Source organism: Rhizobium sp. RHZ02, assembly GCF_014851575.1.
Lineage (GTDB): Bacteria > Pseudomonadota > Alphaproteobacteria > Rhizobiales > Rhizobiaceae > Rhizobium > Rhizobium altiplani.
Map to the genome: position 1 here is coordinate 1 of NZ_JACUZX010000029.1, position 56,071 is coordinate 56,071.

Here is a 56,071-nt window from a genome sequence, read left to right on the forward strand (position 1 = left end):
CGCCCGCATCCAGGCCGGCCAGCACGCCCGCCTCGCCTTCAACCTCGACAAGGCCGTGTTCTTCGATCCGCAAAGCCAAACCCGAATCGCTTAAACCAGGAGCCAGGATTCCAAACATGAACAGCTCTCCTGATATCGTCATCATCGGCTCGGGCGTGGGCGGCTCCACGGTCGCCGCCGGACTGGCGGCGACTGGCGCCGATATCCTGGTCCTCGAAGCGGGTGATTTCATCGCCGATCGTCCTGAGAACCGGGATCAACGCGCGATCTTTCAGTGCGGCCATTTTCGGCCGAAGGAAACCTGGTACGAAGCCGACGGCACCGGCTTCAATCCGGGCAACTACTACAATGTCGGCGGCAACTCGAAATTCTACGGCGCCGTGCTCTCGCGCTATCGCCGGGAGGATTTCGAGGAGATGCAACATGGGGAAGGGGTGTCGCCCGCGTGGCCGTTTCCCTACGAGGTTTTGGAACCTTGGTACAGCCGCGCGGAAAGTCTGTACGAGGTTCGGGGAAATCTGGGAGATGACCCGACAGAGCCCGTTCACTCGGGCAACTACGCTTACCCACCGGTTCCCGACGAACCGCCGATTGCCGATGTCAGGGCGCGGCTGAAGGCCAAGGGCCTGCATCCGTTCTCGCTGCCATTGGGAGTGGATATCGACGCCTGGCTGTCGAAGGCGAGAACGCCCTGGGACGCGCATCCCAATTCCCGCGATGGAAAGATGGACGCCGAGACGGCTGCCCTCCTTAAGGCTCTGGAGTATCCGAACGTCCGCCTTGAGACGAACGCGAAGGTCACGAAGCTCGAGGCGGGCGAGAATGGCAGGATCGAGCGCGTCCATTACCGCAAGAACGGTGAGGACCTTACCGTTGCTCCGAAGCTCGTCATTCTCTCGGCGGGCGCCGTTCAGTCCGCTGTCCTGCTGTTGCGGTCGGCCGATGCGCGTCACAAGAATGGGCTCGCGAATTCCTCCGATCAGGTCGGGCGGAACTTCATGAATCATAATTCCTCGGCCGTGATCGCGGTTTCGCCCACCTACCGAAACACGTCGATTTACCAGAAGACGTTCGGATTCAACGATTTCTATCTGTCCGATGGAAGCGGCGGCCCGCCGCTGGGGAACGTGCAGTTGCTGGGCAGGATTTCGGCGAAGGTACTGAAGGGGTCGCTGCCCTGGGCTCCGGAATGGCTGTTGCACACCATGACAAGCCACGCGATCGACTTCTATGCGATGAGCGAGGACGTGCCGAACCCGGAAAGCCGTGTGATGGTCGACGGCGACCGCATCGTGCTGCAGTGGCAGCGAACGAATTGGGACGCGCATCTCGCGCTTGTCGCGAAGCTGAAGGCGGTACTCAAGTCGATTGGATTCCCGATCGTCCTTTCAAAGCCCTTCGACAAGCGCACGCCGTCGCACCAGTGCGGCACCGTCAGGATCGGGAATGACCCGGCGAACGCGGCGCTCGACCCATACTGCCGCGCCTATGATCACCGGAACCTCTTCGTCGTGGACGCCAGCTTCCTGCCGACGTCGGCTGCGGTAAATCCCGCACTCACGGTGGCGAGCCAGGCGCTGCGCGTGGCCGACCATATCGCATCGCAGGATTTGCAAGTCGGCCCATTGTTCTCTCGCATCCAACAGGATTAGCAAAATGCGTTTCGACTACATCATCACGGGAGCTGGTCCGGCCGGATGCGTGCTTGCAAACCGGCTGAGCGAAGACCCGAACGTCAAGGTGCTGCTGCTTGAAGCCGGCGGCGGCGATTGGAACCCGCTGTTCCACATGCCGGCGGGCTTCGCGAAGATGACGAAGGGCGTCGCCAGTTGGGGCTGGGAGACGGTTCCGCAGAAACACATGAACGGCAGGGTGCTGCGCTACACGCAGGCGAAGGTGATCGGCGGCGGTTCGTCGATCAACGCCCAGCTCTACACCCGCGGCAATGCGGCCGACTATGATCTCTGGGCAAGCGAAGACGGTTGCGAAGGCTGGGACTATCGCGCGATACTCCCTTACTTCAAGCGCGCTGAAGACAATCAGCGCTTCTCGGACGACTATCATTCCTATGGTGGTCCGCTCGGCGTATCCATGCCGGCCGCACCTCTGCCCATTTGCGACGCGTATATCCGCGCGGGGCAGGAGCTTGGTATTCCCTACAACCCCGACTTCAACGGCCGCCAGCAGGCGGGTATCGGCTTCTACCAGGTTACGCAGCGCGACCATCGCCGCTCCTCGGCATCCATGGCCTACATCTCGCCGATCAAGAATCGCAAGAACCTAAAGGTGCGCACCGGCGCGCGCGTCTCGCGCATCGTCCTGGAAGGCAATCGTGCCGTCGGCGTCGAGATAGCAAGCGGAAACGGTCCGGAGGTCATTCGCGCCGAGCGTGAAGTGCTTGTTTCCTCGGGCGCGATCGGTTCGCCGAAGCTGCTTCTTCAGTCGGGCGTTGGTCCTGCCGACCACCTGCGTGCCGTAGGTGTAAAGGTGCTCCATGATCTTCCGGGCGTTGGCGGCAACCTGCAGGATCACCTCGATCTCTTCGTCATCTCCGAATGCACCGGAGACCACACATATGACGGCGTCGCGAAGCTGCACCGCACCCTGTGGGCCGGGATGGAGTACGTGCTCTTCCGCACGGGGCCGGTGGCTTCATCTCTCTTCGAAACTGGCGGTTTCTGGTACGCCGATCCGGACGCCCGTTCGCCCGACATCCAGTTCCACCTCGGCCTGGGATCCGGCATCGAGGCTGGGGTCGAGCGCCTGAGGAACGCGGGCGTCACGCTCAACTCCGCGTATCTCCACCCGAGATCGCGCGGCACGGTCCGCCTGTCTTCGTCCGATCCCGCAGCGGCACCGCTGATCGATCCGAACTACTGGTCGGACCCGCGCGACAAGAAGATGTCGCTCGAGGGCCTGAAGATCGCTCGCGAGATCATGCAGCAGGCGGCGCTCAAGCCCTACGTTCTGGCTGAACGTCTTCCCGGTCCGAAGATCATGACCGATGAGCAGCTCATCGAGTATGGCTGCGCGAATGCCAAGACCGACCACCATCCCGTCGGCACTTGCAAGATGGGGACAGGCCCGGACGCCGTCGTCGGCCTCGATCTCAGGGTCCATGGTCTCGAGGGGCTGCGCGTCTGCGATTCCTCGGTCATGCCAAGGATTCCCTCGTGCAACACCAACGCTCCGACCATCATGGTTGGCGAAAAGGGATCGGACCTCATCCGCGGCCTGCCACCGCTTCCATCGACGATCTTCTCGTACGAGCGCAACGATACGCGTCCGAGGGCTCGGGCCGGCGTTCGGTAGGACGGCAAAACACGTCACGCCTGCGCGACAACGCGGAACAGTTGAAACAGCAGTGACCGGTCATGAACGGACCGGCTTTCAGGGGAGTTTTCATAATGGCCGAAGTCAGGGTAGCCGTGCTGGGCGGCTCCGGCTGGATGGGCAAGGTTCATACCATGGCCTACCAGACGTTTCCTCATTTCCTGGGGGTGTCCGGCGGGACCGCGCGCGTGGTCGCCATCGTCGAGGCCAATCCGAAGGCTGCGGAAGATCTTGCCAGACGAGCTCCCGGCGCCAAGATCCTGCAGGACTGGAAGCAGGCGGTAACCGACCCGGACGTCGATCTCATCGACATCTGCCTGCCCGACAGCCTGCACTACGAGGTGGCCAAAGCCGCCCTGATCGCAGGCAAGCACGTCTACTGCGAGAAGCCGTTGGCAAACACCGCCGCTGAGGCTCGCGAACTTGCCGACATCGCCAGGGAAAAGGGCGTCATCACCCGCGTTGGCCATGCGTTTCCTCGTAACCCAGTCCATGACCTCGCCAAGGAGATCATCGAGGCGGGCGAGATCGGCGAGATCAAGATGTTCAAGGGCTGCCAGCATGTAGACATGTATGGCGATCCCATGACGCCCTTCATGTGGCGCGCCGACGGAAAGCTTGCTCCGACGGGCATCGTCGGCGACACCGGGTCGCACATCTTCAGCTTCATGGAGTTTCTCGTCGGCCGCGTCAGCTCGCTGATTGCCGACAACCTGATCGTCACTCCCAAACGCCCTGTTGTCGAGGGGCTTGCCTACGGCGAACAGGTCAAGCTCAAGGGCGACGAGACGTGGGCTGACATCACCAATCCCGATGCCACGAACCTCCTTTGCCGCTTCGAGAATGGCGCAGCCGGTATCGTCGACTTCAGTCGTGTCGCCACTGGCCGCAAGTTCATGCAGACCTACGAAATCTACGGAACCAAGGGCAGCATCGCCTACACCTATGATGAGGTGAATCGGCTCCGCTTCTACACGAACGACGACCGCACCGGCCGGAGCGGATTTCGCGAAATCGACGTCGGCCCGGAAAACTCAACCTTCAGGGCATTCCTGCCGCTTCCGAACTTCGCACTCGGCTACAACGAGAGCAAGATCATCGAAGCCGCCGAGGTGGTGAAATCGATTACTACCAAGACTCCCATGTGGCCGACGTTCGAGGACGGCCATCACATCTGCCAGATCGTCGACGCGTGCATGGAGTCTTCGCGCCTGAGGCGCTGGGTCGACATCCCGCTTGTTTGATCGCACGAAGATCCCAAGGACCAGTCCAATGACCATCGATGTCCCGCAGCACATCCTCGACGCCCTGACTGACGTCGACATGCCTCGGTTGGCGCAGGAAGCCGCACCCTCGGAGACCATTCGGCTCGCGGGTATCGACGTGCCTGTCTACAGGGCGGGATGCGTCGTCGTTGGATCGGGGGCAGCGGGACTGCGGGCCGCCGTGGAGCTCAATCGCCGTGGAGACGACGTCGCAATCATGAGCCAAAGTGCATGGGGTGGGACCTCAGCCTGTTCCGGATCGGACAAGCAGACGCTCCATACGGCGAATACCGCGGATCAGGGCGACAATTACAAGGCGATGGCACGGGCGATCCGGGCCGGCGGCGCGATGGACGAGGACACGGCCTATGTCGAGGCCGTCGGATCGGGCCGAATGATGGCGTCCCTGCAGTTCCTTGGACTGCCGCTGCCGCAGGAGCCGCTCGGTGGCACCCTCCGCTATCAAACCGACCACGACGAAGTGGGAAGGGCAACGAGCTGCGGTCCGCGCACCTCGAGGCTCATGGTCAAGGTTCTGGCCGAGGAAGCCATCAGGCTCGACATCCCGTTCTATAACCATACGACCGCCGTCAAGATCCTGACGGAAGGCGAGCAGGGAAGCCGGCGCGTGGTCGGCGTTCTCGCCGTTCGGGCAAACGACCGGACCGAGACCAATCCGCTCGGCGTCGCGTTGTTCGCCACGGAGGTGATCGTCCTTGCCGCGGGCGGACCGGGCGAGCTCTACCGCGACAGCGTCTATCCGAACGGCTGTTTCGGTTCGCTTGGGCTGGCGCTCGAGGCAGGCGTCGACCTGGTGAACCTGACCGAGAGCCAGTTCGGCATTGGAACGCGCCGGGAAGGCTTTCCCTGGAACCTGTCTGGGACGTACGTCCAGGCCATACCGCACATCTATTCCGTCGATGCCGAGGGCACAGAGCATCACTTCCTCGCCGAATACTACCGGACCACGCAGGAACTGGCGTCGAACGTCTTCCGCAAGGGATACCAGTGGCCGTTCCACTCCACGAGGATGCTCGACTTCGGTTCGAGCCTCGTCGACCTCGCGATCTATCGCGAAACTGCGGCCGGTCGGCGCGTGTTCATGGACTTCAATCGGAACCCGCTCCCGGTGCCAGGCGACCTGCCTTTCGATCTCGAGCGCCTCGATGACGTTGTGAAGCGCTATCTTGGGAATGCGGCGGCGACCCAGGATCTGCCGATCCATCGTCTTCGCCATATGAACCCGCTCGCGATCGAACTTTATCGCCGCTACAAGGTCGATATTGCTGCAGCCCCGCTGGAGTTTGCCGTCAACAACCAGCACATGAATGGCGGCATCATGGTTGACACCTGGGGGCGCAGCAGTCTCGCGGGGTGCTACGCGGTCGGCGAGGCGGCGGGTACGCACGGAGTGACGAGACCAGGAGGCGCGGCCTTGAATGCGGGGCAGGTCTTTGGGACGCGCGTTGCCGAGCATATCGGCGCAAGTGGCAGGGCTAAGAAGGCCCTCTCGAGCGACCTGCGGGTTGTCGCAGGCGCCGGCATCTTCGAGCTGCTGGGGATGCTGAAGGGCGACAGGCCGCTGGCCGCAAAGGCAATCCGTACGGAAGTTCAGGCGCGGATGAGCGACAAGGCTGGCCTGATCTGCGACGGCGAAAGCGTGGCCTCGGCCTTGGTCGAGGCGCGGCGGCTCAATGCCGAAATTCGGGCCAAGGGCATTGCCTACGAGCGCGCTGCCGAGGCAGGGCGGGCACTTCAATGGCGGCAGATGGCGCTCGCCTCGGAAGCCGTGTTGGCCGCGTTGGATTATTTCATTCGAAACGGCGGCGGGAGCCGTGGTGCGCGCGCGATATGCGATACTACGGGAGAGTCGCTTCCGCTTTCCAATGCCGGCCCGCTGGAGGAGTTTCGCTTCCGGAAAGAGCGCGACGCCCATCGCGAGGAGCAGATCGTCGTCCGACTGGAAGGCGACGCGATGCGGATAGCCACTCGCCCAAACCGCAAGTTCGACGAGGGTGCCAAGTCGTTCTTCGAGCGCGACTGGCCGGCATGGCTGACGGGCCGCATCTACGACCTCGACACGGTTTGAGGAGAGCCCGGCGTTTGATGGCACAGGCTGCGATCAGGCTATTGCGTCCGAACAGCCGCCTAGGTGACTGGAACATTGATGTGAGCAATGGCGAGACCGATCACAATCGATACGATGCCATCCTAACTTCCTCGGGATATCCGGAGGAAAGTTTAGACCACGCCAACGATTTTATGACACTATCGAATCGATCCCGACACCTCCGAACGAAGGCTCAATCAAGTGTACCGAGTACCCAGAAAAAATAATGGCGCAGACGGTGCGCCCGGCCACGAAGCCGGCGCCGGCGCCAATGCGTCGATCGTGGCCTGATCGGAGAGCTTGATGTCAGAAATTCGAAAGACCATCGTGGTTGCCGTTTCCGAGAACGGCATCATCGGGCGGGACGGGGACATGCCATGGCGGCTATCCGCGGATCTCAAGCGGTTCAAGGCTCTAACGCTCGGTAAGTCCGTCATCATGGGCCGGAAGACTTATGAATCGATCGGAAAACCGTTGCCGGGGCGGGCCAATGTCGTGATCTCCCGACAGGCCGCTGCAATAGACCATCCGGATGTGCGTATGGCCCGATCCCTGACCGAAGCCATCGGTCTTGCCGAGGACATTGCGAAACGGAGCGGCGAGGACGAAATCTGCATCATCGGCGGTGGGCAGATCTATACGCAGGCGCTCGATCTCGCCGATCGATTGTGCGTGACGCATGTCGAAACATCCGTTGACGGTGACACGTCGTTTCCCACGATTGACCCCACGCTTTGGAGGGCGACGGAGACGATTGAGGTGCCGGCAGGCGACAAGGATAGCTATCCCACGAAATTCGTGGTCTACGACAGGCGCTAAGCGCTGAAAACCAACTATTTTCCAATAAATATTGCCAAGTTCCTCATGCTGCGTTGAAAGCAGATGCGGCGATACCTATAACGGTCACGACTGCCTACGTCCGCCGCCCCCGTGGAGTAGGCGGTCGTGAGTTTAACGAATAACGAGGTTTTGATGCCCTGGAGCAATCAGAATGGCGGCGGCGGCCCTTGGGGCGGTGGCGGCGGTAACAATCAGGGACCATGGGGGCAAGGGCCTAATCGCCCGCGCGGTGGCGGCGGTGGCAAGGGCGGGCCGCCTGATCTCGAAGACATCATCAGGCGCGGCCAGGATCAGCTTCGTAACATAGTGCCCGGCGGGTTGAACGGTGGCGTCCTCGTCATTGCGGCGGCGATTCTTGTGGTGTTCTGGCTCTTCCAGTGCATCTACATCGTCCAGCCGGACGAGCGCGGCGTCGAATTGCGTTTCGGTCGTCCCAAGGAAGAGATTTCCACGCCTGGCCTGCACTTCCACCTGTGGCCGATGGAGACCGTCGAGATCGTCAAGGTGACGATGCAGCAGCAGAACATCGGCGCGGCATCGACGTCCGCCTCTTCGTCAAGCGGGCTGATGCTTTCCGGCGACCAGAACATCCTGAACGTCCAGTTCTCCGTGTTCTTCACGGTTAGCGATCCGAAGGCCTATCTCTTCAACGTCGAGAATCCGGCCGAGACCCTCCAGCAGGTCGCTGAGAGCGCCATGCGCGAAGTCGTTGGTCGCCGTCCGGCCCAGGACGCGTTCCGTGACAATCGTCAGCCGATCGAGACCGAAGTCGCCAACATCGTCCAGGGGACGATGGACCGTTACCGGGCTGGTATCTCCATCGGTGCCGTGACGATCCAGGACGTGGCGCCGCCACGCGAAGTTGCCGATGCCTTCGAAGAAGTGCAGCGCGCCGACCAGGACAAGCAGCGGCTCGTCGAAGAGGCCAATCAATACGCCAACCAGAAGCTCGGTCAGGCGCGCGGTGATGCGGCCCAGATCCGCGAAGCGGCAGCGGCCTACAAGGACCGCGTCGTCAAGGAGGCCGAAGGTGAGGCCCAGCGCTTCTCGTTCATTAACGAACAGTACGCGAAGGCGCCGGACGTAACCCGGACACGCCTTTTCCTCGAAACGATGGAGCAGGTTCTGAAGAACTCCAAGAAGGTCGTGATCGATGAGAAGCAGGGGGTTGTGCCCTATCTGCCGCTCAACGAGATCGGCAAACCGGCACAGCAGGGAGGTTGAGCCATGACATCGAACAGGCTTCCTCTCATCCTAGGCCTTCTCGCCGTCGTCTTGATCGCGCTCTATTCGTCGGTCTTCGTTGTGAACGCGCGCGAGCAGGCAATCGTGGTCCGCTTCGGTCAGATCCAGTCGGTGAAGACCGAGCCGGGCATATACTTCAAGCTGCCATTCGCCTTCATGGATGCCGATCGCGTCCAGATCGTCGAAAGGCAGGCCCTTCGCTTCGACCTTGACAACATTCGTGTCCAGGTTCGCGGTGGTGCGACCTTCGATGTCGATGCTTTCGTGGTCTATGACATCAGGGACGTGCGCAAGTTTCGCGAAACCGTGTCGGGCGATCGCGAGGCCGCGGAGGCGCGCCTTCGCACGCAGCTCGATTCCTCACTTCGCCGTGTCTACGGTCTGCGCGACTTCGATGCCGCGCTGTCGGAAGAGCGCGTGGCAATGATGCTCGAGGTGCGCGACGATCTGCATCGCGATGCCGAGGACCTGGGCCTCAACATTCAGGACGTTCGCATCCGCCGTACGGATCTGACGCGCGAAGTTGCGCCGAAGACCTATGACCGCATGCGCGCCGAGCGCCTTGCCGAAGCTGAACTCCTGCGCGCGCAGGGTACGGAAGAGGGCCAGCGTCGCCGGGCTATCGCAGACAGGCAGGTCGTTGAGATCACTGCCGAGGCGCAGCGCGATTCCGAGATCCTCCGCGGTCAAGGTGACGCCGAGCGCAACAGGTTGTTTGCGGATGCATTCAGCAAGGATCCGGCATTCTTCGAGTTCTATCGTTCTATGGCCGCTTATTCCACGGCACTGACGTCGCAGGACACCACGCTGGTGATCTCTCCGAACTCGCAGTTCTTCCGCTTCTTCAACGACGCAAGCGGTGCGCCAAGAAACGCGCCACCGCCGGCGATGCCGACTGCACCGACGAACTGATCGGGGCATCGGAACCTGGAAAACGAAGTGCGGGCCGGCAGTTTTGCCGGCCCTTTTTTATGTTGCGATTGGATGGCGGCGGCGCCGCGAATAGATTGCACGGGATTTCGCGAAAAGGTGATTTCGCCCTCCATCATTCCGCCGTATGCTGGTGCTCAGAGTGCGTTTTATTTGAAATGAGGATGCTTGATGGCCCCGACGACCCGCCCGACCTTCAGACGATCGCTCGCTCTCCTGGCCGGCGCCGCACTTCTGGTTAATGTTGGTTTCACCGGCTCGGTGCAAGCTCAGGGCACCACACCGCCGCTGAACGGTCCGGCATCCGTTGCCGATCTCGCCGAAGGGCTTCTCAATGCCGTCGTGAACATTTCGACATCGCAGAATGTCAAGGACGATGAGGGCGTCGGCCCGGCGCCGCGCGCGCCCGACGGTTCACCGTTCCAGGAGTTCTTCAACGACTTCTTCAACAAGCAGAAGGGCAACAAGGGCGGCAACCACAACGTCAATTCGCTGGGTTCCGGCTTCGTCATCGATCCGCAAGGCTACATCGTCACGAACAACCACGTGATCGAGGGAGCAGACGACATCGAGGTCAATTTCGCCGACGGCACCAAGCTGAAGGCGAAGCTGATCGGGACCGATACGAAGACTGACCTTTCGGTCCTCAAGGTTGAGCCGAAGGCACCGCTGACGGCCGTCAAGTTCGGCGATTCCAGCGTGATGCGGATCGGCGACTGGGTCATGGCGATCGGCAATCCGTTCGGCTTCGGCGGATCGGTAACCGTGGGTATTATTTCGGGGCGTGGACGCAACATCAACGCCGGCCCCTACGACAATTTCATCCAGACGGATGCGGCGATCAACAAGGGCAATTCCGGCGGTCCGCTCTTCAACATGAAGGGCGAGGTCATCGGCATCAACACGGCGATCATTTCTCCGAGCGGCGGATCGATCGGTATCGGCTTCTCGGTGCCGTCGGAATTGGCTGCTGGCGTCGTCGAGCAGTTGCGCGAATTCGGCGAGACCCGCCGCGGCTGGCTCGGTGTGCGCATCCAGCCGGTGACCGACGATGTTGCCGATAGCCTCGGTCTCTCGAGCGCCAAGGGTGCGCTGGTTGCCGGCGTCATCAAGGGCGGGCCGGTCGATGACGGTTCGATCAAGGCGGGCGATGTCATCCTGAAATTCGACGGTAAACCGGTCAACGAGATGCGTGATCTGCCGCGCGTCGTGGCGGAAAGCCCTGTCGGTAAGGAAGTCGACGTCGTCGTTCTTCGCGATGGCAAGGAGCAGACCGTGAAGGTGAAGCTCGGTCGGCTTGAGGACAGCGATCAGGCTGCCTCCAACGATGCCGATCCGAACAAGGGTGGCATCATCAATCCGGATCCTGATGAGAACCAGGATATGGACGAGCCCGATGATCAGCAGAGCCAGCCGATGCCGGATGCCAAGGGCAAGGCGGATCAGGCAACGCCTGATGCAACGAACCCCAAGAACGTGCTCGGCCTCTCGCTTTCGCAGCTCAGCGCCGAGACGCGCAAGACCTTCGGGATCGCGGAAAGCGTTGACGGGGTGCTGGTTGCCGAGGTCGCGCCCGGCTCGCTGGCGGCGGAGAAGGGCCTGAAACCCGGCGATGTAATCGTTGAGGTGGCGCAGGAGTTCATGCGCTCGCCCGAGGCGGTTGCCGCGAAAGTGCAGTCGCTTAAGCAGGAAGGCCGGCGCAACGCACAGATGATGATCGCGTCGTCGAACGGTGACTTGCGCTTCGTCGCAGTGCCGATGGAATAGCAGGACGCAGCGCGGCCCATCTTTTCACAAACTGCTGAGTGGTGCCTTCGCCGATGATCACAGTAGGCGCCGGGTCTTTCCGGGGTTTCCGTCGCGCACGACAATTGGCGTCAGCCGATTCCACGCTTCCATTGCTCACGGCTGATTGCATAAAGAACGTGGCGTTTCAGCTGCGGATGCGTGTCGGGAACCCTTGGATGGTCGAAATCGCGGGCGGGTTCGTGATGCAGGCCAAGTCGGCGCATGACGGCGGTGGAGCGATGATTGTCCGCCACCGCGAAAGAGACGATTTCGGGAGGATCGAACTCGGTGAAGCCACGCCGAAGGGCTGCCGCTCCCGCTTCCGTCGCATAGCCCTTGCCCCAATGTCTCTTCGCTAGACGCCAGCCCACCTCGATGGTGCCTGCCGGCAGGAAAGGCTCGAGTTCGGGTCGCCAGAGGCCGCAAAAGCCGATCGGCTCGTTGGTTTCCTTCAGAGCCGCTGCATAGAAGCCAAGACCTGTTTCGGCGATGGCATCGCGGATCGTATCCAGCATCGAATCTGCCTCGGTGCGGTCGCGACGGACGGCGAAGAATTCCATCACCTCGGGATCGGAATTGATCTCGTGGAAAAGCGGCCGATCCTCGTCAGTCCAATTGCGCAGAAGCAGGCGATCGGTCGTTAGGATCACTGTCATGGCGTTACGAAATCGGTCTTGCGGTAGCCCTGGATATAGAGGAGAGCGCTAAGGTCGCCGTGATTGATCTGTATTTTCGCCTGTGCGGCGACGGTCGGCTTGGCGTGCAGCGCGACGCCGGATCCGGCGAGTTGAAGCATGCCGAGATCGTTTGCACCGTCGCCGACGGCAAGGGCGTCCTTCGGTGAAATTCCCAGCTTTTCTGAAATGTCGTTCAGCGCATCGACCTTGGCTTGCTTGCCGAGGATAGGTTCGGCGACGTAGCCGGTGAGAACGCCGTTGTCTTCCAGAAGAACGTTCGCCCGGTTTTCATCGAAGCCGAGCGTCTTTGCGATGGGACCGGTGAAGACGGTAAAGCCGCCGGAGACCAGCGCCGTATAATGCCCCTTGGATTTCATGGTGGCGATCAGTCCGCGGCCACCTGGGGTCAGTGTGATGCGCTTGGCAATGACTTCATCCACGACCGATATCGGCAATCCCTTCAAGAGGGCGACACGCTCGCGAAGGGCAGGCTCGAAGGCAATCTCACCATTCATGGCTCGAGCGGTAATCGCGGCGACCCTTTCCTTCAGGCCGACTTCGGCGGCGAGTTCGTCGATGCATTCCTGGCCGATCATGGTGGAGTCCATATCGGCGATCAGCAGTCTCTTGCGGCGCGTCTCTGCGTCCTGGATGACAAGGTCGATCGCAGCGCTGCCGATGACGGCGAGAATGTTGGCGCGGGCGGCTTCCACGTCCGTCCCATCTCTCAGCGCGATATCGCAGGCAACGCCATCGGCAAGCCAGTATAGGCCGGAAGCATTCACTGCGTCGGATGCCTGCTCGGCAATGACAGGCGTGAGAACAGGATTTGACGGATTGGCAACAAGCGTGGCAACGAGAGCCATGATGGAAAACCTTCTAAGCGCAGTGAACGCGATCCTGATAACCGGGCCGACCGCCAGCGGCAAGTCCGCCTTGGCCGTCGAGTTTGCGAAACAGCATAATGGCGTCGTCGTCAACGCCGACAGCATGCAGGTCTACGACACGCTTTGCGTGCTGACCGCGCGACCCTCGGACGAGGATATGCAAGGCGTGCCGCATTACCTCTACGGTCACGTCCCGGCGAAGCTGGCCTATTCGACGGGCGCTTGGCTGCGGGATGTCACCGAGCTTTTGCCGCGCCTTCATGCCGACGGGCGCAAACCAATCTTCGTGGGCGGAACGGGCCTCTACTTCAAGGCGCTGACCGGTGGGCTTTCGGATATGCCTGCAATACCGGAGGAGGTGCGAAACCGCCTTCGTTCGCGCTTGCAGGAGGAAGGACGCGACGAACTCTATCGGCAGCTGCGGGAGCGCGATCCATTGGTCGCCGAAAGTCTGCGCCCACAGGATGGGCAGCGGATCGTAAGAGCGCTGGAGGTCCTCGAGGCGACGGGTCGATCGATTGCCGATTTCCAGGCGCAGACCGGCCCTGTGATCGTCGATCCTTCGACTTCTCGCAAGATCGTCGTCGCACCTGATCGGGCCATCCTTCACCAGCGGATCAACGGTCGGTTCGAGAAGATGTTGGAGCAGGGGGCTGAGGACGAGGTGAAGACCCTGCTTTCGCTTTCGCTGCCGCCCGATATGCCGGTCATGAAGGCCATCGGCGTTTCGCAGATTGCGGCGATGTTGAGAGGCGAGCTTAGCCGCGACGAAGTGCTGGAGCGGGGGGCTGCGGCGACGCGGCAATACGCCAAGCGGCAGATGACCTGGTTTCGCAACCAGATGGACGAAAGCTGGGAGCGCCTCCCGTAGAACCGCTCGGAGGTCGGCTATTCCTTGTTGTTCAGGCTGCTGAGCGGCTTTTTCAGGATGCTGTCACGAAGAGACACGCCAGGTTCCCGGCGGATGCCGCCCGTGGCAGTTGGTCTGTCACCTGGTCCGGAGGAAGGCTCTCCGCGCATTTCGCGCCTCAGGGCTTCGAGGCGGCTGTCGATAGATGTTTCCGATGCTGCGAGTGGTGCGGGCGACGCGGCGGCCGCAGCCTCGCGCGCAGAGCCCGCCCCCGGCAGCATATCGCGGCGATAGGGCTCGATCGGGGCCAGTGGCGGTGTTGTCGCTATGTTGGCCGACGGGTAGGAAGGGGCCGCTACCAATTCGTCGAAGTCGTCACCAAAGCTGTCTTCGTCTTCGTAGGTACCGCTGGGAGAGATGGTGGCCGAATAGCTTTGCTGGAATGCCGAGATGTCGGGACCGGCGACGGCACGCATGCGTGTCACGATCTTGCGCAGGTCGACGTTATCAGGATCCTCCTCGCTGACCTTGACGCTGGCGCCGTTCGCCTTGGGCAGGTACTGCACATCGACGCGCGAGAAGCGCATGCGCATCGGCACGCTGATGGCCTCGCCGAAGGCGATCGCTTCGCCGTTTCCGATCGAGGAGATGAAACTGGTCGTCGAGATCGACGAATTCGGGATGGCCGAGCGAATGATCTCCTGGTCCCGGTCATTGGCAAGGCGCATCGCAAAGAGGGTCGAGCACTGCGACAGGATCGTCTGGTCGAGTTCGCCGGGGCGCTGCGTGATGATCCCGAGCGATACGCCGTACTTGCGGCCTTCCTTGGCGATGCGGGCGATGGCCTGTCTTGTCGGGAAGAAGCCGAGATTCGGGTCGGACGGAATGTAACGGTGTGCCTCTTCGCAGACGACGAGCATGTGGATGGCGCCGTCGCTCCACAGCGCGATTTCGAAGGCCATACGGCAGAGGACCGAGGCAACCGAGTTCACGACTTCAGACGGGATGCCCGATAGCTGGAAGGTGCAGATCGGCCTGCTATCGCCGGGGATACGGAATATTTCCGCCACCGTCTCCATGATGGTGTCGCTGATCGTATTGCTTGAGAACATGAAGTGGTAGCGCGGATCGTTGATGGCGGCGACGATGCGCATCTTCAGCGATCTGAGTAGGGGCTTTTCGTCGCGACCCTCGAGCCTGCCGATGCGCTCGTCGATCAGCGCAAGCAGATCGGCCATGCGATAGGGAACAGGTGTATCAGCGGTAATCGAGCTTTTCTCGGTGGTGCGCCGCACGATCGAGTTGTCGCTGCCGCGAAAGCCGCGCTTGGCCTCCGGCAACAAGTCGCGCAGAATATCGACTTCCTCGGGGATGGGTGTTCGACCCCGGAAGACGACTTCCGCGAACTCTTCCAGTTTCATCAGCCAGAAGGGCAGATCGAGCGTGTCGGTGTCGATAACCACCGAATGTTTTGGGAAAGCGGCCGCGAATTCGTTGTGCGGGTCCAGGATCAGGACACGGAGCTTCGGGTCTGCCTCGATTGCCTTGTGCAGGAGCAGAGAGACGGCCGTCGACTTGCCGACGCCGGTCGATCCGACAATGGCGAAGTGCTTGGACAGCATCGAAGGAATATGAATCGCGGCATCGATGCTCTCGTCCTGAGTGAGCTTGCCGATGACCGCCGTCGTTCCGCTGCCGGCATCGTAGATCCGCATCAGGTCGCTCGCGCGAATGCGGTGGGCGATGGCGCCAAGATAGGGATAGCGCGAAATGCCGGTCGAGAACTGCTCGCGACCGTCCTCGTCGACGCGAACTTCGCCGAGCAACTCGGTCTCGATCTGGAAGTGGTTGTCTTTTCCTTCACCCCAGCTGTGACTGTCGGTGTTCATGGAGTAGACGATGGCGACCACACGATTTCGGCCAACGCTGATCGAAATCAGCTTTCCGACCGACCACAGTTCGGCAAGCTCCGTGCCCCCAGCTTCGGCGACGGCGGCGATGGTTGCGCGAGACCCGCTGCACGCAACAACGCGGCCGAGAAACCGGTTGCCCGGGGTCTGGTCATCGCGGCGGTCATGCTCGCCTGCCTTGCCTGACGTGTGCAAGTCCTTGTTCAGCAAAGGGCTACTCCCTGCGATAGTAAAGGAGGATATGAGCGAACGTTTAAGAAAGTCTTTTTGCGATAGGTGATCATTCCGGCACACGTTCGGCTGGTGCGATCGGGCTCGATTTTTTATTGCGGCATGCGTTGACGATGCGAAATTTTCTGTCTATCACTTCGCCCCATGAAAATCGCAGTAGCTCTTATCGTGGTGGGAAAGCGCATGGGCAGGATGGTGTAACCATCCGGCGATAGCCACCCATGCGCTAGATGACAGGCTCCCTCAGGGGCCTTTTTTTATGCCCGAAATTCGGGCTTCCGGACCACAGAACTCAAATCCCAGCAGTCAAAACGGAAAAGAAACATGACGGGCACGGACAATCAGGCAGCAGGCAATCGGATGACGGGAGCGGAGATCGTCCTTCAGGCGCTGAAGGACAACGGCGTCGAGCATATCTTCGGCTATCCGGGTGGCGCAGTGCTGCCGATCTACGACGAGATCTTCCAGCAGGACGAGATCAAGCACATTCTCGTCCGCCATGAGCAGGGCGCCGGCCATGCGGCCGAAGGCTATGCCCGCTCAACCGGCAAGGTCGGTGTCTTGCTTGTTACTTCCGGTCCGGGTGCGACGAATGCCGTCACGCCGCTGCAGGACGCCTTGATGGATTCGATCCCGCTCGTCTGCCTCACCGGCCAGGTTCCGACCTCGCTGATCGGTTCGGATGCCTTCCAGGAGGCCGATACGGTCGGCATCACGCGCCCTTGCACCAAGCACAACTGGCTGGTCAAGGACGTCAACGATCTCGCGGCGATCATTCACGAAGCCTTCCGCATCGCGCAGTCGGGCCGCCCGGGTCCCGTTCTCGTCGACATTCCGAAGGACGTCCAGTTTGCCACCGGTACTTATACGCCGCCTGCGGCCCATGCGATCCAGAAGAGCTACCAGCCGAAGATCCAGGGTGATCTCAACCAGATCCATGCGGCGGTCGAGATGATGGCGAGTGCACGGCGTCCGATCATCTACACCGGCGGCGGCGTCATCAACTCCGGCCCCGAGGCGACCAAGCTTCTGCGCGAGTTGGTCGAACTGACGGATTTCCCGATCACCTCGACGCTGATGGGCCTCGGCGCCTATCCGGCATCAGGCAAGAACTGGCTGAAGATGCTCGGCATGCACGGCTCCTACGAGGCGAACATGGCGATGCATGACTGCGACGTTATGGTCTGTATCGGCGCCCGCTTCGACGACCGCATTACCGGCCGCATCACTGCCTTCTCACCGAACTCGAAGAAGATCCATATCGACATCGACCCGTCCTCTATCAACAAGAACGTTCGCGTCGATCTTGGCATTCGCGGCGATGTTGGAAGCGTTCTGGAAGACATGGTCCGCTTGTGGCGGGCTCTGCCGAAGAAGCCGGAGAAGAGCCAGATCGCCGATTGGTGGGCCGATATCACGCGCTGGCGGGCGCGCAACTCCTTCGCCTATACCAAGAACAACGATGTCATCATGCCGCAATATGCGCTGGAGCGCCTCTATGCGCTGACCAAGGATCGCGACACCTACATCACGACCGAAGTCGGTCAACACCAGATGTGGGCAGCGCAGTTCTATGGATTCGAGAAGCCGAACCGCTGGATGACTTCGGGCGGCCTCGGCACCATGGGCTACGGCCTGCCGGCAGCGCTCGGCGTGCAGATCGCGCATCCGGAAAGCCTCGTCATCGACATTGCCGGCGACGCCTCGATCCAGATGTGCATCCAGGAAATGTCGACGGCGATCCAGTACGAAGCGCCGATCAAGATCTTCATCATGAACAACCAGTACATGGGCATGGTTCGCCAGTGGCAGCAGTTGCTGCACGGCAATCGCTTGTCGAACTCCTATACGGAAGCGATGCCCGACTTCGTCAAGCTCGCCGAAGCCTACGGCGCCGTTGGCCTGCGTTGCGACAAGCCTGACGATCTGGACGGCGCAATCCAGGAAATGATCGACGTGAAGAAGCCGGTCATTTTCGATTGCCGTGTCGCCAATCTCGCCAATTGCTTCCCGATGATCCCGTCGGGCAAGGCTCACAACGAAATGCTGCTGCCGGACGAAGCCACGGACGAGGCGGTCGCCAATGCGATCGACGCCAAGGGCCGTCAGCTCGTTTGATATCAAGGTAGAGGAAACCCAAGACCATGAACGCACACCTTCAGCCGACGGGCTCTGCCTACTTCATCTCGCCCGAGACGGCGGCGGTCGAAAGCCATACGCTTTCGGTCCTCGTCGACAACGAGCCGGGCGTCCTTGCCCGCGTCATCGGCCTGTTCTCTGGCCGCGGCTACAACATCGAGAGCCTGACCGTCTCCGAAACCGAGCACCAGGCGCATCTGTCGCGCATTACCATCGTGACGCGCGGCACGCCCCATGTCCTCGAACAGATCAAGGCTCAACTTGAGCGCATCGTTCCTGTTCATCGGGTGGTCGATCTGACGGTACGCGCCCGCGAACTCGGCCAGGAGCGTCCGATCGAGCGCGAAGTGGCGCTCGTCAAGGTCATCGGTACGGGCGAGACTCGGGCCGAGACGCTCCGGCTCGCGGATGCCTTCCATGCGAAAGTGGTCGATGCCACGGTCGATCACTTCATCCTGGAGATCACCGGCAAGTCCTCGAAGATCGACCAGTTCGTCTCGATCATGAAGCCGCTCGGCCTCATCGAGGTCTGCCGCACCGGTATTGCCGCGATGAACCGCGGCCAGCAGGGGATGTAAGCCAATACAAGTACCGGACGCCAGGGCGCCCGGTACTTCTCCCATTCCGGCAATCCGGTGACAATCCGAGCGATCTATTCGGCGGCGACCAAGGCGATATCGGATCCTGCATTCGCCTGAAGGACCTTGGCGCGGACAGGCTCGAGCGCCGCAAGGACCTGTTGGCGTAGCCAGACGTGCCCGGCGTTGCGGTCGGACGAGGTGTGCCATCCAAGCGAGATGTCATAGGGCGGGATGTCCACCGGTCCTGGGCTGATGGCGAGGCCGAACACCGGCGCCCAGGCACGGGCGAAGCTTGCTGGCACGGCGGCAAGTACGTGCGTATCCCGAACCAGGATCGGCAGCGTGAAGAGGTGCGGCGTCGTCACTGCTGCGCGTCGTTTCAATCCACGCTCAGCTAGCACTTCGTCCACAAGGCGGCAGCGGCCGTCCTTGCTGACGATCACGGCCTGCGGGGTCGCGAGAAACGTCTCGAGGTCGATCATGCCGGAGCGGCCGGTTGTCTCGGGATTGCTGAGGATGACATAACGCTCGGACCAGAGCTTGCGGCGTTTATGGAGTTCGTTGCCGGTTTCCACCTTGCCGATCGCGAGGTCGATCTCGCCGCTGTCCAGTAGATCCGCGGGATAATCCTGGTCGAGCGACCGTATCACGAAATTGACGTGTGGCGCCTGCTCGCGAACGGAAGCGAGAAGCGGCGGCATCAACAGGCTTTCGAGATAGTCGGTCATTCCGAGCGTGAAGGTTCGCTCGTCCGTTGCCGGGTCGAATTGCTCCGGCTCGATCAGGCGGGACTGGATCGTGCACAGGATGCCGCTGACGGTCTCCGCGAGTTCCTGCGCCCTTGGCGTTGGTTCGATCCCACGCGCCGAGCGAACAAAGAGTTCATCCGATAGAAGCGCGCGCAGGCGGCCGAGATTGTGGCTCAAGGCGGATTGTGATGTGCCGATACGCTGCGCCGCCCGCGTGACATTGCGCTCGCTCATCAGGGCATCAAAGGCAACCAGCAGGTTCAGGTCGAACTTCAATATATGAGCGTGATCGATCGACATCATGATTTCCATCTGTTGGATTTCTGAATGCGGCAGAGATATCTGTTTGGTCGATGATAATCAACCGAATTGAGGAATAGCGCTCATGAAGTCTCTCTTTGAAGTCTACGACCTTCGCGGCCAGAAGCTTCGTAACCGTGTCGTCATGGCTCCGATGACCCGGGCCAGGGCGAAGGACGGTATCGCCGACGAGCAGACCGCCCAGTATTATCGCCAGCGCGCCGGCGCCGGTCTGATTGTTTCCGAGGGAACGCCGATCTCGCAAGAGGGAACGGGTTTCGCCTTTATCCCCGGCATCTGGTCGGACGATCAGGTTCGCGGCTGGCAGGGCGTGACGAAGGCCGTGCACGAGGAAGGCGGGAAGATCTTTGCGCAGATCTGGCACGTCGGCCGCATGTCGCATACCTCTCTTCAGCCGGCTGGCGGCCAGCCGGTCAGTTCCAGCGCCAAGCCGGCGCGCGACGATAAGAGTACGGCCTACGCGTTCAACGACGAAGGTGTTGCCGGTTTCGTTGAAGCCAGCGTGCCGCGACCGCTTGGGACTGACGAGGTCGCAAGGGTCGTAAACGACTTTGCGAATGCTGCGGCCAATGCCGTTGCCGCCGGATTTGACGGCGTCGAGATCCACGGTGCCAACGGTTATCTCCTGGAGCAGTTTCTCAATACTCTGATCAACGACCGCACCGACCGATATGGCGCAGGCAACGTCGAAGACAGGACGCGCTTCGTGCTGGAGATTGTCGACGCGGTGGTGGCGCGGATTGGTGCCGAGAAGGTCGGTATCCGGCTTTCGCCGTTCGGCAAGCTGTTCGACATGCCGCACCATCCTTTGATCGAGGAAACCTACCTGCATCTTGCGACTGCGCTTGCTGAACGCAAACTTGCCTATGTGCATCTGAAGGATCAGGGGCTTGCCAGCGCTCCGGCTCTTTCGAGGGATTTTCTGCGCAAGTTCCGCGAGAGCTATTCGGGCACGCTTATTCTTGCCGGTTCTCTCGACAAGCGCCGTGCAGAGCAGTTCCTGCAGGACGGCCTTATTGATCTCGCTGCTTTCGGCCAGCCGTTCATCGCAAATCCCGATCTGGTCGAGCGATTGCGGCGGGACCTGCCGTTGGCGACGCCGAACCGTGAGACGTACTACGGCGGTGGCGCCGAAGGGTACACTGATTATCCGGTATATGGGGGTAGCCCCGACATAAAAGCCGCCTGATCGCGGCCCTTGCCGGCACTAGTGCCAACCCGCGCCATCAAAATCCGCTGGAGATCAGAGCATCTCCAGCGGCCTTTTTCTTGCCGGAGGCGGGAAAGCGGCATCGAGCGCCGCCCAGTCCTCGTCGGTAATGTCGAGCGAGACTGCGTCCCGGTTTTCGGCGGCGCGGGCAGCGTTCGACGTTTTCGGGATGACGATCACGCCGTCGCGTTCCAGCAGGAAGGCAAGTGCCACCTGCGCCGGCGTTGCCTGATAGGCCTTGGCGACGCGGATCAGTTCCGGATGATGCAGAATGCGCCCCTGTTCGATCGGTGAATAGGCCATGATCGGGATCCGACGTTCCTGACACCAGGGCAGCAGATCATATTCAACGCCTCGGCGTGACAGGTTGTAGAGAACCTGGTTGGCTGCGACGTTCCCTCCGGCGGGAACGGTCCGCAGTTCCTCCATGTCGTCAGCATCGAAGTTGGAAACACCCCAGGCGCCGATCTTGCCGGATGCTTTCAGTTCCTCGAAAGCCTGGACGGTAGCAGCGAGCGGATGGTCGCCGCGCCAGTGAAGCAGATAGAGATCGATCCGATCCGTGCCGAGACGCGATAGGCTGCGTTCGCAGGCTGCGATCGTTCCCGTCCGGGTGGCGTTCCAAGGATACACCTTGCTGACGAGAAACACCTCATCCCGTCTGCCCCGGATCGCCTCGCCAACGATCTTCTCCGCGCCGCCGTCGGCATACATTTCCGCGGTATCGATCAGCGTCATCCCGAGATCGAGGCCTGCGCGCAGGCTTTCGATCTCGCTCCTGGCCTCGGAAGATCTCTCTCCCATGTTCCAGGTGCCCTGGCCGATGGCTGGAACCTCTGCACCATTGGGAAAGCTGATGGTTGGGATGGCGTCGTCTCGCATGATGGTCGTTCCGGTTTTCGAAGAAGATTGGGAGGCGCGCCAATCTTTCAACCAATCGTGTCACCATGACAATGATAGCATGGAGCGGTGGATTTAGGTCAGTTAGATTGACCTAAATCGAAAAGTCCCGCCGGACCAACCGCGGGCCTCCGGGAGGTCTCATGCCGCTGGATACATTTCTGGCACTCGTCCTGTTTGCCTTTACCACATCGATAACGCCTGGCCCCAACAACATGATGCTCTTCGCATCGGGCGTGAATTTCGGTTTCCGGCGCACCGTTCCGCATATGCTGGGGATCGGGGCAGGGTTCTTCTCGCTGCTGATCGGCGTCGGATTCGGGCTTGGGGCGCTGCTGCATGCGGTGCCGGCTCTCTATCTGACGCTGAAATTTGCCGGTGGCGCCTATCTTGCGTGGATCGCCTGGAAGATTGCGACTTCACGGTCGCTAGACGAAGGCAAGAGCGGTGTCAGCCCGATGTCGTTCCTGTCGGCGGCAGCCTTCCAGTGGGTCAACCCGAAGGCATGGGTCATGGCTGTTACCGCGATGGCGACTTACACGATCCCGAATATCTACTTTGCGAGTGTTTTGATCGTTGGCTTCGCTTTCGCGCTGGTCAATCTGCCGAGCGTGTCGACCTGGGCGGGGTTCGGCTCGGCTCTGCGTGATTGGTTGTCGGATCCCGTCCAGCTCAAATGGTTCAACATCACCATGGCCGTGTTGTTGGTGCTCAGCCTTTGGCCGATGCTGAAATAGAGCTTGCGGCAGGCTTCGACGACAACCTGAGTGGGGCTTGGCGCTCCGGCTACAAGCGCTTAAAGATAAGCCGCCAATTGGCGGAGGATTATCTCGTGCACGACGACGATCACCATCACGACCACGACCATGACCATGACAACCGCTATACCGACATGCAGGCGCGGGTGAGGGCGCTGGAGACGGTTCTGACGGAGAAGGGACTGATCGATCCGGCGGCGATCGATGCGATCGTCGAGACCTACGAGACCAAGGTCGGCCCACGAAACGGTGCGCGTGTCGTCGCCAGGGCATGGAACGATCCTGAATTCGCGGAGTGGCTGCGGCGCGGCGCGACGGCGGCGATCGCGAGCCTTGGCTATGCCGGGCGTCAGGGCGAGCACATGCGCGCGGTGTTCAACACGGACGAGACGCATAATCTCGTCGTCTGTACGCTTTGCTCCTGTTACCCCTGGTCGGTCCTCGGCCTGCCGCCCGTGTGGTACAAGGCCCCCGCCTACCGTTCGCGGGCAGTTATCGATCCGCGCGGGGTGCTGGCCGAATTCGGCGTGACCTTGCCCGAGGATAAGAAGATCCGCGTATGGGATTCGACGGCGGAGCTCCGCTATCTGGTCATTCCGGAGCGGCCGGCGGGCACGGATGGATGGAGCGAGGAGCAGCTTGCAGATCTCGTCAGTCGCGATGCGATGATCGGAACGGGATTGGCTGCCGCGCCAGGAGATGCGGCATGAACGGCCCGCACGACCTTGGCGGTCAGATGGGTTTCGGCCCTGTCGCGCCCGAAAGGGACGAGCCGTATTTCCATGCGGAGTGGGAGAAGCGTGCGCTCGGCCTTACGCTTTCCAGCGGCGCCTTTGGCGCCTGGAATATCGACGAGAGCCGGCATACGCGCGAAAGCATTCCACCGGCGAGTTATCTTGGCGCGAGCTACTACGAGATCTGGACGCGGGCGCTGGAGGTGCTGCTGCGGCGCCATGGCTTTGTGACGGCCGAGGAGATCAACGCCGGTCACAAGCAAATGGATGGCGCGACGCCGAAGCGTGTCCTGAAGGCCGACATGGTGGCAGGCGTGCTCGCCAAGGGTGGTCCCTGCGACCGACCGGTGGCGACGCCGCCACGCTTCTCCGTGGGGGACAGTGTTCGAACCAGGAATTTCAATCCGACGACACATACGCGGCTGCCGCGCTATGCACGCTCAAAATTGGGCGTGGTAGAAGCTGTTCAAGGCTCCTTCGTCTTCCCCGACGACAACGCCCATGGGAAGGGCGAGAACCCTCAATGGGTCTATACGGTCTTGTTCGACGGCGGCGAAATCTGGGGTGAGGGAGCGGATCCGACGCTCTGCATCTCGATCGATGCCTGGGAGAGCTATCTTGAGCCAGTGTGAGACGCGGTCGCCGCTGGCGCAATCGCCGCAGCTGCCGAAATCGCCCGATGGAGAGCCGGTCTTTCCTGAGCCATGGGCTGCGGAAGCCTTCGCGATAACAGTGCATCTGCACGAACGGGGCCTGTTTACGTGGAACGAATGGGCTGAGACGCTATCACGGGAATTGCACCAGCCCGGCCGCGCCGAAGACGGCAGCGACTATTTCGATTGCTGGGTGGCGGCGCTTTCGGCAATTCTCGTCAAACTCGGCGTCGCTGACGCCGACATGATCCTCGATCTGCAGAAGAGTTGGCAGCGGGCGGCGGAGGCGACGCCGCACGGCAAGCCGATCGAGCTTGCCAACGACCCGCTGCGCTGAGGCTTACGACGGAAACTGCCTGTAGCATTCCTCGGCGACTTTTCTCAGCACATCGCGCGGAATCTCGCCGGTAACGGCGTAGCCGAGTTCGCCGTCGATCCAGTAGAAGGTTTCGACATTGCCCGATGACGCGAAGCGGAAACTGGTCGACCTGTTATCAGCCTTGCGCCCGACGAGGACCGTCAGTCGTTCGCCGGCCGGATCCTCGTACATGAACATTGCACCCGGCCTGCCCTCGACGGGCAACAGTCGCCCGCCGACCAGCTTGAAGCCGAGTTCCTGCAGGTTCGGAACCCGCAAGTTTTGAATGGCAAGCCGCTTGCCGAGCCAGGTCGCCAGATGGGCTTCCTCATTGGCAAAGACCTCGACGGGATGGCGGACTTCACCGGCATAAACCAGGAAGGCGTTGCGGGCTTCGTTGGGCAGGGTTTCGAGTTCCGTCAGTTGCAGATCCGGTTTTTGAAACAGTGCTGGGCCGTAGTGGCCGCTCAAGGCTCCCAGGCCGAAAGCCGCTATGATCGCAGCCACCGCCGCCAGGCGCTTCGGCCAGTTTGCTGGGCGTGTCCGGCCAGTGACGAGCGCTATGTCGGCGTCCGTGGATTTTTCATAGTCCGCGAAAAGCGATCGGATCTCGGCATTTTGCGCGGACCATTCCGCCACTCTGGCTGCATCGCCCGGATTGTCAGTGAGCCACGCCTCGATGCGTGCGCGGGCCTGCTCGGGAAGCTGCCCGTCGGCAAAGGCGTGAAGATCCGCTTCGGTCACGGTCTGGTTGATCTCGTTCATTTCGGTCTCCGAAGCGTAATGACATTGTCTGCCTTCATGCGCTCTCCCATCCGTTGGCGTGCGCGTGACAGGCGCGACATAACCGTGCCGATCGGGATGTCGAGTGCGGTCGCAACCTCCTGATAGGTATAGCCTTCGATGACAATCAACATCAGCACAGCGCGGTTTTCTTCCGAAAGGCTGTTTAATGCATCCTCCAGCCGCGATCGCTCGAGCGGATCGGGAGCGGGATCGACGGATACGATGTCCTCGGCGCCATCGAGTTCCACGAACGGCGCGCGACCCGTCTGGCGACGGCTGTTGCGATAGAGGTTCGTCATGATCGTCAGCACCCAGCCGCGCAGGTTCAGCCCCCGCCATTGTCCGTGACGGGCGAGCACCTTCTCGAGGCAATCCTGCAGCAAGTCTTCCCCGTCTGCATCGGAGCGGGTGAGGCTCCGCGAGTAACGCCTGAGCGAGGGAAGGAGGGCCAGGATCTGGCCCTCGAACGTGTCGTGACCTGGTGCCTTCACGTCGCTTCGCTCACTGTTTGACGAGATCCCAATTGCCGCCGACACCGTCACCGGTGATATCGCCCATCTTCTTGTCCTTCACCCAGAAATAAAGCGGCATGCCGTCCTTGGCCCACTGCTTGCTGCCGTCTTTCCGTTCGACAATCGAATATGCACCCTCCGGCTTCGCGTCGCTAGCGGCCTTCAGCGGCGGCCAGTTCTTGGCGCAATCGTCGTAGCAATTGGAGACACCCATCTTATCCTTCTTGAAGGTATAGAGGGTCATGCCGTTTTCGCCGGCAAGAACCTCGCCCTTGGTGGACTTTACGGCCTTGACGGGCGGGGCCGCAAATGCGGACGTTGCGGCGGCGGATGCAATGGCAAAGGCGATCAGCATCTTTGCGGATTTCATGGGCTCTCTCCTCACGTGTAGGGCACGCTTGATTGCGTTGCCTGACATGAGACACCATCGATGCCGATTTTATTCCCTTTCGATTGCCCGCTTGCGCGGATTTCAGGGTTGCCTATGTCAGGCGAATCCTGCCAAGTCGATCCACGATGCAATTTGCTCCGCAACAAGATGAAGCCCTCAGGGCCGTTTCCCAATGGCTGAAGGAAGGGCGGACACCGCTTTTCCGTCTGTTCGGCTATGCCGGTACGGGCAAGACGACGCTTGCGCGGCATTTCGCGGAGTATGTGGATGGTGACGTACTGTTTGCCGCGTTTACGGGCAAGGCGGCCCAGGTGCTGCGGTCGCGCGGCGCCAGCAACGCGAAGACCATCCATTCGCTGATCTATCGTCCGCGCGGCGAGGAGGCTGTCGAGGACGAGGAGACGGGCAAAACTTCCATTGCGCCGATGTTTTCCATCAACCGTCAGAGCCCAGTCGCCAAGGCTGCGCTGATCGTGGTCGACGAGTGCTCGATGGTGGACGAGGCTTTGGGCCGCGACCTGATGAGCTTCGGCACACCGATCCTTGTGCTTGGAGATCCGGGGCAGCTGCCTCCGGTGTCGGGCGGCGGCTTCTTCACCAATCAGGAACCGGACTATCTGCTGACGGACATTCACCGCCAGGCGCGCGATAATCCGATCATCCAGCTTGCAATGCAGGTGCGTGAGGGCAACGAAGTCAGCTACGGAGACTACGGTACCGCGCGGGTCATCTCGAAGGGCGAGGTGAACCAGTCGCTGGTCCTCGATGCCGATCAGGTGCTCGTCGGCACGAATCGCACGCGACGCCGATACAATCAGCGTCTTCGCGAGCTGAAGGGTTTTGCGACCGAATATCCGCAAACGGGCGACAAGCTTGTCTGCCTGCGCAACGATCCGGCAAAGGGCTTGCTCAACGGCTCACTTTGGCAGGTGATGACGTCGTCCAAGGAGACGACGAAGCCTGGCATCAACCTGCTGGTCCGGCCCGAGGATGACGACATGGATCGCGGCGCGGCGAAGATCAAACTGCTGAAGCAGGCTTTCGAGGATGTCGAGGGTGAGATTCCCTGGAACACGCGCAAGCGCTACGACGAATTCGACTACGGCTATGCACTGACGGTGCACAAGGCGCAGGGTTCGCAGTGGAACAACGTCGTGTTGTTCGATGAAAGCTGGGCATTCCGCGATACACGCGAACGGTGGCTCTATACAGCGATCACGCGCGCGGCGGAAACCCTGACGATTGTGCGCTAGGCGATTTTCCGGGGGCGTCAGACCTGGACGACGCCGAGCATGACGGCCTTGGCTATGGCTTGAAAACGATTGTTGGCGTGGAATTTCTGGATGATGCCGGCCTCAAGTGACTGTGCATCGTCATTTCGAAGGTCGAGGGTGCGCGCAATACGCTGCGTGGAAAGCCCTGCCGCCATCAGCGCCAGGCACCGCAACTCCTGATCCGTGAGCATCGAGCCGCTCTGATTATCGTTGAGAAGCTGCTCCTCAGCTGCCTCGCGGTCGAGCAGGTCGCTCACCTGCTGCATCTGCCGATGCAATGTGGACATTTCCGCGCTGAGTTCGCGTTTGCGGGTCACGAGCGCGTCACGAAACAGAGCCTCGGCAGCCTCCTGCGAGTCGGCTTCTATGAGGTCGCTCATCAAATCCTGGATCACAGCAACCGCCATTCCAGCCTCGCGGCAGGCGTTGATGACAGCCATGCGCATCACGTCGCCCGGTTCATAGACGCGCATCAGGCCGATTCGGCTGGCCGAAATGAGCCCTTTTTCCTCATAGAAGTGGAGTGTGCGGTGGGTGACGCCAAAGGCATTGGCCATGTCGGCGATCGGAACTCGCCCGCGGGGCAAATCTGCGGGGCGGAGCGCCGCAGAAGGAAGAAAACGGTGCCGCGCTCGTGTTTGTGTCGCGAGGTCTGACGTGAAATCCTGCTTGTAACCTTCTGCCATGGTCCCTCCCGTTGTGCTCATTGTGCGTCTGCAAATTGCAAAAAGGGTGCGGTTGAGTGGGGTTCCTTCTTGATCGTTCCTGTTCAGGCATCAAAGCAACTGGCGGTGTTTGCTTCGATATCGCGAGCTTACGTTACTCGTGATTGACGTATTTTGTTAGTATCAAATTTAGTGACTTTTAATTTACAGCGCAATCCGGCGGGAAAGCTGCCCCAGGTGACGCGTTTCTCGCGAGAAATCAGCGCTGGAGAAACGCTTGATCGTTTAAAGTGCGAAGAACAAACCAGATCTACATTCAGCCGCCGCGTTGACGGACCAAACGCTCGCGTCATCACAGATTCACATGCATCCATGTACGAATCTCGTTGGCCGATGCCGACTCGTTGGCTTAGAAACGATCATCCTTCGCTTCAGTGGAATCCCGCCATGCAGACTACGCTTTCCGTCAATCTCAATGCCGTCGCGATGCTGCGCAACCGCCGCGATCTTCCATGGCCCAGTGTAGAGGGGTTGGGGCGGATTGCGCTGCAATCCGGCGCGAGCGGATTGACGGTCCATCCGCGACCCGACCAAAGACACATCCGTTTCTCGGACCTGCCCATCATCCGCAATCTGATCGATGACGAATTTCCAAACGCCGAATTCAATATCGAGGGCTATCCCACCGAGGAGTTTCTCGATCTCTGCGTTGGGGTGGCACCCGAGCAGGTCACGCTGGTTCCGGACGACCCCTCACAGGCGACCTCTGATCATGGCTGGGATTTCCGCAAGCACCGCGATTTCCTGACTGATGTCATTGCGCGGCTGAAGAAGATGGGCACGCGCGTATCGCTGTTCGCCGATGGCGATGGGGACGCCGAGGCCGTCGCGATTGCCAAGGCGGTCGGTGCTGACCGGATCGAGCTTTATACGGGGCCATATGGCGGCTGCTACGATGCGCCTGAACGGGTAGGGCCAATCCTCGAGGCGCTAGGTGAGACAGCGGACGCGGCGCTGGCGATCGGCTTGGGCGTCAATGCGGGGCACGATCTGACGGTTGCGAATTTGCCACCGCTCTTAAAGCGCATTCCGAAACTCGCGGAAGTGTCCATCGGGCACGGGCTGACGGCGGACGCGCTGGAATTCGGCATGGCCGAAACGGTTCGGCGGTTCTGCCGCGCATGCGGCCAGAAGATCTGAGAACTGCATGAGTGAGCCCGCTCCGGTGGTGCGAAGCGGGCTTTATCGACCGACTCAGGCCGTGAGGGCGGTCTTGTGTGCGACGAAGAAGCCCTTGAGCGTTTGAGGCTTGTTGCCAGTCAGCGTCTCGTAATCCGCCGTTACCAGATCAAAGTTGCCGGCGCGGATGTTGGCGTCGGCTGAGACCAGCATGTCCGCGACGAAATCGGGAAGACCCGCGCCGCGAATGCCTTGGCCAAGCTGCTCATCCGTGACGCTGACGGCCTTCAACGGCCTTCCAACCGCATCGGAGAGGACCGCGGCGATCTGGTCGGCGCTCAGCGATTCGGCTCCGGTCAGCGTATAGGTCGCGCTTTCATCGCTGCCGGAGGCAAGGGACGCTGCGATTGCCCGCGCGCAGTCTTCGCGCGAGATGTTCGCAACCTTGCCGCCGTCGCTGCTCGTGTACCAGTTTCCCGACTGGAGATTGTGCGGCATGCCATGGAGATAGTTGTCCATGTACCAGGCATTCCGAAAGATCGTGTAGGGGATGTCAGTGGCCTTCATGGCATTCTCGGTGCCAAGATGATCGGGTGCAAAGGTCACCAGAGATTTATCGGGCGAGGGCATCGAGGTGTAGGCGATGTGCTTCACGCCTGCCTTGGCTGCCGCGTCCACTGCCGCTTTGTGCTGCTTGAGACGTAGGCCGGGGACGGCGAGTGCGTCGGTGCTGATGATCAGCAACCGATCGACGCCCTTGAAGGCAGATTCGAGCGAGGCGGTGTTGTCGAAATCGGCCTTGCGGGTGATGACACCCTTTGTGGCAAGGTCCGCGAGTTTGGCCGGATCGCGCGTCGCGGCGATGATATTTGCCGCTGGAACCTTTTCGGTCTCAAGCAGGTGATGGATGATCCGCTGGCCGAGTTGGCCGGCCGCACCCGTGATGAGAATGGTCTCGCTCATGTGTCTTTCCTCTAGGATTGCTGTTGGTCTCAAAAAGAGAGTAGCTCTAGATTAGGAATTGACTGCGCGCTGTAAAGAAGGCAGTTTTTTGGCTCTACGTTACCAAAAGGGAACCAAGAATGAGTGGCGCCGTCGTCAACCTGAAGAACAAGGCCCCCGGCATTCGTCGAGACGTCGATCTCAGCAACCTCGACTTCAACAATTGCCCGGTCCGGGACATGATGCAGCAGATTGGCGGCAAGTGGTCGACACTGATGCTCGAGGCGCTGTCGCAACGTCCGTATCGCTTCGGCGAATTACGGCGGATGATTCCGGATATCTCGCAGCGCATGCTGACACAGACCCTAAGGGATCTGCAGCGTGACGGTTACATCGAGCGGGAAGTGTTTCCGACGAAACCGCCGAGCGTCGAGTACCGGATGACTGATCTCGGCCGCTCGCTTTACAGCACGCTCGCCTTGCTACTGAACTGGGCGGAGGCAAACCATGACGCGGTTCGCGCCGCCCGGCTCCGATTCGATTCAGCCAGCCTCTGAGACTGCCTGCCGGCCGCGGCCTTCCGTCAGGAACAGAAGGAACGCAAAGGCTGGGAAGCAGAAGCCGATCCACGCGGTCATCGTCCAGCCGCCGGTCGCGTAGGCCCAGCCGCCCACGGCGGATCCGATCGCACCGCCCGTAAAGAACGTCGCCATGTAGAGACCGTTCAGGCGGCTGCGATGCTCGGCGCTGATCGCGTAGACGGCTCGCTGGCCGCAGACCAGATTGGTGGTTACGCCGAAATCAAGCAGTATTGCTGCAGCGGTCAGCAAAAGCAGCGCCGTCAGCGACCCATCGGTTGCGAACTGGCTGATGAGAAAGGCCGACATTCCAAGCAGCATCGCTAGCGTCGAGGCAGCCTTCGTCAGTCCGCGATCGGCGAGCCGCCCGGCAATTGGCGACGCAATGGCACCAGCCGCGCCAGCCAGCGCGAACAGGGCGATGCCATTCTGCGTCAGCCCGAACTCAGGGCCTGCGAGCAGCAGGGGCGTCGTGGTCCAGAATAGGCTGAACGCACCGAACATCCCGGCCTGGTAGAGCGCGCGACGCTGAAGAATGCGCGAATGGAGGGCAAGATCCGCCATCGAGGCGAGCAGTCTGCCGTAGCTCAGTCTGGTGTGGGGAACACGGACCGGAAGGTTGGCTCTCAGGATGACAACGAGCGCGATCATGAGCGCCGCGGTCACGAAGTAGACCATGTGCCAGGAGGTTGCTTCGGCAACGAAGCTGGCGAAGGGCCGCGCCAGCATGATGCCACAGAGCAGGCCGCTCATGACGTTGCCGACGACGCGGCCGCGCGTAGCGTCCGGCGCCATGTGGGCGGCAAAGGGAACAAGTACCTGGACGGCAACGGATGCAAGGCCGATGCAGAGCGACGCTAGTAGAAACATCATCGGTGTCGAGGACAGTGCCGCGCCGACCAAAGCAACCGCAGAGATGGCGATCAGCGTCAGCACAAGTCTGCGGTTTTCCAGGAGGTCGCCGAGCGGAACGATCAGCAGAAGGCCGAGGCCGTAGCCGATTTGCGTCAGGGTGACGATCAAGCCGGTTGCCGCCGGAGTGAATCCGAGGGATGCGCTGATCGGGCCGGCAAGCGGCTGGCCGTAATAGAGATTGGCCGCGACCAGTCCGCAGGCGGCCGCAAAAAGAAACGTCATTAAAGGCGAGATCGTCTGCGGCGCGACGGTTTCCCGCGTGGTGGTCGAAAGGCTCATATTAGGCTCCGGGGCTATCGGATCATCAAAAAGGTTGCGCGTGAGGCGGGTCGGTCGCAACCCGATTTACGCAAGAAGTTTCATTGCAATCTCGGCGACAGCGACCATTTCTTCCTCGCTACGCCCCGTTTTGCCAACCACTCGCATTCCATTGGTCACGCAAAGCAGGGTACGGGCGGTGGCGGCGACGTCAACGTTCGCGGCGATCGAGCCGTCGCTTTGGCCGAGGCGGAGGAGATCGCGGATCAGCGCTTCGTTGGCTGCAAACGCAGCCGCGACACGGTCTGCGGCCTCTTCGTCGAAAAGCGCCAGGTCGTTCGCACTGCTGACGACAAGACAGCCGCACCGACCGGAGGCACCATGCGAGGAGAGCGCATAGTGGGCCAAGACTTCGCGGATCTTCTCACGGCCGGTTGCGGCCTTCGCCATGCGTGCGTCCAGAAGGCCGCGACGAACAGCGCGGTATCGGTCGAAGGCTGCGAGGAATATGCCGCGCTTGTCCTTGAACGCCTTGTAGACGCTGCCGGAGGCAAGGCCCATGGCTTCGGTAAGCTCGCTGATCGACGCGGCATGATAGCCGCGCTCGGAAAATACCTGGAGCGCCCTGTCGAGCGCTGCGTCGCGATCGAATTCGCGCGGTCTGCCGCGTGTCCTGATCGTTTCAGTGAGGGTCGCCGTGGTCATGGTCGACTTAATTAGGAAATGATCGTTTCCAAATCAAGGGAAACTTTTGCGACGCAGCAAATCAGAGATCAAGAACCCAGGTTTGGCCGTTTTCCTCAGGGCCGAACATCCGGTGTCTCCCCTCGGAGACAAGGCGGAAACCGGCCTTCAAATATATGCCGCGCGCGGCATGCAGGATGTCGTTCGTCCATAGCGATATCTGTCGATACTGCTTTGCCCTGGCAAAGCGAATGCATTCGTCGACCAGCATCTTGCCGAGTCCGAGGCCGCGCGCCGCCTTGTCCACATAGAGCAGGCGAAGCTTCGCAACGCCATCGCCACCATTGGTGACAAGGATCGAGCCGACGTTGATGCCTCCACGCTCGGCAATCCAGCAATACTCCTTCGACGGATCGAAATTCGCCAGGAACTTGCCGGCGACCTCTGCAACGAGGCCCTCGAAGCGCATGTCCCAGCCGTATTCCCCGGCGTAAGCCTTGCCCTGGCTTTGGACGATCCAGCCGATGTCGCCGGGCCGGTGTGCGCGGATGATCAAGGGTGGGCGCGCGGCCTCGGGATCCAATAGCCCCCGAATGGCACTCATCGCGGCTACGACGCTTTGCGGTTCGCCGTCGACGAGGTTAGCGAAGCGCTCTGCTATCTGAGTGTTGGAGCGACGGCCCAGTTCCTCGAATTGATCGTGTCCCTTGGTGGTGACGTTGATGATTTGACTGCGCAGGTCGTCGGGATCGGCCGTTGTTTCAATCAGGCCATTGGAGCGGAAGCGTTTGAGAATTCTGCTGAGATAGGCGGGGTCGAGTTGCAGGTCGCGTGCCAACGCGACCGCGGTGACGCCCTTGCGCGAGCCGATCTCGAAGAGGACGCGCGCGTCCGTCAGCGTGAAATCGGTGTCGAGGTAGGCCCGGTTCAGGACCCCCAGGAAGCTCGTGTAGAAACGATTGAAGTCGCGGGCAGCGTCGATCAAGCCAGGGTCAGACATGGACAAAACCTCCTGATAGGAGATTTTGTCCTGCTTTTATTTGACTGAGTCAACTAATTTGTTGACTCAAGCAGCCGCGATCACGCGTGCTTGTTCGTCGCCAAGTGCGAACTCGACGGCGGCGCGAGCATGGATCTCGGTTGTGTCGAAGCCCGGCAGCGGCAGATGCTTCGGGTCAAGGATCAGGCAGATTTCCGTGCAGCCGAGAATGATACTGTCCGCGCCCTTGGCGCGCTCGCGTTCGATGATCTGCATGAGCTTGTCGCGCGAGCTGTCGAGCACCTTGCCGGCGCAGAGCTCATTGAAGATGATGTCATGGACGGACGTGCGGTCGGCGGCTTCGGGAACCACGACGTCAACGCCCAGGCTCTTCATGCGATTGGCATAGAAACCGTGTTCCATGGTGTATCGTGTGGCGAGCAGGAGCGGGCGCTTGCGCCCGGCTGCCTTCAGAGACTTCGCAGTCTCGTCGATGATGTGGATCAGCGGCACGGAGATGCGGGAGGCGACCTGATCGGCAATCAGATGCATCGTGTTCGTGCAGATCAGCATGCAGCGGGCGCCGGCAATCTGCAGGTGCAGAGCCACGTCGCCGAGCCGGCTTGCTGCAGAGTCCCAGTCACCCGCCTTCTGCATGGAGACGATCTCGTCGAAATTGACGGAATGCATCAGGAGGTCAGCCGACGTGAGCCCGCCGCGGCGCTCGCGTACCATTTCATTGATCAGGCGATAGTAGACCGCCGAGCTTTCGAAGCTCATTCCGCCAATTAGTCCGATTGTCTGCATTTTTGTTATGCTCCCGTCTGGAATTTCGTAGTGGCGAGATCATGCATCGAACCTCGCGCAAATGGTTTGCTTTCTTTGTCTCAAACTCTTCATTGGCGCTGCATTTTTGCGTATAATCTCCAAACTGCGCAAACTGCAGCCGTGAAATTTCCGAGGCACCATGCTTGATGACCGCGATCGACGAATCCTAGAATATTTGCAGACCGATGCGGGCATTTCGGTGACGGAGCTTGCTGAAAGGGTCGCACTATCGGTCTCTGCCTGTTCTCGCCGCATCCAGCGGCTGGAGGAGAGCGGCCATATCGCGCGGCGGATCGTGGTGCTTGACCGCGAGAAAATGGGCGTGCCGACGACGGTATTTGCGCTGATCAAGACGGCACACCATGCCGACGAGTGGATCGAGGCGTTTCGCCGGGCGATCAGCAGCATACCGGAGATCGTCGAGGCGCATCGGCTTACCGGCAACCACGACTATATTCTAAAGATCGTGCTCCCACGCGTCGAGCACTACGACGTGATCTATAAGCAGATCGTCCGCAAGATCGAACTCTTCGATGTGTCAGCGTCCATATCGATGGAATTGCTGAAAAGCGGGACATCGATCCCTGTTGCCTATGCAGACTGAGTGACCCCGACACCAAATTGAGCATTCGTGACTACCGCCCAGAGCAGGCGAGCTATGCCCAAACAGTGATTGAAAGCCGCGCGCGACCAACGACATTGGCTATAACGAAGTGGCACGGAAAGGCAGCTCATGAGCGAACACCATGTTGTGGTTGTCGGCGGCGGCTTCGGCGGCCTGCAGTTGGTCAACGATCTGAAGGGTGCGGGCGTCCGGATCACGCTGATCGACCGACGCAATCATCATCTCTTCCAACCGCTCCTTTACCAGGTGGCGACGACAATCCTTTCCACCTCCGAGATTGCCTGGCCCATTCGCCATCTCTATAGCGACCGCCAGGACGTGACGACGCTGTTAGGCGAAGTCGTAGGTGTCGATACTGACGTAAAGGAAGTTTCCTTACGTAACGGCACTACGTTGCGTTATGACACGCTCGTCCTCGCCACGGGTGCAACGCACGCCTATTTCGGGCGAGACGACTGGGAGTCGGTGGCCCCCGGCCTAAAGACGCTGGAGGATGCAACGACGATCCGCCGGCGCATGTTGCTCGCATTCGAGCGGGCGGAGACCGAAGCCGATCCCGCTGCGCGCGACGCATTATTGACCTTCACTATCGTCGGCGCCGGGCCGACGGGGGTCGAGCTTGCCGGGATCATCGCCGAGCTTGCACGCAGGACCCTGCCGCGCGAATTCCGCAATATCGATACGCGCAAGACACGGGTCGTGCTGGTCGAGGCGGGGCGGCGCGTGCTTCCGACCTTTGCCGAGGAGCTTTCTGACTATGCCAGCAAGGCCCTTCAGGAACTCGGCGTCGAGCTGCATATCGGCGAGCGTGTCCTGGAGTGCACGGCAGACGGTGTCGAGACGAGCGAGGAGTTCATTCCGAGCCGCACGATCGTCTGGGCTGCAGGCGTACAGGCCTCACCCGCCGCTAAGTGGCTGGATGTTCCGGCCGATCGGGCCGGCCGCGTCGTCGTCGAGAAGGATCTGACGGCACCGGGACTTCCGGATGTTTTCGTCGTCGGCGATACGGCGTCTGTCACGCGGGAGGGAGGTGCTCCCGTGCCCGGGATTGCACCGGCTGCCAAACAACAGGGCGCTTATGCTGCAAAGGTGATCCGGGCGCGTCTCGCGGGAAAGCCGGCACTCCCGCCATTTCGATATCGTCATCAGGGCAGCCTTGCGACGATCGGTCAAAGTGCCGCGATCATCGATTTCGGTCGGATCAAGCTGAAAGGCTGGATCGCTTGGTGGATATGGGGCATCGCCCACATCTATTTCCTGATCGGGACGCGTTCGCGTTTTGCCGTGGCTTGGAGTTGGCTCTGGATTTACCTGAGCGGCCAGCACAGCGCGCGGTTGATCACCCAGAAGGAAACGATGCGCGACGATAGCAGCGCATAGAAAGGGCGGCTCAAGGCCGCCCTTTCCCATTATCAAGCTGCCAGCGAGGCGATGTCGATGACGAAGCGGTAACGAACGTCGCTCTTCAGAACGCGTTCATAGGCCTCGTTGACCTGCTGGATGTTGATCGTCTCGATCTCGGAGACGATGTTGTGCTTGCCGCAGAAGTCCAGCATTTCCTGGGTTTCCTTGATTGAGCCGATCATCGAGCCGGAAATGCTCTTGCGGCCCGGGACCAGCGAAAATGCATGAACCGGGATCGCGTTTTCCGGGATGCCGACGACCACAAATGCACCGTCCACCTTCAGAAGGCCAAGATAAGCGTTCCAATCGATCTCGGCGCTGACCGTGCAGATGATCAGGTCAAATGTACCGGCAAGCTTCTTGAACGTCTCCTCGTCGCTGGTCGCATAGTATTCTTTGGCACCGAGCTTGAGGCCGTCTTCCTTCTTGGAAAGGCTCTGCGAGAGGACGGTGATGTCAGCACCCATGGCCGCGCCGAGCTTGACGCCCATGTGACCGAGGCCGCCCATGCCGACGATTGCGACCTTCTTGCCTGGTCCGGCATTCCAGTGACGCAGCGGCGAGTAGAGCGTGATGCCGGCGCAGAGCAGCGGGGCCGAGGCGTCGAGCGGAAGGTTGTCCGGAATGGACATGACGTAACCTTCCTTGACGACGATCGAGTCGGAGTAACCGCCTTGAGTGCGCGTCTTGCCATCGGCTTCGAAGTCGTTGTAGGTGCCGACCAGGCCGGGCATATATTGTTCGCGGTCGAGGTCGCGGGCTGCGCAGCCAACGCAGCTGTCGACGAAGCAGCCAACACCGACGCGGTCGCCGACCTTGAACTTGGTGACGGCCGAGCCGACAGCCGAGACGATGCCGGCGATCTCGTGGCCTGGTACGATCGGATAGACCGCATTCTTCCATTCGTTGCGGACGGTGTGGATGTCCGAGTGGCAGATGCCCGCAAATTTGATGTCGATCACAACGTCATCGGCATTGGGTTCACGGCGCTCGAAGGTGAAGGGCGTAAGGGGCTTGGACGCGTCGGTGGCAGCATAGCCTTTTGCAATGGCCATCTAAGACTTCCTTTCGGGTTGCTGGGTGATGGCAGACCATGCACCGGATCGATGTCGATGCGTTAGAGCGATACTCCGAGCTTCTTGCACGATCCTGCAAAAGTGACAGACGGGCCTATTCTCGCGGGAGCAAAGCTGTCCTAGATAGTGCGCCTCTCTCCGAGGCGATACATAAAGGGTTCGCTCGTATGACTCTGCCGTTCAATCCCTACCAAGAAATCGTCTCCATTGCCGCGCGCCATCTTGGCGATGACGGGGAATGCAGGACCGCAATCGAGAGCGTGGGGATCAGTCGGCGCTCTTCACCGAGCGCTCCCTGCCACGGCAGCTACCGCCCTTGCATCGCCCTTGTTATCCAGGGCGCCAAGAGCCTGCGCCTCGGTACCGACGTCATCAATTACGGGCCTGGCGACTACCTGCTGACATCGCTCGACCTGCCGGTGACATGGCGAGTGGTGGAGGCAAGCCCCGAGGTTCCGCATTTCTGCCTGACGCTCGCCATCAACAGCGAGAAGGTTCTCGATCTCCTGAGCCGGGCCGATATCCCGCGGCCAACCGCGCCCGTTGGAGGACGCGGGATCGTCGTAAATGTCGCGACGCCAGAGCTCTTGGACGCGGCAGTGCGGCTGCTACGTTTGCTCGATAGTCCAAAGGACATCGCGGCGATGGCGCCGCTGATAGAGCAGGAGATTCTATATCGGGTTCTTACCGGCCCGGACGGTGGCCGGCTGATCAATATTGCGGTCGCCGACAGTCACGGCAACCGCATTGCACGCGCCATCGCATGGTTGCGGCAGAATTTTGCCCAGCCGCTGCGCATCGAGGACCTCGCGGAGCAGGTCAACATGAGCGTGTCGTCCTTCCATCACCATTTCAAATCGATCACCGCGATCACGCCGGTGCAATACCAGAAGCAGCTGCGGCTGCATGAGGCGCGGCGTCTGATGCTGATCGAGCGGCTGGATGCAGGGACGGCGGGGCATCGTGTCGGCTATCAGAGCCCGTCGCAGTTCAGCCGCGAATACAGCCGCGTCTATGGCATGTCCCCGGTGAGAGACGTCGAGGCGGCACGCGAGCCTTCTGACGACGCCTGAGTAGTGCGCTGTAGGCAGCGACGGTCGCGCCGATAGCGCACAAGGACGCTGAAATTTTCGTGCCATGCCGCTTGACGCGCACAGTGGTTTGCAGCATAAAGCCTGCGAACCGTACCGTACGGTACTATTGGGGGTGAGGCCGTGTCCGTCGATAATTTGGAGCCCAGCGAGTTTTCGCCGCGCCAAAACGCCGTCCTGGAGCAGGCATTGCAGCTGCTCGTCGATGGCGGCGAGAAGGCGCTGACGACATCGGGCGTTGCGCGCGCGGCGAACTGCTCCAAGGAAAGCCTGTACAAGTGGTTCGGCGACCGCGACGGCCTGCTGTCCGCGATGATCGCCTATCAGGCGAGCAAGGTGCGCACCTTCGAGCGCAATGGCGAGCGGCTGACGTCGGCGAGCCTCCACGACCACCTCGTCATCTTCTCAAAGGATTTGCTTGAAGTTCTCGCCGGCGATGTCTCGCTGGCGCTCAACCGTCTCGCCATCGGCCAGTCGCATCGCGACGGCTCCAAGCTCGGCAAGCTGCTTCTGGAGCGGGGTCGCCGTCAGATCGATCGCCGCGCCATGGGGCTGATCGATTCCGGCAAGCGCGCTGGGCTGCTGCGCTTCCATGATGCCGACGAGGCATATCACACGCTTTATGGCCTGATCGTTTCCGATCTGCATGTTCGCATGCTGCTCGGCGAGCCGGGTCTCAAGGATACCGCGCGTCAGGCGGAGAGGGCGGTTTCCGCCTTCCTGCGCCTCTATGGCACGGAAAAGGTTTTGGCGGAGATGCCGCTCGTCGGCTGATCCCCTCTTACAAGTCACAGGACAAGCAAAGGGAAGGAAATTCAAATGCGCGTCTATTACGATCGTGATGCAGATCTCAACCTCATCAAGTCGAAGAACGTCGTCATCGTCGGCTACGGCTCCCAGGGCCGTGCGCACGCGCTGAACCTCAAGGACAGCGGCCATGCCAACGTGGCGATCGCTCTCAAGGCTGGCTCGGCAACCATCAAGAAGGCAGAAGCCGACGGCTTCAAGGTCATGACCGTTGCCGACGCTGCCAAGTGGGGCGACCTGATCATGATGGCAACGCCTGACGAGCTGCAGGCCGACATCTACAAGGGCGAAATCGCCGGCAACATCCGTGACGGCGCTGCAATCGCCTTCGCACACGGCCTCAACGTTCACTTCGGCCTGATCGAGCCGAAGGCGTCGCTCGACGTCGTCATGATCGCGCCGAAGGGCCCGGGCCATACGGTTCGCGGCGAATACCAGAAGGGCGGCGGCGTTCCCTGCCTCGTTGCCGTTCACCAGAACGCTTCCGGCAACGCTCTCGAACTCGCTCTCTCCTACGCTTGCGGCGTTGGCGGCGGTCGTTCGGGCATCATCGAAACCAACTTCCGCGAAGAGTGCGAAACCGACCTCTTCGGCGAACAGGTCGTTCTCTGCGGCGGTCTCGTCGAACTGATCCGTGCTGGTTTCGAAACGCTGGTCGAAGCCGGCTATGCGCCTGAAATGGCCTACTTCGAGTGCCTGCACGAAGTGAAGCTGATCGTCGACCTGATCTATGAAGGCGGTATCGCCAACATGAACTACTCGATCTCGAACACGGCCGAGTGGGGCGAATACGTCACCGGCCCGCGCATCATCACGGCTGAAACCAAGGCTGAAATGAAGCGCGTCCTGCACGACATCCAGACCGGCAAGTTCACGTCCGACTGGATGCAGGAGTACAAGGCAGGGGGTTCGCGCTTCAAGGGCATCCGCCGCATGAACGACAGCCACCAGATCGAAGAAGTCGGCGCGAAGCTGCGCGGCATGATGCCTTGGATCGGCAAGAACAAGCTGGTCGACAAGTCCGTCAACTAAGCGGTTTCACACTGCTGAGTCAGCAGGGCCGGGGCGAAAGCTCCGGCCTTATTTTTGCGTCCGTACCGCAAGCCAGCGGGTCGGCTTTCCGTCGTAGCCGGTCCCATCGCCTTCGCTGATCACAATGTTGTGCCAGCCGCCATTGCTCAGCATTTCCGAAAGCAGTTCCGCCGACGGATAGTTGTAGTAGCGACCGAAGCCGTCGTGCCCCTCGGCCTCGCCCGCCTTGAAGGTGGCGTGAAAGGCGCCGCCGGGCCGCAGCGCCGTGCGGATCCGTTCCAGCACATCAGGGAGGTCTGCCCGGGGGACATGCAGCAGGCTGGCCTCGGCCCAGACGCCGTCGAAGGCTTCCTCTTCGTCCAGATCCTCGAAGCGCAACACCGCGACGGGACGCTCAAGAAAGGTTTCGGCCTGCTCCGCGATCGCCGGCGATCCGTCCGTTGGCGTGACATCGAAGCCCTTTGACAGCATGTAGGCGCTGTCCTGTCCGCCGCCGCATCCCAGATCGAGGATGGCTGCACCTGGCGGCAGCATCAACAGAAAAGCGTCTAGGCGTCGAACCGGCAGCGTGCGTTGCCGCGAAGCATAGGTGGCCGCGTTGTCGTCATAGAATGAAGATGTACTCTCGTCTGCCATGATCGTTCGCCCAATGACCCAAGGCCGGAGTTACACGCATAAGGTCGCCGCCTTTGAGGCAGCGCTCATTCCGTCGATACAAAAGAGCGAGCTAGATGGAACGGCGCCCGCTGATGGCGTGGTACAGCCAAAGAACCACGACCGCGCCGATGACGGCGACAACGAGGCTGTAGATATTGAAGCCCGTTATGCCGGATGCGCCGAAGAAGCTGAAGATGACGCCACCGACGATCGCTCCGACGATGCCGAGGACGATGTCCATCAGCATGCCTGCGCCCGACTTGTTCACAATCTTGCTGCCGATGAATCCTGCGATCAATCCAAGGATAATCCACCCGATAACAGACATCTGCCATTCCCCTCCTTGATTGGTTGAATATTCAGACCATCTTCCCGTTTAAGCTAAATAGCTCGTCGGGGAATTCAAGGTTCGCGAGAACCTTGTTCTTTCATTCTACAGTTGTTGTTCAATGAAATGAAGCAACCGAAAAGGAGGATGTCATGGGTATTTTTGATGACGCCGTTCCGGGCGGAAGTATCTCGAAGCCGATCATGGTCGCGCTTGGCGCGTTACTAGTGGGAAAGCTTCTTGGTGCTGGAGGCAGCCAGACGGATCCAGCCGCTCAGCAGGCTAATCCCCAAGCTGGTGACGGCGGGCTTCTTGGTGGGCTCGGCGGTCTCGGTGGTCTTCTCGGCAAGCTGACGGAGGCCGGGCAGGGCGATACGGTGGATTCCTGGGTCCAGCCCGGACAGAACAAACCGATCGCGCCGGGCAGCCTCAACGATGCGCTTGGGTCGAAGACGATCAGCGATCTCGCACGCCAGGCGGGAATCAGTGAGCAAGAACTCCTGAATCAACTTTCGACAGTCCTGCCCGGAGTGGTCGACAAGCTGACACCCAGAGGCCAACTGCCGACACAAGAGCAGATCGCCTCCTTGTTCCGTTCCTGAGCGCGGTACGATCGAGCTGCAGTATCGCAGAAGACTCGCCCCGTTTCCCGGTCGGAAGCGGGGCGAACGAGTGTTTTTTCCATGCCGCCCCTGATGATTTTGCGACCGGCCGAAGCCTCGCGCCTCTCTGCGCTCTTCCTCTGGTCCGGCCACAAAAAAACTGGGCGTTGCCCGGTTTTCGAGTTTTCTGAATTGCTGGGCCGACTACTTGCGGCCGCTGACCTCAGACCAGGATGCGGCGTGTCCAGCCACGCTCATCGTTCGTCACGCCCTTCTGCAGGCCGACCAGCTCCTGGCGCAGCTCGGTGGTGAGCTTCCCGGTCTGTCCGTCTCCGATCAGGAATTCGCCACCAGCGTGTCGCACCAGGCCGATGCCCGCGAGTACCGCTGCAGTGCCGCAAGCGAAGGCTTCCACGAGCTTGCCACTGACGGCATCGGCCTGCCATTCCGCGAACGAGTAGGGGCGCTGCTCGACGCGCAAGCCCTTTTCTTCGGCGAGAACGATAACCGAGGCGCGGGTGATGCCCGGCAGGATCGTGCCGCCGAGCGGTGGCGTGACGACGGATCCGTCGTTCATCACGAAGAATACGTTCATCCCGCCGAGTTCCTCGACCCAGCGGTGCTCTGCCGCATCGAGAAAGACGACCTGATCGCAATTCCTCTTCGAGGCCTCGGCCTGCGCGATGAGGCTTGCGGCGTAGTTTCCTCCGCATTTTGCAGCACCGGTGCCGCCGTTGGCCGCCCGAGTGTATTCGGTCTCGACCCAAAGGGAGACCGCTTTTGCTCCACCTTTGAAGTAGGCGCCGACCGGAGAAGCGATAATGCAGAAGATATATTCCTGAGCCGGACGAACACCCAGGAATGCCTCGTTGGCGAACATGAAGGGGCGAAGATACAGGCTGGCGTCGCCCGATGGAATCCAGTCCTTATCAACACGGACGAGTTCTTCCACCGCCTTCAGGAAAAGTTCGTCCGGCACGGGAGGCATCGCCATGCGGATGGCTGACTGGGCGAAGCGGCGGGCGTTCTCTTCAGGCCGGAAGAGCAGAATGCGACCATCGTCCGCCCTGTAGGCTTTCATGCCCTCAAAGATTTCCTGCGCGTAGTGCAACACCGCGCTGGCAGGATCGAGTTCCAAGGGCCGCCTGGGCGTTACCTTCGCATTGTGCCACCCTTTGTCAGGAGTCCACCGAGCCAGAACCATATGATCCGTGAAGACCTTGCCAAAGCCGGGCGACTCCAGGGCCTGAATTCGGTCGGCGTCCGAGACCGGCGACGTGTGGAATTCGATCTTGATTTCAGGAGTGTTCGACGACGCGGGCATTGCTGGCACCTTCATAGCATATTTGATAGTGGCGGCGACACTACTGCCACGGAGTGGGTCTTGAAAAGATCGATTTTAGCCAGTTCTGGCTTCTGATCACGGAAGTGACCTTCGCTTCCCAAAATTGTCATGGTAGCAAACAAATAGGTCAGTAATGTTGACTTATTATTTGTTGCGTGGTTCTGTCGCCTAAAGACAAAAAATTACGAGGAAATGCCCATGCTGAATTGGGAAAGCATATTCGCGACGCGTTCTTCCCGTATGCGTGCTTCGGAGATTCGCGAGCTTCTGAAGCTTCTTGACCGCCCAGATATTATTTCCTTTGCCGGTGGTATTCCGGATCCGGCGCTTTTCCCCGATCAGGAATTCAAGGCGGCCTACGTCGATATCTTCGATAGCTCGGCCGTGAACTCGGCGCTGCAGTATTCGGTCAGCGAGGGCTACAAGCCGCTCCGCGAATGGCTGGTCAAGCAGATGGCCGCCATCGGCATCCCTTGCGAACTCGATAACGTCTTCATCGTTTCTGGCTCGCAGCAGGGCTTGGATTATCTCGGCAAGCTTTTCCTCTCGCCCAATGACACGGCGCTGGTCACCTGGCCGACCTACCTCGGTGCGCTCCAGGCCTTCAATGCCTATGAGCCGGCCTACGATCAATTGACGCCGAACGGCAACCGCACGCCTGATTCCTACAAGGCGCAGGCCGCGAGCGCGGGCGGCAAGGTGAAGTTCGCCTATCTCTCGGCCGACTTTGCCAATCCGACGGGCGAGACTGTCGATCAGGCTGGACGAGAGAAGGTTCTTGCCCTGGCAGAGGAACTCGATATCGCAGTCATCGAAGATGCCGCGTATCAATCACTCCGCTACGATGGGACGCCGATCGCGCCGATTCTGGCGACGGAGATCGCGAAGAAGGGGCACATCAACGATACCCGCACGATCTACTGCGGCAGCTTCTCGAAGACGCTTGCGCCGGGCCTGCGCGTTGGCTTCATCGTCGCCAACGCTCCCGTTATCCGCAAGCTTGTTCTGATGAAACAGGCGGCTGACCTGCACTCCTCGACGATCAATCAGATGGCGATCGCGCATGTCGCGGAACGCAGTTTCGATGCACAGGTCGCCAAGATCAAGTCGGTTTATAGTCACCGCCGCAATGTCATGCTGGCGGCGCTTGAGAAGTACATGCCTGCAGGCACGAGCTGGACGAAGCCCGAAGGCGGCATGTTCATCTGGGTGACGCTGCCTGATGGCATGGATGGCGCGAAGCTGCTAGCCAAGTCGCTGGAAACGGCCAACGTCGCCTTCGTCCCGGGCAAGGCCTTCTTCGCCGATGGTTCGGGTGAGAACACCTTCCGCGTCAGCTTCTCCTGCGCCAACGATCAAATGATCGAGGAGGGGATCAGCCGCCTTGGTGCGTTGATCGCCGGTGAAATCGGCGGTTGATCAACCGCCGACCTCTTCAGAGCCAACTATCGATTGAGGTGTGGGCCGAGCAATTCGAGGTCCGCCTCACTCAGCCGGTCGCTGGCCGTGTTCAGCTGGTGCCAATACGGATAGAGCACGGGCGGCAGGCTGACCGCGTCCAGTCGACTGCGCTCCTGCTCGGTCAGCTTCAGCTCGGCCGCGGCGAGATTGTCCTTGAACTGGGCTTCGGTGCGCCCTCCGATGATGACAGACGTGACCGCCTTGCGGCCGATCAGCCAGGCAAGCGCCACCTGGGCTGCCGAGACACCGCGCTCATCGGCGATCGCCACCAGCGTTTCCACGATATTCCAGAGGCGGTTTTCATCGCGGATCGGCGGCTCGGTCCAGCCTGAGAACTGCCGCGAACCCTCAGGTGCTGCCCGGTTGCGTCGATGCTTGCCCGAAAGCAGGCCGGCAGCAAGCGGGCTCCAGACGAGGACACCGAGGCCCTGGTCGATGCTGATCGGAAGGAGTTCATATTCCGCATCGCGTGCTTCGAGCGTGTAGTGGATCTGCTGGCTGACGAACCGCTCCCGCTTTTCCCTCGCGCTGACGCCGAGCGCCTTCATGATATGCCAACCGGAGAAATTGGAGCAGCCGACATAGCGGACCTTGCCCTGGCGCACGAGTGTATCGAGCGCCTCCATGGTTTCCTCCAGTGGCGTCTGCCCGTCCCACTCGTGAAGCTGGTAGAGGTCGATGACGTCAGTCTTCATGCGCCGCAGGCTGGCCTCGCAGGCGCCGATCAAGTGATAGCGCGACAGGCCGGTGTCGTTCGGGCCGTCTCCCATGCGAAAGCGCGCCTTGGTGGCGATGAGAACGCCGTCCTTGCGCGGCCCGCCGATGATCTCGCCGAGGATTTCCTCGCAAACACCCTGCGAGTAGACGTCGGCAGTGTCGATCAGGTTGACGCCGGCGTCTATGCACAGGTCGACAAGCCTGCGTGCCTCGGTAACGCCGAGATCGCCAACCATCTTTGCCCAGCCTTGGCCACCGAATGTCATGGTGCCCATCGTCAAGGTCGAAATCTTCAGGCCAGAACGGCCAAGAAGCCGGTATTCCATTTGCGCTCCTCCAAAATGCACAAGTCAAAACGTGCGGTAGAAGATAGGGGCGGGGAAGGTGGGTCAAGGGCAGATGTCCGACGTCTTGGTACCGAAGCCGACTGTCACAATCATGTTATCCGCGATGGCTAAGGAACGGGTCTCCCACCACCGAGGACCAATCATGAAGACGATCGTTTCCGCCGCCGCGCTACTCGCAGCGAGCTTGCTTGCAATCCCAGCCTCCGCCGCCAATCTCGTCCTCTATACGAGCCAGCCGAACGAGGACGCGCAGGCAACCGTGGATGGCTTCATGGCAGCCAATCCGGACGTCAAGGTAGACTGGGTGCGCGATGGCACGCCCAAGATCATGGCGAAGCTGCAGGCGGAGATCGAGGCCGACAATCCCGTCGCCGACGTCCTGCTGATCGCCGACACGGTGACGCTCGAGCGTCTGAAGAAAGCCGGCAAACTGCTCGCCTACAAGTCGCCGGAAGCTGCCGGCTACGACGCGGCACTCTACGACGGTGACGGCTACTACTATTCGACCAAGCTGATCACGACAGGCATCGTCTACAACACCTCTGCCGCGTTCAAGCCGACCAGCTGGAAGGACCTGACGAAGGCCGAAGCCAAGGGTCTCGTGACCATGCCGAGCCCCTTGACGTCGGGTGCAGCCCTCATTCATGCGCAGACGCTGGCCGGCGTCAGCAGCCTCGGCTGGGATTTCTACAAGGATCTTGCCGCCAATGGCGCGACCGCCGCAGGTGGAAACGGTGCTGTGCTCAAGTAGGTTGCCTCGGGTGAAAAAGCCTTCGGCATGATCGTCGACTACATGCCGATCCGCGAAAAGGCCAAGGGCGCGCCGGTCGCATTCGTCTTCCCGACGGAAGGCGTCTCCGCCGTCACGGAGCCGGTCGGTATTCTCGCAAGTTCGAAGAATGCCGATGCGGCGAAGAAATTCGTCGATTACGTGCTCTCTGAAAAGGGGCAGGAAGGCTTCCTCAAGCTCGGCTATATCCCCGCCCGCAACGGCATGAAGCTGCCGGAAGGCTTCCCGGCTCGTGACAGCATCAAGGTGCTGCCAGTCAATGCCGCGGAGGCGCTGAAGACTACCGATCAGGACCTCAAGACCTTTTCCGGCATTTACGGCTCGAACTGATCGCCGCCGGAAAGCAGATGCGCGGATATGTTCGTCCTGGAAACAGCCAGCCTGCTTGGCTGTTTCCTTTTGTCGTTATCATTGTCCTGATACTTAGCGTGCTGCCGCTAGCGCGGCTCGCGATGACAGGCATTGCGGCGCTCGCAAAGGGCGGCGTCGGCGCGGTGCTCAGCGATCCTGCCCTTTGGGCGGCAACCTACTACACGCTCGCCACGGCCATTCTTGGCACACTGATCTCGCTTGCCATCGGCTGCGCCTTCGCGTTCCTGCTGACGCTGACGGATATCAGCGGCAAGGGAGCGCTAAGCTTCCTGTTCGTCCTGCCGATGATGATCCCGCCGCAGGTGACGGCGCTTGCCTGGGTGCAGATGTCCGGGCCGTCAAGCCCACTGCTGAAGGCGTTGCACCTTGCGCCTCCGCTTGGATCGCCGCAGCCGCTTTATTCGGTCGGGGGCATTTCGCTGCTCTACGGAGTACAGCACGCGCCGCTCGTTTATCTCGCCCTCCGTGCAGGCCTGATGGCGTTGCCTTGCGATGGTGTCGAGGCGGCGCGTCTTGCTGGGGCGGGCAGCTTTCGGGTCTTCCGCGATATCATCCTGCCGCTTTCGTTGCCGGGCATCATTGCCGGTGCCGCAATCTCTTTCGTATCCTGTACAGGCAACTTCGGCATTCCCGCCATTCTCGGCATACCCGCCTCGATCTACACGCTTCCGACACTTATCTTCACTAAGTTCTCCGCCTTTACGAGCCGTACTTTCGGCGACGTTGCAGTGCTTTCGGCACTGATCGCGATCATTTCCGTTGCCGGGCTTGCCATTCAGGATCGCGCCCTGCGCGGACGCGACTACCGCGTCCTCGGGCTTTCGGGCGCGACCGCGGCCTTCGAGTTGGGGCGCTGGAAGCTCCTTTTGCAGCCGCTGCTCTGGCTCTGCATCTTCTTCATGCTGGTAGCGCCATTCTTCGCTCTCCTCGCCGGTGCACTCGTGCCGGCCTATGGCGTGCCGTTGACCTTCAAGACCCTGTCGGCAAGCGCCTTCTACGAAATTCTCTTCCGTCAGGCGGTCACGCGCACGGCTTTCGCCAATTCGCTCAATCTCGCGGCGGGGACGGCGCTATGTCTCCTCTTGGTGACCGTGCTGACGGCTTACGCGTTGACCCGGCGGAAGGACCTGCTGGGCCGGATCGTTTCGAGCCTGATCGAGATTCCCTATTCGCTGCCCGGCATCGTCATGGCCGTGTGCTTCATTCTGGTGTTTGCCGCACCGATTCCGATCCTGCATGTGACGCTCTACGGAACGATCTGGATCATTCTGATCGCCTACCTCTCCAGTTTCTTTGCCGTTAGCCTGAAGCCTGTCGTCAGTGCGTTCCATCAGCTCGATCCGGCACTGGAGGAGGCGGCAAAGCTTTCGGGAGCGGGCTTCTTCCGGCGGCTCGCCGACATCATAGTGCCCTTGATCGCGCCCGCTGCCGGCGCGTCGGTGATCCTGGTCTTCCTGATCGCTTGCAATGAGCTGACTATTTCCGCGCTTTTGTGGTCGGCCGGGACGCAGACGCTTGGCGTCGCCATCTACAATCTCGACGACAGCGGTAGTTCCGATCTCGCGTCGGCGCTCTCCGTGCTCGTCGTTCTTATGGTCGTCTTCATGATGCTTCTCCTGGAATTGATGGCAAAACGCCTGCCGAGAGGAGTCGTACCGTGGCGGAACTGATCCTCAACCATCTTGCCAAGGACTTCGGTACCGGGCGCGCGGCGGTCGCCGACTTCTCCCTGAAAGTGCGGCATGGCGGCTTCCTGGCGCTGCTCGGACCGTCTGGCTGCGGCAAGACAACTGTTCTGCGCATGATCGCCGGTTTCGAGGCGCCAACCGACGGCTCGATCCATCTTGGCGAGCGGCTGCTTGCAAACGCCTCGAGGTCGCTACCACCGGAACGGCGCAACATGGCAATGGTGTTCCAATCCTATGCGCTGTGGCCGCATATGAGCGTCGCAGACAATGTCGGCTATCCTCTGAAGGTGCGCGGCATCTCCGGCGAGTCCTACAGACAGAAGGTCCGCGAGGCACTGGCGACGGTGAGGCTCGCCGACCATGCCGAGCGGCGTCCCGCCGATCTCTCCGGCGGCCAGCGACAGCGCGTGGCATTGGCCCGCTGCCTTGTCTCGTCACCTGATGTCGTGCTGCTCGACGAGCCGCTTGCCAATCTCGACCGGCACCTGAAGCAAGAGATGGAGGAAACGTTCCGCGAATTCCACCAGCGCTCCGGAGCGACCATGGTTTATGTGACGCACGATCAGAGCGAGGCGATGGCACTTGCGACTGATGTTGCGGTCATGTCCGAGGGCCGCCTTCTGCAGGCTGCGCCGCCTGCGGAGATCTACGCCCGGCCAGAGGGCCGGCTGGTCGGTGGGCTGATCGGTCGCGGTGCGATCCTCTCGCTTTCATCTCCAGTTGGTGACATCAGGCTTCTCGATTGGAACGCTCTCGAGCCCATGCTGTCTCACGAGGCGAGGCACCAGCCGAGAGTGGATGTGTTGGTGCGCCAGGAAGACGTCTTGATTGCTGGTGAAGGCGTTCCAGCACGCGTCGAGTCGATCCTCTACGAAGGCGAACGCTACGCCGTGAAGTTGCTGCTTGGTGACGGACAGGTGCTTCGCGCATTCAACCGTGAGCGCTTGCGGGTCGGCGAAAGCGTGTGGGTCGTTGCGCGCGCCGCCTGGCGTCTCTGATCGCGAAACGTCTTTCCGAAGCGGGGCTTAGCCACTACTAATGGCATAACGCCAATTGGAAATGTTCGATGTCGCTTCGCATTGCCACCTTCAACGTCGAAAACCTCATGACGCGTTTCGACTTTACCGGCTTCCGCAACCAGTTGCGCCAAGACCGGGTCATCAAGCTTTTCGAAGTGCGCAGTGAAGGCGTCTACCAGCAGCTCGAGCAGGCGCGGGTGATCGCTTCCACCGACGATACCCGACAGATGACGGCGCTCGCGATTGCCGACGCCGACGCCGACATTCTCTGCCTGCAGGAAGTCGACAACATGGAGGCGTTGCAAGCCTTCGAATACGGCTATCTCTTCAGGATGGTCGGCAACGGTTACCGGCAAAAATATCTCGTCGAGGGCAACGACAGCCGCGGGATCGACGTCGCAGTCCTGATGCGGGAAGAGACACGTGACGGGCAGAAGATCGAGCTCAAGCAGATCAAGAGCCATGCAATGCTCACCTATCGCGATCTGGGGCTTTTCAACGACCAATTGGCGCTGACCAACCGCATCGACGACAAGATCTTCAAGCGCGACTGCCTGGAACTGGAGCTCGAGATCGGTGGCGTCGCGCTGTCGCTCTACGTGGTCCATTTCAAGTCGATGGACGGGCCGCGCACGAATGGCGTCGACAGCAGGCTCGGCACCATGCCGATCCGGCGGGCCGAGGCGCTGGCGGTTCGCCGTATCATCGAGGACCGCTTTCACGGTCATACCGATGACAAGAGGTTCGTTATATGTGGTGACATGAACGATTATCAGGAGCGCGTCGACGTCATCGGGCGCCGCCAAACGGGCTACCGCTTCGAGCATCAGGTCGAGAGCATCAGCGCGCTCGACGTCTTCAGTCGCGACGGCTTTTTGGAGAATGTCGTGCGCCGCCGTGATCCGCTCGACCGCTGGACGCTCTACCATGCCCGTGGACCCGAAGAGCAATGGCTGTGTCAGCTCGACTACATCTGGCTCTCGAAGGCGCTCGCCAGAACGAATGTCGGACGCCTGCCGGAGATCGTTCGACATGGACAGCCTTACCGCACGGCCTTCCCGACCGGCCAGGAGGTCGAGCGTTATCCTCGCACCGGCTGGGACCGGCCAAAGGCCTCCGACCATTGCCCCGTTGTCATGACACTGGATTTGATATGAACCTGCATTTCTCCGAGGATTTCGCCGGCTGGCCGCCGGAGCAGACCGTATTTCCGATTGCTGGGCTGGACCTTCGCGTTCTCGCCGGGGACCATTCCTTTTATGTCGCGGAGCACGAGGCGATCCGGGAGAACTGGGCGAAGGAAACGGCTGCAAACCCGGCGCTGTTCGACGGCCGCATGGTCTTTCAGGAGCGGCTGGCTCTAACCGATGCCGGCATAGCAGGCGAGGGCCATGTCATCCCGTTTTCTACATTCATGTGGTGGCGTCGCCAACCGAGCCGGCAAGGCGGCATCCATCTGTTCGCCTATCCGGTCCTCGAAACCTCGGACGGCGCGCTGGTGGCTATCCGCATGGGGAGCCATACGGCCAATCCCGGCCAGGTCTATTTCGCTGCCGGTTCCCTCGAACCCGAGGACGTCAGCGAAGGTCGTTGCGACGTCGAAGGCAATATGCGTCGCGAGGTGATGGAGGAGACGGGGCTTGACCTCAACGAGGCCAAGGCCGGCGATCGCTACTACGCGAGCCATGTCAGGCGCACGGTGACTGTGCTGCGTCTCTTCCGCTTCGACCTGACCGCCGATGACATGATAGAGAAGATCCACGCACACATGCTGGTTGCCGACGACAAGGAGATTGCCGGCGCGGTTGCTATACGTTCGGCCGACCCGAAGGCACACCCCTACAATATTGCGATGCTCCCCGTCATCGACTGGTACTTCCGGGAACGGCGCGGCGCTTAACGCCTTGCGCTCGGTCGTCCGGTCGGGCAGGTTGGCGAAACGAGGATCGAGACCATCAGGAGGCCGATGTGGGGCGAAGCTACAGCGTCTATGACGTGTTCACCGACCGCAAGCTCGCCGGAAATCCGCTCGCCGTTATCTTCGATGGTGACGATTTGAGCGATGACGCCATGCAGGCGATCGCCAAGGAAATGAGCCTTTCGGAAACGGTCTTCGTGCAGCCGTCGGGTAATCCCGCTTACACGGCGAGAATCCGCATCTTCACGCCCGGGCGGGAGCTTCCCTTTGCAGGGCATCCGACCGTTGGAACGGCGATCGCTCTCGCCGAGCAGGCGCATGGCGGCTCGAGCATCGATCTCGTTTCGGTGCTGGAGGAAAATGTCGGACCGGTGCGTTGCGCCGTTCGCCTGCGGGAAGGCGAGGCGAGTTTTGCCGAGTTCGACCTGCCGCGGAAGTCGCAGCAGATCACGATGCCGCTCGACAAGCTTGGAATCGCCAATGCTTTGTCGTTGAAGATGACCGAGATCGGCTTTGAGAACCACGTACCGTCGTTGTGGAGCGCCGGCGTGCCGTACCTGATGGTGCCGGTGCACGACGTCGGCGCCGCGCAGCACATGGAGTTCGACCCGCAACTTTGGGAAGAGACCGTTCCCTTCGTGGATGGCGCGCTTGCCTCGGCCTATATCTACTGCCGGGGCGGCGTGAACCATGTGGCGAAATTCCATGCGCGGATGTTTGCGAGCGGCATGGGGATCGTGGAGGACCCTGCGACCGGGTCGGCTGCCGCCGCGCTCTCCGGCACCATTCACTATTTCGACCGTCTGACGGACGGGCACCATGGCATGACGATCGAGCAGGGCGTGGAAATGGGCCGGCCATCCTTCATTCATCTGCACATGGATGTTGAAGGCGGAACGATCTCAAATGCCCGGATCGGCGGGCAGGCTGTGCGCATCGCAAGCGGAACGCTGGACCTTTGATTTCATTGCATTTCAGCCATGCGCAAAAATCTTCGCATTTAACCAAAGAATTTTCAGGCAGGCGCTAGACAAGCCGAACGATCCTGTTTATACGCCCCCTCACACCGCGCAACACGGCGGTTACGGGTGATTAGCTCAGTTGGTAGAGCAGCTGACTCTTAATCAGCGGGTCGTAGGTTCGAGCCCTACATCACCCACCAAAAACCTCAAGAAAAGTAAGCAGTTAGAAAAAAACTCCCAAGCGGGAGTTCTGGCCATTCTGCCAATTCTGTCACAAACTTTGTCACAAAATCGAAAGTAGCTTCCGTCATCCAAGCCCCGCGCCGGGACACAGGCGCGTGCATCCCGTCGGCGTTAAAGCAGCGAGTTCTCATTAGAGCAGCGTGGAGGTTTGCAGCTATCGCCGGCGGCTAATGCGGTGCATGTCGACAATGCGGCCGTCAGTTCGACGGATTGCGATCTCGAAGCGGGTGTTGCCTCGCCACGCACGATAGATGAAGAACCTGCCACGGCAGTCGACCCGACGAACATCGCGGAAGCCGCGATTGCGAAGCAGTCGTTCACCCTGACTACAGGTTATCCCTCGACCTCTATTGAGGCTGCTACCGATCCCGATGTGTATGCTGATGTCGGTTTGGGCAATCGCTTCACGGGGAAGCGCCACCGGTGACGCCACTATTGCCAAGGCGAGCACTGATGAGACGAGCGAAGATCCACGCATTATTGTGACGATACTCATAATCATCCTCACTGTTTGACTCATGCCGGTCCTGAAAAACGCCCGACATGACCGTTTCGGCCAGACCATCACGAGGAAAAGAACGCGATAGTTGCATAGGGCGAGGCCGGATAGGCCTGACCGTGGCGGCTCCCAGATTATCAGCAAATGTCAGAATCCGTAATCGTGTCGGTGGGTTGCAAACCAGAGACTGGTTCGGCGAGCGATGAAATGGACGATAATTGCGTCAGCGACTTTGAGATGACGAGCTTTCAGCTTGACACGGTGTCAATTGGCAGCCACCGGTTCGAGGCAGAGGCATTGATCGGCGCATGGGTTGTGTGAAGCTTGAATGGAAGCAGGGGACAGCGGTTTAGCGCGGGGCCGCTTTCGTCTAACATCTCTTTCTCGTAAACCGCTGCAGCCAGGAGAAGCATGAATGAGCAGATTTCGGGCATTTGTAGCAGCTGGAGCGATGATCAGTCTTTCCACGCTTCTGTCGGCCTGCGGGACGCCCCCGAACTCGATGGGCAATGCGTCAGGCTATGAGCCGGGAGATTCAATGAATCGAGCCTGCTCCGACGGCTTCAGACCCAGCGACGGCCGGTCCTGCAGTTACTGACGGGCGGTAGCGCCTGCCGAAGGGCGATCCGTCCGACGGCTGCGCGCCCTCGTTGCACGGGATCCTCCCGTCGCCTCTCCAGCAATGGTTTGCGCGCCCTCATCGGTTAGATGACCTTCGCCCGCTGCCATTCCATCACCAATTCCCCATCCGTCCACCTGAGACGACGATCGGACCGAAGTCGGGTTTCGTCTCCGACCGAGGTCTGACAAGTGGAACCGGGAGGATTTTGCCTCGTTGGTTTCAAGAGCGGCCCGTCGGGTCGCCTTTTCAAGGAGGAGAATATGCTTATTAAACAATCTATTGGCGCGGTCGCAGCATTGATCTTTGCGTCTGGCGCGGCATTCGCACAATCGTCCACTGTCAATGGCGCCGTTGGCGGCGCGGCCACCGGCGCGATTGTCGGTGGACCGGTGGGCGCGGCTGTTGGCGGTGTGACCGGTGCGGCAGTTGGCGCCATGCTTGAACCGCCGCAGACGGTTGTCACCTATGTCCGCGAGGTCCCGGCTCCGCAGGCACGGGTCGTCGTCGAGGAAAAGATCGTCGTCGGTCAGCCGCTTCCGGAGACCGTTGTCCTAACACCAATCCGAAGTTTGCATACGCGGTCGTGCACGACGAGCGTTTGATCGTCGAGCCTTCATCGCGCAAGGTTATCCGGGTTCTCAACTGATCCTGGTTCGAGAGCGCGGCTATGCTGCGCGCAACCAACCCCAATCAAATTGACGTCAAGGACATACGCTGCGGCTCGATGCCGTACGTAGCGTGCGCCTTGTCGTCCACGGAGAAGAGACATGGAACACAAGAAACTATCCATGATTGTTGGGCAGTGGCGATCGGATAGACGCCGCCGGCGGCGCTTGGCTCGGGTATTGCCGGCAAGACGATAGTGACGCGGAACAAAGTTCCCTCGCACGGGTTTCTTGGCTGATCGCGATTATCTCGACCGGGCCTGCGCCGCCTCGCCATGGGGCAGCCGCAAGGCGCCATTTTAAGGCGTCGTGCGGCTCCGCAGATCGAGCGCAGAGGGCGCATGCATCAGTCATGAGGGTAGGGAAGCTGTCATGAGAGCGATTGCAACGATGCTGTTCGGCATTGCCTCGGCTGTCGGGGCCTGTTTCATCGGGGCTGCGGCCGCCACCTACATCCTCGCCGTGCCTGATGGGCGGCAGTTCGCGAATCTGGATACACCGAACCTTTGGACTGCATCTCCCGAGCGGGTTGACGCACGTAGTCAGAAGTTCGAGCGGATTGCGCCCCTTGTGTCAGCGGCCTATCCCGTTACATCCGCAGCACCCAAGCCCAAGGCGGACGTGGTAGCAAATTCCGCGTCCGAGGACTCATCGACGGACGCCGCCTCGGCGTCACTTCGTAACGAGCATCAACAATGGTGCGCGTCGCGATACCGGTCCTACGATCGTGCCCGTGACACCTATCACTCCTACAGCGGTCAAATCCGCATCTGCGTGTCGCCCCTCGCCGCCCCATCGATGGAGATCACTGGATCGGTGAGTGGAAACCCAGACCATCTCGCGTGGTGCTTTGCGCGTTATGCGTCCTATCGGGCAAACGACAATACATACCAGCCGTACGGCCGACCGAGGCGCGAATGTGTCTCGCCATTCTCCAGCAACACCAGTGCCGAGACTGCCAGCCAATGACGCTGTTCCGGCGAACTTGAGCCACCGCCGGTCCTTTCGCACGGCAAAAAAGACTGTGGGAACCAACAGTGTGGCGCAGCGTTTTAGGCACAGTTCCAAGGCGATCCGCACGCCCGCCTTGGCCTTTCCAAAAGTCCCTGTCATCTGCCCCGCTTGCGGGGCTCCTTTCTGCTTGTCGAGGAAGGGGAGCCACCATGTCACATAAGCGCTACAGTCGTCGCGACGAGCCGCTACATTCCATGGATCTGTCAGTCTGCCATCGGGTGCTCGATCACATCCGCAACGAGCAGGGGATCGAAGCGTCCTCGGACGAATCCGATCGGATCGCCTCAATCATCATCGAGTTTTATCGCCAGGGAGTCCGTGACGAGA

General features: G+C 60.7%; 54 protein-coding genes, 1 tRNA gene and 2 pseudogenes (1 of these 57 cut by a window edge). 38 read left to right on the top strand and 19 right to left on the bottom strand.

Features of this window, described 5'->3' with window-relative positions:
• The first annotated feature begins 116 nt into the window (after positions 1-116).
• The 8 genes from IB244_RS26825 (at position 117) to IB244_RS26860 (ending at position 11,490) form a co-directional block, all read left to right on the top strand.
• Positions 117-1,652, top strand: a complete 1,536-nt coding sequence (locus IB244_RS26825; protein ID WP_113471410.1) for an FAD-dependent oxidoreductase — start codon at positions 117-119, stop codon at positions 1,650-1,652.
• Between the two features lie 4 nt (positions 1,653-1,656).
• Positions 1,657-3,312 carry a GMC family oxidoreductase gene (locus tag IB244_RS26830; protein ID WP_169683743.1) on the top strand — a complete coding sequence of 552 codons (1,656 nt, stop codon included), beginning with the start codon at positions 1,657-1,659 and terminating at the stop codon, positions 3,310-3,312.
• A gap of 95 nt (positions 3,313-3,407) precedes the next feature.
• Entirely contained in the window at positions 3,408-4,577 is a 1,170-nt protein-coding gene (locus tag IB244_RS26835; protein ID WP_018858683.1) for a Gfo/Idh/MocA family protein, read from the top strand.
• Between the two features lie 28 nt (positions 4,578-4,605).
• Positions 4,606-6,687, top strand: a complete 2,082-nt coding sequence (locus tag IB244_RS26840; protein WP_018858682.1) for an FAD-binding protein — start codon at positions 4,606-4,608, stop codon at positions 6,685-6,687.
• A gap of 324 nt (positions 6,688-7,011) precedes the next feature.
• The gene (locus IB244_RS26845) at positions 7,012-7,527 is read left to right on the top strand and encodes a dihydrofolate reductase (RefSeq protein WP_018858681.1); all 516 of its coding nucleotides are present in this window, start codon (positions 7,012-7,014) and stop codon (positions 7,525-7,527) included.
• 153 nt (positions 7,528-7,680) lie between these two features.
• Entirely contained in the window at positions 7,681-8,772 is a 1,092-nt protein-coding gene (gene hflK, locus IB244_RS26850; protein WP_018858680.1) for an FtsH protease activity modulator HflK, read from the top strand.
• Positions 8,773-8,775: 3 nt separating this feature from the next.
• A complete protein-coding gene (gene hflC, locus IB244_RS26855) occupies positions 8,776-9,705 on the top strand; it encodes a protease modulator HflC (RefSeq protein ID WP_018858679.1) in 930 nt (309 codons plus the stop codon).
• Between the two features lie 189 nt (positions 9,706-9,894).
• Positions 9,895-11,490 carry a DegQ family serine endoprotease gene (locus tag IB244_RS26860; RefSeq protein ID WP_018858678.1) on the top strand — a complete coding sequence of 532 codons (1,596 nt, stop codon included), beginning with the start codon at positions 9,895-9,897 and terminating at the stop codon, positions 11,488-11,490.
• Positions 11,491-11,600: 110 nt separating this feature from the next.
• On the opposite strand, the gene IB244_RS26865 is transcribed toward IB244_RS26860, so the two are convergent.
• Complete coding sequence (locus IB244_RS26865; protein WP_018858677.1) at positions 11,601-12,167, bottom strand: GNAT family N-acetyltransferase; 567 nt, start codon at positions 12,165-12,167, stop codon at positions 11,601-11,603.
• Positions 12,164-13,054: a phosphoserine phosphatase SerB gene (gene serB, locus IB244_RS26870; protein WP_018858676.1), complete on the bottom strand. Its 891-nt coding sequence runs from the start codon at positions 13,052-13,054 to the stop codon at positions 12,164-12,166. Before serB ends, IB244_RS26865 begins: the two co-directional genes overlap by 4 nt.
• 1 nt (position 13,055) lies before the next feature.
• Here serB and miaA point away from each other — a divergent pair, with 1 nt between their 5' ends.
• Complete coding sequence (gene miaA / locus IB244_RS26875) at positions 13,056-13,946, top strand: tRNA (adenosine(37)-N6)-dimethylallyltransferase MiaA (protein WP_192306233.1); 891 nt, start codon at positions 13,056-13,058, stop codon at positions 13,944-13,946.
• A 17-nt stretch (positions 13,947-13,963) separates the two neighbouring features.
• Here the strand turns inward: miaA and IB244_RS26880 are convergent, their stop codons facing one another.
• The gene (locus IB244_RS26880) at positions 13,964-16,045 is read right to left on the bottom strand and encodes an ATP-binding protein (RefSeq protein ID WP_018858674.1); all 2,082 of its coding nucleotides are present in this window, start codon (positions 16,043-16,045) and stop codon (positions 13,964-13,966) included.
• Between the two features lie 345 nt (positions 16,046-16,390).
• Between IB244_RS26880 and IB244_RS26885 the strand changes: the two genes are divergently transcribed.
• Complete coding sequence (locus tag IB244_RS26885; protein ID WP_018858673.1) at positions 16,391-18,184, top strand: acetolactate synthase 3 large subunit; 1,794 nt, start codon at positions 16,391-16,393, stop codon at positions 18,182-18,184.
• A 26-nt stretch (positions 18,185-18,210) separates the two neighbouring features.
• Positions 18,211-18,783 carry an acetolactate synthase small subunit gene (ilvN, locus tag IB244_RS26890; RefSeq protein WP_018858672.1) on the top strand — a complete coding sequence of 191 codons (573 nt, stop codon included), beginning with the start codon at positions 18,211-18,213 and terminating at the stop codon, positions 18,781-18,783.
• Positions 18,784-18,857: 74 nt separating this feature from the next.
• On the opposite strand, the gene IB244_RS26895 is transcribed toward ilvN, so the two are convergent.
• On the bottom strand, positions 18,858-19,847 hold the full coding sequence (locus IB244_RS26895) for a LysR family transcriptional regulator (protein ID WP_246734702.1): 990 nt from the start codon (positions 19,845-19,847) through the stop codon (positions 18,858-18,860).
• 73 nt (positions 19,848-19,920) lie between these two features.
• On the opposite strand from IB244_RS26895, the gene IB244_RS26900 reads away from it, so the two are divergent.
• Positions 19,921-21,045, top strand: coding sequence for an alkene reductase (locus IB244_RS26900; protein ID WP_018858670.1), 1,125 nt, complete (start codon positions 19,921-19,923; stop codon positions 21,043-21,045).
• Between the two features lie 54 nt (positions 21,046-21,099).
• Here the strand turns inward: IB244_RS26900 and IB244_RS26905 are convergent, their stop codons facing one another.
• Positions 21,100-21,948: an aldo/keto reductase gene (locus IB244_RS26905; RefSeq protein WP_018858669.1), complete on the bottom strand. Its 849-nt coding sequence runs from the start codon at positions 21,946-21,948 to the stop codon at positions 21,100-21,102.
• 161 nt (positions 21,949-22,109) lie between these two features.
• On the opposite strand from IB244_RS26905, the gene IB244_RS26910 reads away from it, so the two are divergent.
• The 4 genes from IB244_RS26910 (at position 22,110) to IB244_RS26925 (ending at position 24,448) form a co-directional block, all read left to right on the top strand.
• Positions 22,110-22,703 carry a LysE family translocator gene (locus IB244_RS26910; RefSeq protein WP_192306234.1) on the top strand — a complete coding sequence of 198 codons (594 nt, stop codon included), beginning with the start codon at positions 22,110-22,112 and terminating at the stop codon, positions 22,701-22,703.
• Positions 22,704-22,798: 95 nt separating this feature from the next.
• Positions 22,799-23,434 (top strand): nitrile hydratase subunit alpha, encoded by a 636-nt coding sequence (gene nthA, locus IB244_RS26915; RefSeq protein WP_026371980.1) that lies wholly within the window; start codon positions 22,799-22,801, stop codon positions 23,432-23,434.
• Complete coding sequence (gene nthB / locus IB244_RS26920) at positions 23,431-24,090, top strand: nitrile hydratase subunit beta (protein ID WP_018858666.1); 660 nt, start codon at positions 23,431-23,433, stop codon at positions 24,088-24,090. The genes nthA and nthB overlap by 4 nt, the downstream gene beginning before the upstream one ends.
• Entirely contained in the window at positions 24,077-24,448 is a 372-nt protein-coding gene (locus IB244_RS26925; RefSeq protein ID WP_113471413.1) for a nitrile hydratase accessory protein, read from the top strand. The genes nthB and IB244_RS26925 overlap by 14 nt, the downstream gene beginning before the upstream one ends.
• A gap of 3 nt (positions 24,449-24,451) precedes the next feature.
• Here the strand turns inward: IB244_RS26925 and IB244_RS26930 are convergent, their stop codons facing one another.
• The 3 genes from IB244_RS26930 to IB244_RS26940 are packed head-to-tail and all read right to left on the bottom strand — an operon-like array spanning position 24,452 to position 26,137.
• Positions 24,452-25,234 (bottom strand): anti-sigma factor family protein, encoded by a 783-nt coding sequence (locus IB244_RS26930; RefSeq protein ID WP_018858664.1) that lies wholly within the window; start codon positions 25,232-25,234, stop codon positions 24,452-24,454.
• Positions 25,231-25,746 carry an RNA polymerase sigma factor gene (locus tag IB244_RS26935; protein ID WP_113471414.1) on the bottom strand — a complete coding sequence of 172 codons (516 nt, stop codon included), beginning with the start codon at positions 25,744-25,746 and terminating at the stop codon, positions 25,231-25,233. Before IB244_RS26935 ends, IB244_RS26930 begins: the two co-directional genes overlap by 4 nt.
• Positions 25,747-25,756: 10 nt before the next feature.
• The gene (locus tag IB244_RS26940; protein ID WP_018858662.1) at positions 25,757-26,137 is read right to left on the bottom strand and encodes a hypothetical protein; all 381 of its coding nucleotides are present in this window, start codon (positions 26,135-26,137) and stop codon (positions 25,757-25,759) included.
• 146 nt (positions 26,138-26,283) lie between these two features.
• Here IB244_RS26940 and IB244_RS26945 point away from each other — a divergent pair, with 146 nt between their 5' ends.
• Complete coding sequence (locus IB244_RS26945; RefSeq protein WP_018858661.1) at positions 26,284-27,411, top strand: ATP-dependent RecD-like DNA helicase; 1,128 nt, start codon at positions 26,284-26,286, stop codon at positions 27,409-27,411.
• Between the two features lie 17 nt (positions 27,412-27,428).
• Here the strand turns inward: IB244_RS26945 and IB244_RS26950 are convergent, their stop codons facing one another.
• The gene (locus IB244_RS26950) at positions 27,429-28,118 is read right to left on the bottom strand and encodes a MerR family transcriptional regulator (RefSeq protein ID WP_018858660.1); all 690 of its coding nucleotides are present in this window, start codon (positions 28,116-28,118) and stop codon (positions 27,429-27,431) included.
• A gap of 426 nt (positions 28,119-28,544) precedes the next feature.
• Between IB244_RS26950 and IB244_RS26955 the strand changes: the two genes are divergently transcribed.
• Positions 28,545-29,297: a pyridoxine 5'-phosphate synthase gene (locus IB244_RS26955; protein WP_113471416.1), complete on the top strand. Its 753-nt coding sequence runs from the start codon at positions 28,545-28,547 to the stop codon at positions 29,295-29,297.
• 54 nt (positions 29,298-29,351) lie between these two features.
• Here the strand turns inward: IB244_RS26955 and IB244_RS26960 are convergent, their stop codons facing one another.
• The gene (locus IB244_RS26960) at positions 29,352-30,239 is read right to left on the bottom strand and encodes an SDR family oxidoreductase (RefSeq protein WP_018858658.1); all 888 of its coding nucleotides are present in this window, start codon (positions 30,237-30,239) and stop codon (positions 29,352-29,354) included.
• Between the two features lie 119 nt (positions 30,240-30,358).
• On the opposite strand from IB244_RS26960, the gene IB244_RS26965 reads away from it, so the two are divergent.
• Positions 30,359-30,775: a winged helix-turn-helix transcriptional regulator gene (locus IB244_RS26965; protein WP_018858657.1), complete on the top strand. Its 417-nt coding sequence runs from the start codon at positions 30,359-30,361 to the stop codon at positions 30,773-30,775.
• Here IB244_RS26965 and IB244_RS26970 read toward each other — a convergent pair.
• From IB244_RS26970 to IB244_RS26985, 4 genes are all read right to left on the bottom strand, one after another.
• A complete protein-coding gene (locus IB244_RS26970) occupies positions 30,761-31,990 on the bottom strand; it encodes an MFS transporter (protein ID WP_112661148.1) in 1,230 nt (409 codons plus the stop codon). The genes IB244_RS26965 and IB244_RS26970 overlap by 15 nt on opposite strands.
• A gap of 66 nt (positions 31,991-32,056) precedes the next feature.
• Positions 32,057-32,674, bottom strand: a complete 618-nt coding sequence (locus IB244_RS26975; protein WP_018858655.1) for a TetR/AcrR family transcriptional regulator — start codon at positions 32,672-32,674, stop codon at positions 32,057-32,059.
• Positions 32,675-32,735: 61 nt separating this feature from the next.
• Complete coding sequence (locus IB244_RS26980; protein ID WP_018858654.1) at positions 32,736-33,653, bottom strand: helix-turn-helix domain-containing GNAT family N-acetyltransferase; 918 nt, start codon at positions 33,651-33,653, stop codon at positions 32,736-32,738.
• A 66-nt stretch (positions 33,654-33,719) separates the two neighbouring features.
• The gene (locus tag IB244_RS26985; RefSeq protein ID WP_018858653.1) at positions 33,720-34,439 is read right to left on the bottom strand and encodes an aspartate/glutamate racemase family protein; all 720 of its coding nucleotides are present in this window, start codon (positions 34,437-34,439) and stop codon (positions 33,720-33,722) included.
• Between the two features lie 160 nt (positions 34,440-34,599).
• Between IB244_RS26985 and IB244_RS26990 the strand changes: the two genes are divergently transcribed.
• Together IB244_RS26990 and IB244_RS26995 are read left to right on the top strand one after the other, a co-directional pair.
• Entirely contained in the window at positions 34,600-35,064 is a 465-nt protein-coding gene (locus IB244_RS26990) for an Lrp/AsnC family transcriptional regulator (protein ID WP_018858652.1), read from the top strand.
• Positions 35,065-35,193: 129 nt separating this feature from the next.
• On the top strand, positions 35,194-36,465 hold the full coding sequence (locus IB244_RS26995) for an NAD(P)/FAD-dependent oxidoreductase (RefSeq protein ID WP_018858651.1): 1,272 nt from the start codon (positions 35,194-35,196) through the stop codon (positions 36,463-36,465).
• Between the two features lie 32 nt (positions 36,466-36,497).
• Here IB244_RS26995 and IB244_RS27000 read toward each other — a convergent pair whose 3' ends face one another.
• Complete coding sequence (locus IB244_RS27000; RefSeq protein ID WP_113471418.1) at positions 36,498-37,544, bottom strand: NAD(P)-dependent alcohol dehydrogenase; 1,047 nt, start codon at positions 37,542-37,544, stop codon at positions 36,498-36,500.
• Positions 37,545-37,732: 188 nt separating this feature from the next.
• On the opposite strand from IB244_RS27000, the gene IB244_RS27005 reads away from it, so the two are divergent.
• The 3 genes from IB244_RS27005 (at position 37,733) to ilvC (ending at position 40,495) form a co-directional block, all read left to right on the top strand.
• A complete protein-coding gene (locus tag IB244_RS27005; RefSeq protein WP_113471419.1) occupies positions 37,733-38,638 on the top strand; it encodes an AraC family transcriptional regulator in 906 nt (301 codons plus the stop codon).
• A gap of 126 nt (positions 38,639-38,764) precedes the next feature.
• Positions 38,765-39,430 carry a TetR/AcrR family transcriptional regulator gene (locus tag IB244_RS27010; RefSeq protein WP_192306279.1) on the top strand — a complete coding sequence of 222 codons (666 nt, stop codon included), beginning with the start codon at positions 38,765-38,767 and terminating at the stop codon, positions 39,428-39,430.
• A 45-nt stretch (positions 39,431-39,475) separates the two neighbouring features.
• Positions 39,476-40,495, top strand: coding sequence for a ketol-acid reductoisomerase (gene ilvC, locus IB244_RS27015; protein ID WP_018858647.1), 1,020 nt, complete (start codon positions 39,476-39,478; stop codon positions 40,493-40,495).
• Between the two features lie 48 nt (positions 40,496-40,543).
• On the opposite strand, the gene IB244_RS27020 is transcribed toward ilvC, so the two are convergent.
• Positions 40,544-41,131: a class I SAM-dependent methyltransferase gene (locus IB244_RS27020; protein ID WP_018858646.1), complete on the bottom strand. Its 588-nt coding sequence runs from the start codon at positions 41,129-41,131 to the stop codon at positions 40,544-40,546.
• Positions 41,132-41,222: 91 nt separating this feature from the next.
• Positions 41,223-41,480 carry a GlsB/YeaQ/YmgE family stress response membrane protein gene (locus tag IB244_RS27025; protein ID WP_007534948.1) on the bottom strand — a complete coding sequence of 86 codons (258 nt, stop codon included), beginning with the start codon at positions 41,478-41,480 and terminating at the stop codon, positions 41,223-41,225.
• Between the two features lie 152 nt (positions 41,481-41,632).
• Between IB244_RS27025 and IB244_RS27030 the strand changes: the two genes are divergently transcribed.
• Positions 41,633-42,082, top strand: coding sequence for a YidB family protein (locus IB244_RS27030; RefSeq protein WP_018858645.1), 450 nt, complete (start codon positions 41,633-41,635; stop codon positions 42,080-42,082).
• 223 nt (positions 42,083-42,305) lie between these two features.
• Here IB244_RS27030 and IB244_RS27035 read toward each other — a convergent pair whose 3' ends face one another.
• Positions 42,306-43,406: a branched-chain amino acid aminotransferase gene (locus IB244_RS27035; RefSeq protein WP_018858644.1), complete on the bottom strand. Its 1,101-nt coding sequence runs from the start codon at positions 43,404-43,406 to the stop codon at positions 42,306-42,308.
• 219 nt (positions 43,407-43,625) lie between these two features.
• Here IB244_RS27035 and IB244_RS27040 point away from each other — a divergent pair, with 219 nt between their 5' ends.
• Complete coding sequence (locus IB244_RS27040) at positions 43,626-44,846, top strand: PLP-dependent aminotransferase family protein (RefSeq protein WP_192306235.1); 1,221 nt, start codon at positions 43,626-43,628, stop codon at positions 44,844-44,846.
• Between the two features lie 26 nt (positions 44,847-44,872).
• On the opposite strand, the gene IB244_RS27045 is transcribed toward IB244_RS27040, so the two are convergent.
• Positions 44,873-45,931: an aldo/keto reductase gene (locus IB244_RS27045; RefSeq protein WP_018858642.1), complete on the bottom strand. Its 1,059-nt coding sequence runs from the start codon at positions 45,929-45,931 to the stop codon at positions 44,873-44,875.
• 163 nt (positions 45,932-46,094) lie between these two features.
• Between IB244_RS27045 and IB244_RS27050 the strand changes: the two are divergent.
• The 12 genes and pseudogenes from IB244_RS27050 to IB244_RS27100 form a co-directional block, all read left to right on the top strand.
• Positions 46,095-47,072, top strand: a pseudogene (locus tag IB244_RS27050) (ABC transporter substrate-binding protein).
• Positions 47,073-47,089: 17 nt separating this feature from the next.
• The gene (locus IB244_RS27055; protein ID WP_192306236.1) at positions 47,090-48,784 is read left to right on the top strand and encodes an ABC transporter permease; all 1,695 of its coding nucleotides are present in this window, start codon (positions 47,090-47,092) and stop codon (positions 48,782-48,784) included.
• Positions 48,772-49,800, top strand: coding sequence for an ABC transporter ATP-binding protein (locus tag IB244_RS27060; protein WP_192306237.1), 1,029 nt, complete (start codon positions 48,772-48,774; stop codon positions 49,798-49,800). Before IB244_RS27055 ends, IB244_RS27060 begins: the two co-directional genes overlap by 13 nt.
• A 68-nt stretch (positions 49,801-49,868) precedes the next feature.
• Complete coding sequence (locus IB244_RS27065; RefSeq protein WP_192306238.1) at positions 49,869-50,978, top strand: endonuclease/exonuclease/phosphatase family protein; 1,110 nt, start codon at positions 49,869-49,871, stop codon at positions 50,976-50,978.
• Entirely contained in the window at positions 50,975-51,721 is a 747-nt protein-coding gene (locus IB244_RS27070; RefSeq protein WP_018858637.1) for an NUDIX hydrolase, read from the top strand. Before IB244_RS27065 ends, IB244_RS27070 begins: the two co-directional genes overlap by 4 nt.
• A gap of 68 nt (positions 51,722-51,789) precedes the next feature.
• Complete coding sequence (locus IB244_RS27075; protein ID WP_192306239.1) at positions 51,790-52,701, top strand: PhzF family phenazine biosynthesis protein; 912 nt, start codon at positions 51,790-51,792, stop codon at positions 52,699-52,701.
• Between the two features lie 124 nt (positions 52,702-52,825).
• Positions 52,826-52,901 (top strand) — tRNA-Lys (locus IB244_RS27080).
• Positions 52,902-53,092: 191 nt separating this feature from the next.
• A complete protein-coding gene (locus IB244_RS27085) occupies positions 53,093-53,371 on the top strand; it encodes a hypothetical protein (protein WP_210258390.1) in 279 nt (92 codons plus the stop codon).
• A gap of 487 nt (positions 53,372-53,858) precedes the next feature.
• Positions 53,859-54,041, top strand: coding sequence for a hypothetical protein (locus IB244_RS32565; protein ID WP_082728602.1), 183 nt, complete (start codon positions 53,859-53,861; stop codon positions 54,039-54,041).
• 284 nt (positions 54,042-54,325) lie between these two features.
• A pseudogene (locus tag IB244_RS27090) lies at positions 54,326-54,711 on the top strand (DUF1236 domain-containing protein).
• Positions 54,712-55,102: 391 nt separating this feature from the next.
• Entirely contained in the window at positions 55,103-55,699 is a 597-nt protein-coding gene (locus tag IB244_RS27095) for a BA14K family protein (protein WP_192306240.1), read from the top strand.
• A gap of 194 nt (positions 55,700-55,893) precedes the next feature.
• Positions 55,894-56,071, top strand: partial view of a hypothetical protein gene (locus tag IB244_RS27100; RefSeq protein ID WP_113471427.1) — the 5' portion only. Its footprint extends 53 nt past the window's final position; only the first 178 of its 231 coding nucleotides appear in the window; the start codon lies at positions 55,894-55,896; its stop codon lies beyond the right edge, outside the window.

What these genes read in the sequence shown, in the direction of transcription:
- IB244_RS27045 (WP_018858642.1), bottom strand. Translation starts at nt 45,931, where the DNA reads ATGGAATACCGGCTTCTTGGCCGTTCTGGCCTGAAGATTTCGACCTTG.
- IB244_RS26830 (WP_169683743.1), top strand. Translation starts at nt 1,657, where the DNA reads ATGCGTTTCGACTACATCATCACGGGAGCTGGTCCGGCCGGATGCGTG.
- IB244_RS27065 (WP_192306238.1), top strand. Translation starts at nt 49,869, where the DNA reads ATGTCGCTTCGCATTGCCACCTTCAACGTCGAAAACCTCATGACGCGT.
- IB244_RS27020 (WP_018858646.1), bottom strand. Translation starts at nt 41,131, where the DNA reads ATGGCAGACGAGAGTACATCTTCATTCTATGACGACAACGCGGCCACC.
- IB244_RS26985 (WP_018858653.1), bottom strand. Translation starts at nt 34,439, where the DNA reads ATGCAGACAATCGGACTAATTGGCGGAATGAGCTTCGAAAGCTCGGCG.
- IB244_RS26930 (WP_018858664.1), bottom strand. Translation starts at nt 25,234, where the DNA reads ATGAACGAGATCAACCAGACCGTGACCGAAGCGGATCTTCACGCCTTT.
- IB244_RS27040 (WP_192306235.1), top strand. Translation starts at nt 43,626, where the DNA reads ATGCTGAATTGGGAAAGCATATTCGCGACGCGTTCTTCCCGTATGCGT.
- IB244_RS26950 (WP_018858660.1), bottom strand. Translation starts at nt 28,118, where the DNA reads ATGGCAGAAGGTTACAAGCAGGATTTCACGTCAGACCTCGCGACACAA.
- IB244_RS26840 (WP_018858682.1), top strand. Translation starts at nt 4,606, where the DNA reads ATGACCATCGATGTCCCGCAGCACATCCTCGACGCCCTGACTGACGTC.
- IB244_RS27055 (WP_192306236.1), top strand. Translation starts at nt 47,090, where the DNA reads ATGCGCGGATATGTTCGTCCTGGAAACAGCCAGCCTGCTTGGCTGTTT.
- IB244_RS26990 (WP_018858652.1), top strand. Translation starts at nt 34,600, where the DNA reads ATGCTTGATGACCGCGATCGACGAATCCTAGAATATTTGCAGACCGAT.
- ilvN (WP_018858672.1), top strand. Translation starts at nt 18,211, where the DNA reads ATGAACGCACACCTTCAGCCGACGGGCTCTGCCTACTTCATCTCGCCC.
- IB244_RS27005 (WP_113471419.1), top strand. Translation starts at nt 37,733, where the DNA reads ATGACTCTGCCGTTCAATCCCTACCAAGAAATCGTCTCCATTGCCGCG.
- IB244_RS26835 (WP_018858683.1), top strand. Translation starts at nt 3,408, where the DNA reads ATGGCCGAAGTCAGGGTAGCCGTGCTGGGCGGCTCCGGCTGGATGGGC.
- IB244_RS26955 (WP_113471416.1), top strand. Translation starts at nt 28,545, where the DNA reads ATGCAGACTACGCTTTCCGTCAATCTCAATGCCGTCGCGATGCTGCGC.
- miaA (WP_192306233.1), top strand. Translation starts at nt 13,056, where the DNA reads ATGGAAAACCTTCTAAGCGCAGTGAACGCGATCCTGATAACCGGGCCG.
- hflC (WP_018858679.1), top strand. Translation starts at nt 8,776, where the DNA reads ATGACATCGAACAGGCTTCCTCTCATCCTAGGCCTTCTCGCCGTCGTC.
- IB244_RS26910 (WP_192306234.1), top strand. Translation starts at nt 22,110, where the DNA reads ATGCCGCTGGATACATTTCTGGCACTCGTCCTGTTTGCCTTTACCACA.
- IB244_RS26945 (WP_018858661.1), top strand. Translation starts at nt 26,284, where the DNA reads ATGCAATTTGCTCCGCAACAAGATGAAGCCCTCAGGGCCGTTTCCCAA.
- IB244_RS26970 (WP_112661148.1), bottom strand. Translation starts at nt 31,990, where the DNA reads ATGAGCCTTTCGACCACCACGCGGGAAACCGTCGCGCCGCAGACGATC.
- ilvC (WP_018858647.1), top strand. Translation starts at nt 39,476, where the DNA reads ATGCGCGTCTATTACGATCGTGATGCAGATCTCAACCTCATCAAGTCG.
- IB244_RS26995 (WP_018858651.1), top strand. Translation starts at nt 35,194, where the DNA reads ATGAGCGAACACCATGTTGTGGTTGTCGGCGGCGGCTTCGGCGGCCTG.
- IB244_RS27030 (WP_018858645.1), top strand. Translation starts at nt 41,633, where the DNA reads ATGGGTATTTTTGATGACGCCGTTCCGGGCGGAAGTATCTCGAAGCCG.
- IB244_RS26865 (WP_018858677.1), bottom strand. Translation starts at nt 12,167, where the DNA reads ATGACAGTGATCCTAACGACCGATCGCCTGCTTCTGCGCAATTGGACT.
- IB244_RS27035 (WP_018858644.1), bottom strand. Translation starts at nt 43,406, where the DNA reads ATGCCCGCGTCGTCGAACACTCCTGAAATCAAGATCGAATTCCACACG.
- serB (WP_018858676.1), bottom strand. Translation starts at nt 13,054, where the DNA reads ATGGCTCTCGTTGCCACGCTTGTTGCCAATCCGTCAAATCCTGTTCTC.
- IB244_RS26895 (WP_246734702.1), bottom strand. Translation starts at nt 19,847, where the DNA reads ATGGAAATCATGATGTCGATCGATCACGCTCATATATTGAAGTTCGAC.
- IB244_RS26980 (WP_018858654.1), bottom strand. Translation starts at nt 33,653, where the DNA reads ATGTCTGACCCTGGCTTGATCGACGCTGCCCGCGACTTCAATCGTTTC.
- IB244_RS32565 (WP_082728602.1), top strand. Translation starts at nt 53,859, where the DNA reads ATGAGCAGATTTCGGGCATTTGTAGCAGCTGGAGCGATGATCAGTCTT.
- IB244_RS26845 (WP_018858681.1), top strand. Translation starts at nt 7,012, where the DNA reads ATGTCAGAAATTCGAAAGACCATCGTGGTTGCCGTTTCCGAGAACGGC.
- IB244_RS26975 (WP_018858655.1), bottom strand. Translation starts at nt 32,674, where the DNA reads ATGACCACGGCGACCCTCACTGAAACGATCAGGACACGCGGCAGACCG.
- IB244_RS26900 (WP_018858670.1), top strand. Translation starts at nt 19,921, where the DNA reads ATGAAGTCTCTCTTTGAAGTCTACGACCTTCGCGGCCAGAAGCTTCGT.
- IB244_RS27025 (WP_007534948.1), bottom strand. Translation starts at nt 41,480, where the DNA reads ATGTCTGTTATCGGGTGGATTATCCTTGGATTGATCGCAGGATTCATC.
- IB244_RS27000 (WP_113471418.1), bottom strand. Translation starts at nt 37,544, where the DNA reads ATGGCCATTGCAAAAGGCTATGCTGCCACCGACGCGTCCAAGCCCCTT.
- IB244_RS27070 (WP_018858637.1), top strand. Translation starts at nt 50,975, where the DNA reads ATGAACCTGCATTTCTCCGAGGATTTCGCCGGCTGGCCGCCGGAGCAG.
- IB244_RS26885 (WP_018858673.1), top strand. Translation starts at nt 16,391, where the DNA reads ATGACGGGCACGGACAATCAGGCAGCAGGCAATCGGATGACGGGAGCG.
- IB244_RS26905 (WP_018858669.1), bottom strand. Translation starts at nt 21,948, where the DNA reads ATGCGAGACGACGCCATCCCAACCATCAGCTTTCCCAATGGTGCAGAG.
- IB244_RS26940 (WP_018858662.1), bottom strand. Translation starts at nt 26,137, where the DNA reads ATGAAATCCGCAAAGATGCTGATCGCCTTTGCCATTGCATCCGCCGCC.
- nthB (WP_018858666.1), top strand. Translation starts at nt 23,431, where the DNA reads ATGAACGGCCCGCACGACCTTGGCGGTCAGATGGGTTTCGGCCCTGTC.
- IB244_RS26965 (WP_018858657.1), top strand. Translation starts at nt 30,359, where the DNA reads ATGAGTGGCGCCGTCGTCAACCTGAAGAACAAGGCCCCCGGCATTCGT.
- IB244_RS26860 (WP_018858678.1), top strand. Translation starts at nt 9,895, where the DNA reads ATGGCCCCGACGACCCGCCCGACCTTCAGACGATCGCTCGCTCTCCTG.
- IB244_RS26960 (WP_018858658.1), bottom strand. Translation starts at nt 30,239, where the DNA reads ATGAGCGAGACCATTCTCATCACGGGTGCGGCCGGCCAACTCGGCCAG.
- IB244_RS27095 (WP_192306240.1), top strand. Translation starts at nt 55,103, where the DNA reads ATGAGAGCGATTGCAACGATGCTGTTCGGCATTGCCTCGGCTGTCGGG.
- hflK (WP_018858680.1), top strand. Translation starts at nt 7,681, where the DNA reads ATGCCCTGGAGCAATCAGAATGGCGGCGGCGGCCCTTGGGGCGGTGGC.
- IB244_RS26825 (WP_113471410.1), top strand. Translation starts at nt 117, where the DNA reads ATGAACAGCTCTCCTGATATCGTCATCATCGGCTCGGGCGTGGGCGGC.